This is a genomic window from Leptolyngbya sp. ST-U4, assembly GCF_039962215.1.
In the GTDB taxonomy this organism is placed as follows: Bacteria; Cyanobacteriota; Cyanobacteriia; order Elainellales; family Elainellaceae; genus Leptolyngbya_A.
On sequence record NZ_JAMPKZ010000004.1, the window covers coordinates 57,672 to 115,342 of the forward strand.

The window sequence follows — 57,671 nt, forward strand, 5'->3', positions numbered from 1 at the left end:
TGTGCTGGAGGTCACTGTGACTTTTTGCGGACCTGCAATTCGACCGCGCCCGCGAATCGTTTCAACCTTCAGCCGCTTCAGGCTATTCGTCAGGTCATCTCGAATTTTGGCAACCAGATTGTTGGCATGGGCGGCGATCGACTCCCGCTCGAATGAAACTTGTTGAACCTGAATTCCGAATGCTTTCAGATGATGAGCATTTCGCAGCTCCCGCACTCGCCCAGAAGCTGCCAGTAGTGCCTTTGAAGGAATACAGCCGCGGTTGACGCAGGTTCCTCCCATATCTTCTGCTTCAATAATGGCAGTCTTTAGCCCACAGCTTACGGCATGCAGCGCGGCTCCATGTCCACCTACGCCCGCCCCAATAATCACTAAATCGTAGTCGAATTCGTGACTCACTTCGCTCTTCCTCTGCAATGCTCAGTCTTCCATTTTCGGTGTTGAAGGGACGATTAGACAACTGTTTACCTAATTTACCTCAGTGATTTCGATGTTTTATGCAAGAGTCAGGCTTGTGCACGGTGAAAAGATCCGTAATCCTACGCGGCAGGGTGCGATCGGATCAGCAGCTTCTGGACGAATTCTAGGAATACGTTTTCAAAAACCATCAGCGATCGACAGAGATAGTTTCAATGACTTCCGAATATCTTTACCAGAAGACAATTGAAGGGTTCCTCGGCTCTCTCAATCGCCTGGGAAACAGCAGTTGGGGGAACAGCAGTCGGCTTGATTGTCAGTTTCACCCCAGGCAAGTGCGCCAAGGGCTTCTCAAGATACCCAGTCTGCTTCTTTGCTGAGCGAAAAAGAAACTCAAATTCTCGAAGAGGCGGTTGCAGATATAGAGCAGACCGTGAAAAAGCAGCCGAAATTGCTTTGAAGCAGCCTTCGAAATCGAATCCTCATCTCAGCCTTTCTAATCCTCGGTTTGCTACTCTCGCTTGAGTTCTCGCTGGCGACGTGCTTCATACAAAATCAAAGCGGCGGAGATTGCCACGTTCAGCGACTCTACGCCTGGCACAAGCGGAATTTGTATTGCTACCTCTGCAAATGCCGCGATATCTGGCGACAGTCCGGCTCCCTCGTTGCCCAGCAGAATCAGACTGGGTAGGGTCAGGTCAATTTCCCAGTAAGTGAGGGTAGCAGTCGGCAGGGTGGCAACAATCTGAACCCCGTGACGCTGAAACTGAATCAGGTCGGATTTGAGATCGGGCGTAACAGTCATGGGCAGGCGAAACCACTGCCCAGCAGTTGCTCGCAGCACTTTGGGATGATCTAGATCCACACTGTCGGCGGTCAGCCATAGCCCTTCTGCCCCTGCAGCGGCTGCCGTGCGAATAATCGTTCCCAGATTACCTGGGTCTTGCAGCTTGTCCAGAGCGATCGCTAGCCGCAGATCATAGCCGATTGGCGTAAGAGTATTTCGCCGCACCGTTGCCACAACGCCATCGGGATTCACAGTCGTGGCGATTGCCTGCAACACTTCTTCGCTGACTAACTCCGAGCGATCGGCTTGCTCACTCACCTGTTGCCAGAGTTGTGGATGAGCCGCCTGCCACTCAGGAGTACAGCACACGACGACTAGCTCAGCATGGGTCGCACAGGCTTCTTCAAGCAGATGGGTTCCTTCGAGCAAAAACACCTGCTGTTCTCGTCGCTCTTTTGCCCGGTGCAGTTTCCGAAGTTGCTTGACGAGAGGATTTTGCAAACTGGTCAGCATTTTGGGGCTTCTACTTCGCCTTGGTCGGCTGCTTGCAGAGAATTGCAGTATCGATCAGGCTATCATTTTCGCTCTGGAGTGGACTGGGAATAGGCGAAATTTGTGGTGGCTATCGCGGCTGAAGGACGAGGTGCAGGATTTCTACCCCGTCGTGCTTCAATTCATCCTATCGATTCATCCGATCGATAGGAGTGGATGTACAGCAACAGCCCCTACAATAAAGCATTAGGAAATCACTAATTCAGAGAAGCCAGCCCGGAGCAGGTTTCTCCAGGCTTGATCGCTTCAAGGCTAATTTTTTCCAGTTGGCTTATTCAGGCTCAAGATTCGCTTGAATTTAGCTTGAGCTTATTCTGGCTTAAAATGCGGAACCCGGGACTTGAACCCGGAAGTCTTTGCAGACACTAGAACCTGAATCTAGCGCGTCTACCAATTCCGCCAGTTCCGCACGTTTCTTCGACCTCGCCTGTTCCTTGCAGACTTTCTGCTCGGTTCGGCGAACGGTTTAGCCTGCTGTGTGTCGCATCTCAACCGCGATTTCTAATCTTGCCTTAAAGTCTTTCATTCGTCAACTGGTTCGGCAATTATTTTTGAAACGGACGAGTTCTGCAAACCTACGCTATACAAATCTGCGGCTCACCTTTACACTCGTTCTGGACATTTTGAAACTTTCCGCTAGAATCATTACCAAATTTATTTCGTTTCTAGGTAACTTAGTTGCCAACCCCATTCGCTTATTTGGAGGACAGAGCCATTACTTCCACTCTTAGCCTATCGAGCCAATCTGCTCTACCCGAAGAAGACAAATCGATGCTGCAAATTTTGGGAGGGCACTCTCTTTCCGGAGAGGTCAGCATCAGTGGTGCGAAGAACTCTGCCCTTGTGATCATGGCAGGTGCGCTGCTTTGTTCAGGTGATTGTCGCCTTCGCAACGTTCCGTCTTTGATCGATGTCAGGCGGATGGGCGAAATTTTGTCTGCTCTGGGAGTAAAATTGGAGCGGCAGGGCAACGTGCTGGACATTAATGCCAGCCAGTTTGAAGTGACTAAAGCTCCCTATGAGCTGGTCAGTCAGCTTCGCGCCAGCTTTTTTATCGTGGGTCCGATGCTGGCGAGGTTGGGTGTCGCGAGAGTGCCGTTGCCGGGGGGATGTGCGATCGGGGCGCGTCCGGTCGATTTGCACGTTCGGGGTTTGCAGGCAATGGGAGCCGATGTGCAGATTGAGCATGGCACCGTTCATGCCCACATCAAGGGCGGCAAAAAACGGCTTCAGGGCGCAAGAATTTACCTCGACTGTCCCAGTGTGGGCGCGACTGAAACCCTGATGATGGCGGCAACCCTGGCAGAAGGGGAAACGATTCTGGAAAATGCGGCTCAGGAACCCGAAGTGGCTGATTTGGCGAACTTTTGCCGATCGATGGGAGCTAACATTCAGGGCGCGGGAACCAATACAATCGTGATTTCAGGCGTTCCCCAGCTTCATTCGACCGATTACCCAATCATCCCCGATCGCATTGAAGCTGGAACCTTTTTGGTGGCGGGTGCGATTACTCGATCGGAAATCAGCCTGTTCCCGATCGTGCCGGATCACCTGACGGCGGTGGTGGCGAAGCTGAAAGAAATTGGCGTGAAGGTGGTGCTAGAGGCTCCCGATCGGATGCGGGTAATTCCGACGCAGCAGCATCGGGCGACCGATATTGAAACGATGCCTTTTCCCGGCTTTCCGACGGATATGCAGGCGCAGTTCATGGCACTCCTGACCCTGAGCGACGGCAATAGCATTATCACCGAAACAGTGTTTGAAAACCGTCTGCGCCATGTCGCTGAGCTGAACCGGATGGGGGCTGATATTCGGGTGAAGGGCAATATTGCGATTGTGCGGGGAGTTCCCCTGCTGTCGGGCGCGCCCGTGGTGGCAACAGATTTGCGGGCTTCAGCTGCGCTGGTGCTGGCAGGGCTGGCGGCAAATGGAACGACTACGATTCAAGGGCTGCATCACCTCGATCGCGGCTACGACAACCTGGAAGGCAAGCTCAAAGGGTTGGGCGCAAAGCTGGAACGAATCAAGGGCGATTCAACCGAGGCGATCGCGTTGCTGAGTCCTGCTCCCGTGGGTTAATCAAACCTGCGTGAAGTTAATCCTTGTGGTAAGGGTGGGCAATGCTCACCTTTTTTAGTCAGATTTTAGTCAGAATTTTTAGAAGAATGCCGATCGGAAGAGTGATAAATTCTAAAGGCTGATCGAAGAGGAGATTTGAAGCGTTTTTGAGATCCTGCATTGCCCGCTAAATCCCCCTTTATAGGCGACTTGGAGATCCTAAAGTGAGCTAGGTTCCTCGCAGCGCAGGAAAACTAGAGAGACAAACATAATTTTAACTATCCTCCTGAACAGCTCACCCTGCTGCACCTGTGTTTTTCACTGCTGTTATTCATGCAAACCTATAAACTGCTGGCTCCTGCCAAAATTAATTTGTATTTAGAGATCATTGGCGATCGTCCCGATGGGTTTCACGAGCTAGCCATGATTTTGCAGAGCGTTGACCTTGCCGATCGACTAACGCTGCGGGCGAACGGAACCGAGCGAATTCAGGTATTGTGCAGCAATGCAGAAGTCCCATCGGATCAAAGCAATCTGGCATATCGGGCAGGAGCTTTGATGGCGCAGCAGTTTCCAGAGCAGTTTCAAAGATTTGGCGGCGTGGAGATTACGCTGGAGAAGAATATTCCGATCGGGGCGGGGCTGGCGGGTGGTTCTGCTGATGCTGCTGCCGTCATCGTTGGCATTGACCTGCTGTGGAATTTGGGACTGACGCGAGTGGAACTTCAGGAACTTGCCGCCCGCCTCGGATCAGATATTCCCTTTTGCGTCATGGGTGGCACGGCGCTCGCCACAGGTCGGGGAGAGCAACTTGCCCCTTTGACCAGTCCCGATCCGCTTTATGCAGTGCTGGCGAAGTATCAAGATTTGCCTGTTTCCACCGTTTGGGCCTATCAGACTTACCGCAAACAGTTTCAGCATACCTACGCACCCGATCGCGAAACGCTGTTAGGACGCAGAAAGAGCGTGCATTCGAGTGAGCTGGTTGCGGCGATTACTCAGCGCAACAGTCAGCGGATCGGGCAGCTTTTGCATAACGATCTGGAGAAAGTCGTTTTGCCTGCCTATCCGCAGGTAGCAGATCTGCGCCGAGTGATGGGCGAACTGGGGACGCTGGGTGTGATGATGTCTGGCTCTGGTTCCACGGTGTTTGCTCTAGTAGGCTCTCAGGCTGAAGCCGATCGAGTGAAGCAAGCTCTGCGCGATCGAATTCCTGATCCGAATCTCGGCATCTGGACAACTCATTTGATCGGACAGGGAATTCAAGTGCTGCAATAGAATTCATTCCAGCGTTCATTCCATAAGATAAGGAAAGGAGGCTGAGTTCAATCTGCCCTCGCCTTTATTTTCTGGAGATATTGTTATGACCGAGCCAACCCCTCAACCGTCTGGACAAAGCGCGGTAGAAAGCAGTTCCCCTTCTAAGCTAAATAAAACAACCGACAGTTCAGGCTATGTGCCGCCGACGCCCCTGCGCTGCTTTACCGGATCGGCGATCGCCGCAGGATTTGCCTATGTGCTGTATCTGCTCACGCAATCGATTGTTTCCTCGTTTGCGGCAAAGCCGCTTTCTTCTACAAATATGCTGGCAGCCCGAATTGGAGCAGCCGTAAGAACGCTTGTGGTCGGCATTAGCACCATGGGAACCGGAATCTTTTTGATCGCGGCGATCGGGCTGCTGGCGTTGGGGATTCAGCTTGTGTTTAAGCAGCTTCGGCAAACTGGCGATGCGAATTAAAGTGATTAACGGAAACACCTTTGAGCCAATGACGCGGGGCATTGATGAATCGGCTCAGGCAGTCCGCTCGCCTCAGACGGAAATTATTACCACGCAGCCAAAGGCGGGTCCGGAGTCGATCGAGGGCTATTACGACGAGTATCTGGCGATTCCCGGCATTTTGGAAGAAGTGATTTTGTCGGGCGATGAAATTGATGCGTTTGTGATTGCTTGCTGGGGTGATCCGGGGGTGGAAGCGGCGCGAGAGCTGACGACTAAGCCCGTGGTTGGCATTGCAGAGGCAAGTATGTATGTGGCGAATATGGTGGCGGCTCGCTGGGGCGTAGTGACGACGATGCATCGTGCCCTCGACATGATCGAGAAAACGATTCATCGGGCTGGGTTTTCCCACCGCTGTGTTTCGATTCGCACCACGGGCTTATCGGTAATCGAAACCGAAACGGCTCGTCAGGCCACGATCGATGCTCTGGAAACTGCCGGACGGTTAGCCATTACCGAAGACAAAGCTGAAGCTCTCTGTCTGGGCTGTGCCGGAATGAGCGGACTCGATAAAGCACTGGAAGAGCGGCTCGAAATTCCCATTATTGACGCGGTGGCGGCAGCCGTCAAAATGGCGGAGGCGATCGTTGGTCTTCAGAAACAAACCAGCAAGGCTCTGACGTATCAGCGTCCCGAATCGAAGCGCATTAAAGGCTTCCCGGACTATATGCAGTTTTGAGGGATAGGGCTTGCCAGAGTTCCTGAGGGCTTGACCAGTGCTGCGATCGCCTGGGTAAGCGTTTCTAGGGCAAGCGGTTTGGCAAGGTGTTGCTGAAATCCTGCGGCAAGTGCCTGCTGCTGATCTGTATCGCTGGCGTAAGCACTCAACGCGATTCCCGGAAGATTGCTGCTCTGACGATCGGGCAGTGTCCGAAGCCGGCGCATCAGGGTATAGCCGTCCATTCCGGGCATCCCAATGTCGCTGATCAAGACATCAAAGCTCAATCGCTCCAGTGCCGCTAACGCTTCTAGGGCAGAGCTGACCGGAGTAACGCAAAGCTGCTGCTGTTCGAGCAGATAGGCAATCAATGCTTGAGTATCGACATCGTCATCCACCAGGAGGACTCGCACTCCTTGTAGATTGGGTGCGGTTTGCCCGCTGGGTTGACGATCGTTTGCCCGCTCAGCCATTAGCATCAGGGGCAAATAAATCGAGAAGGTTGTCCCTTGTCCTTCGCCTGCACTTTCCACAGAAATCGTGCCGCCGTGCGCTTCGACCAACTGGCGGACGATCGCTAGCCCTAAGCCTAAGCCGCCAAATTGCCGGGTCGTTGAACTGTCTTGCTGCCGAAAATGCTCAAATACGTGGGGCAAAAACTTAGGGCTAATGCCTTTTCCGGTATCCGCAACCTGAATCCGGACGAAGGGAATTTGACAGGTGGGTGGTTTTTGCTCTAGGGACTCCAGAGGAGAAGGGAGGGAGTCAGGGGAGCTAGGGGAGGATGGAGCCAGCAGGGCATGGGGTTCTGAGGCAGCAAGTTCTGATGGAACCGACAGCCGCACGGTGACTTTTCCGCCCTGGGGTGTGAACTTAATGGCGTTACTAAGCAGATTCCACATCACCTGCTGCAGTCTGCCCGTGTCCCCAAATACACGCTGTATCGGCGCATCAAACTGCGTTGTGAGCTGAATTGCCTTCGCTTCGGCAGCAAGCCGTACGGTTTCGAGAGCGGCGGCGATCGGGTCAGCTAAATCAACAGGCGTCATTTCCAGTACCAGCTTGCCGCGCAAGATTCGCGAAATGTCGAGCAGGTCATCAATGAGCTGTGCCTGAAGCTTGACATTGCGTTCGATCGCCTCCAGCCCTTGCTGCACTTTATCTGGACTGAGTTGTCGATTTTGCAGCAGCTTCGACCAGCCTAGAATCGGGTTCAGGGGCGTTCTCAGTTCGTGAGACAGCACGGCTAAGAATTCATCTTTGATTCGGTTTGCCTGTTCTGCCTGAGCACGGGCAGTTTGCTCTTGTTGCAGAAGGCCATAGCTCTGCTCGGCGAAGCGTTCGCGCTCTAGGTCGATCTGCTTGCGATCGGTGATGTCAGTCGCGATGCTGCAAACGGCGTAGGGTATACCATCCACATTGACCAAGGGAAATTTCACCGAGAGGTAAGTGTGCACACCGTCCGGCAGGTAGAGCCTTTCTTCAAACTTGAGCGGCGTTCCGGCTTCTAAAACATCGCGATCGTGTGACCAGAACAAATCAGTGGCTTCCGACTCACGCCCTGCATCGTTGGTTTGACCCTGCTGCGCCTGGGTCTGCTGACAAAGCATTTCATACTGGCGGTTGACCAGCAAATACCGCCCCTCGGTATCTTTGAGATAAATTACCGCTTCGGACTGATTTAGAATTGCCTGAAGCCGCTGTTCGCTCTCCTGGAGGGAGGCTTCTGCCTGCTTGCGATCGGTGATATCGGTATTCGTGCCGTACCATTTCACGATTTGACCCTGCTGATTTCGTAGCGGACGTGCCTGTCCTAAAATCCAGCAATATTCTCCGTTGGCTGCCCGTAGTCTTGCCTCTGCCTGGTACTCCGTGCCCATTTTTACTGAGGCAGCCCACGTCTGGGTAATTTGTGCTAAATCATCTGGATGCACAATTTCTGTCCAGCCGTCATTCTGGAGCTGTTCGACCGCCTTCCCAGTGAACTCACACCATCGCTGGTTGTAGTAATCAATGTGACCGTCAGGGGTTGCTGTCCATACCTGCTGTGGAATGGTTTCTGTGATCAGCCGGAGCTGATCTTCCCGCTGTTTCAGGGCTGCACCCGATCGCTGCCGTTCGATCGCAACACCTGCCAAGTGAGAGGCGATCGTGATTAACCGCTGTTCAGTAGCATCCGGCTGGCGTGGCGTGCGGTAATAAAGGGCAAATGTACCTAACACTCTGCCTTGGCTGTCCAGAATTGGGGTAGACCAGCAGGCTTTCAGATTGTACTGCTGAAGCAGCATCCGACTTGCCGCCCAGCGATCCTCAGCATCAATATCAGAAACAATTACTGCCTGATGGGTATGGGCAACTGTGCCGCAAATGGTGTCGATCGAGTTGCCCAAAACTCCGTCAGCAAGGTCATAGCAGAGGCTTTGTGGCAAACTAGGGCTGGCAGCCATATAGAGTTTATTGGTCGTGTCATCCAGCAGCAAAATCGAGCAAATTGCTTCATTCGACTGGGTTTCGATCAATTGCGCCAAGGTTTCTAGCACTTCACTCAGACAGGCACCCGCTGTAATAAGCTCCAGGATGTAATTTTGCGTTGCCAGGAGCACTTCACTGCGGCTGCGATCGGTAATATTTTGAGTCAGCACCATTCCTGCAAAAATTTCACCTTGTTCGTTGTGAATTGGAACAGTGTGTACCTCATAAATCTGATCCTGAAACGGCATTTCGTACGCCATTGACTGCCCTGCTAGCGTTGCCCGATAGTAGGGTTCGATCGCCGCACAAACGTCAGGCGGAAAGGCTGCCGATAGCGTTTTGCCAACCAGGTTTGAGCGATCGAGGTTCACTTGTTTGAGTCCATCGCCTTCGACCAGCAGATAGCGTAAATCGCGATCAAAAAGGAGAACAGCTCCATTGGGAATGTGCTGTGCCAGTGTTCGATAAAGGGCTTCTCGCTCCGTCAGAGCTGCATTTGCCTGCTGGAGCTGGTCAGTTCGTTCCGCAACGCGCCGTTCTAGCTCCTGGTTTGCCTGCTGGAGTGCCGCTTCTAACGCTTTCCGCTCGTCAAGTGCCAGCACCCATCGCTCCTCACGCTGACGCAACTCAGTTTCTGCCCGCTGATATTGGCTGATATCCTGCCCCACGATGTAGACCAACTGCTGTTCGACCATGGGAGTCATTTGCCAGGCAAACCAGCGATCGCTTACCGTTTCTCCTACGGAATGATTGAGGCTGCCCTGATTCCCCAGGCGGCTCTCGATTTGCCCTGCCCCTCCAGATTGAATCAATGCCTGCCACTGCTCTAGCACAGTCGCCCGATCGCTTGGGTGAATGAGGTCAAACCAGGAGGAAGTAATTTCTAACTGGAAGTTTTTGAACAGGTTGCGAAAAGCAGGGTTAATCTGCTGCAAACTACCATCAAATCTGATGATTGCTAGAGGGTTACCCGCATAGGTAAAAAACTGCTCGATTTCCCCCTCAGGTAACGGCGAAGCAATTGGCTCTGTAGCACCACTGTGCCTTTTGTCGCTTGACGGTTGAGGAAAAGGAGAGAACAGACCCATTGGAAACAGCAACGACTCCTGAGTATCCATAGGAATTTAAAAAAGGAAAATAAAACGGATGCAACGATAAAAACTTGTTTCGATCGGGCTTAGATTTATCGCGTTACTGAATTCGGATATTTTGATTGACAGAAGTAGCAGCTTAATAACTTCCTCATGTCAAAATCATCAGACCTAAAGTTCCGAACTCAAAAAAATCTGCTTTGAATCCTGGCGTTCATTGCTCCTAACTGGATTAATTTTCTAAAAAACTGCTAATTGTTTATAACAAACAGGTCTTTTCAGGAACGGGTTGTATTGCCCACTCCTGACGTTTGAACTGGCGTTCGATCGAACTGTTTGATCAACCAGATTGAGCTGTTTTACTCATCACTTATCCTTTGCAACAAATTCTTTGCAAAGAAGGCTGAGAAATGCCGCTTTTAAGGGTAGAAATCAGACCGAAAAGGAATTGAGGAGAAATGCCGACTGAACTTATAACCCTGGAACTACTACCCTGGAAATATCTTAACTCCTACCTGAAGAGAGAAGCTGATTTAGCGTCTTGCACTCCGGCTTTAGGGAATTTTTTGTAGGCTGACGATCGAAGCCAACGATTGAAAAGCTCTCCAGAACTTCGATTTGCCCGTATTGCTTAATGGATTAAATTACTTGACGAATCATTGCCAGAGGTAAACTAACCAGACAAGTTATATTCGCTTCACCCTGCCAGGTCTTTTCACGCGCCTCCATACGCTCCAGGATTCAGTCACTTGCCGAGCGCAGTTATGTTGAGAAGGATATACCGTGAGAAAAGACAAAAAAATTGCCTGACCCTATAAGCCCCCAAGGTCAGGCAGTCTCACCTGTAAGGACGCGCTTTAACCAGAAGAACCTGTACAACCAAATTGCCCCCTAGTTGTTCAGTTTTTCTGAGTGCGTTCTCCAGAAGTGAATTCATTGTGTCTTTTCCCCACGCCTTATCACGTCGAGACAAGTACGGAAGTTATACGAGAAACGGCGGCTCGACGAATCAGAAATCCGTAAATTTACCTTTTGCACTGAACTCTTTCCGGCTTAATAGGTTTTGAGGTTCGTGGGGTGGAGGAAGTTGAGGGGAAGTTGAGGGGGAAGCGGGCAGATCAGGAGTAGATTAGGGGCAAATCAAACAGACTGATGCTAGGCTCAGAGCAGTGATTCCGTCATTTTCCGGTTAACCGATCGCATCTTCAGGCTATGTTGATTCCTTTAACGCGCAAGAAATTTGAGGAACTGATTCCAATCTTTGCTACCGGAGGACAGTACAAGTATTACTGGGGCAAACCTTCAGACTTTTTGCGGCGATTTCTGTTTTCGCTGACGGCGGTGGTGGCGATCGTTCTAATTGAATTTCTTCTGGGCGGGGCGTTTCGGAATATCTTTTTCATGCTTGGTTTTGCGACAGCGTTTTACTGGCTGTGGTCGCCCATCTTTTTTTCCACGCAGCGAAATCTGGCTTGTCGGCGATATAAATATAGCGGCTTTTTGCAGGCAGAAGTCCTGGATGTGTTTTTTAGCGAAGAACTGATCGGCACAGAAGAAACTGTGAATAAGCGCGGCGATCTGGTAGTGATTGAAAACCGGGAACGCTGCCTCAACTTGGAGATTGGTGACGATAGCGGCTTTGGTACAAAAATTCAGGTGCCGCTTCAGCGTGAACATCGGGGCATTCGTCCGGGCGATCGCGCAGCTCTGGTAGTGATGTCCGATCGGCGCGATCTCAGCCTGATCTCCAAAATTTCAGATGTCTATTTGCTTGACTATGACCTCTGGGTGTCTGACTATCCCTATTTGCAGCGGCAAATTTTTGCTGAACTCTGTCAGCGCATGGAGCGGTCAGCGCAGGACTTTGACGATTCCTTCCAGGAGCGGCGCAGCGATCGATTTGATCAGCGATACGACGATTATTCTGGGGAACTGGGCAACCAAAATGACGATCGATACGGCGATCGACTTGCAAACAACGAGCCATACGATCGTTTTGACGACCCTGGAGCCAGAACGGAGCGTTACCGAAATCGCTCTCGCGGCAATCGTGCTAACCCTGATCGGCAGTCTCGTCGCTCCCCGCGCAGGCCTCCGCTCCAGCTTGATTCCTATCCTGATGATCTGCGAGACAATTAGCCTTAGTTCGGCTTTAGTTCATTCGCCTCGCTGATTTAATTGTCCTTACCGTATGCCTGCCACGCCAGGTCAACTAAGCTATTGACGATCGCCGCCGCAACCACTGCACTTCCCTTGCGTCCTTGAATGTGGATATAGGGCACGAGCGAATCTTTTAACCGCTCCACTGCCTTGCCCACCCCCACAAATCCGGCAGGCGTACCAATCACCAGGGCGGGCTTGATTTCTTCGGTTTCGATTAATTTCACTAGCTCAATTAGGGCGGTTTGTTCCTGTCCAATGACAAAAATGCCCTCTGGGTAGCGATGTGCCAGCGTTTCGATACCCCAGGCAACGCGGGTTTTTTCGCGCTGTGGACGAGTGAGTGCATCCATGCTGCAATAAACTGGATTGGAAAACGTGCTTTGAATAAGCGGCGCGATTCCGACCTGCACCATTGGCACATCGACCACGATCGTACTGCGGGCAGCGAGGGCAGCAGCTCCGGCTTGTAGAGCTTGATCTGAAAAGCGAATCAACGACTTGTACTCGAAGTCAGCCGTTGCGTAAATAATCCGACGTACAATCTCATATTCCGAAGGTGAAAAGGAATGCTCACCGATTTCGGTATCAATGATTCTGAGACTTTCAGCATCGGTGATATGCCACTCCATCACTACCCCGAAAATGCAGACGACTGATGCAGGCGGAATGAGCAGATTGCGATCGAAAAAGCGATCGAGACATTTGCATTAGACCGCAGACCTGCTAGATCATACGCGGAATTCAGTCTGCTGTCCAAGCTTAAAGGAGTGATTCAATGGGCAGCGGGAAGCAGTTTCCCCTTGAGAGTCATTGAGCAACATCAGGTTTCAGAGGTTGAAGATGAATTACGAAGCATGGGGGACAGGTATGCAACCAGCGCGCCCAGCATAAATCCGGCAATGTTGCGGAAGAGAGGGAGCCAGTCTGAAGTCCGGGTCACAACAGGTCCAATGCCAAAGGCAATAAATAAAATGCCCCAAAGCGGTGAAAAAATCAGTGCCCACTGCCAGGAGAAGGCTTGCTTTGAGCCACGCGGCTGAGCGGCAAAGCCAAACACCACGCCGCCAATCAGCGAAGTAATCAGGGTGAGAATCCACTGCTCTCGCGGAAGCCCCGGTACAACTTGGCAGCCCCCCTGCCGGATACAGGTTTTAATCGAGCCCAGCGCACCCAGAATCGAGGCATCTTCCCCGTTGTCTCGTACAAAGAACTGATTGCCGTAGCGCGTTTGCAGCTCGATCCAGAAAGTGCGTGGCATTAAATTAAAGAGATCATCTCCAACGCTGAAGTTGAGCAAATTGCCACCGCGCGGGTCAGCTACCAGCATCACGCTGTGGTTGTCCAGCCCCCAAAAGTCTTTGACAGCTCGCCCTGGTGTGCGATCGTACTGAGTTAATACCCGCAGTTTCCAGCCTGTCTCATCCTCAAACTGGGCTAAATCCTGCTCTAATGTCTCTTGCTGAGTCGTGGTGAGAGAGTCTGCCAGATCAATTACTGGGGTTTGATGATCAGGAAGCAGCTCAGGATTGTTGTAGGCGTGAGCGACAGGAGCGATCGACCAAGACAAAACCGTGATCAGCAGGGTTGCCAGAACGCTAAACAGAACTCGAACCGAATAATTTTTATCAGCTTGTTTGGACATTGACGCGATTTAGAAACGGGTTGAGATAGGGAAAGAAATGGACTGAAAAAGCCCTCTCAACGAGTTCGTACAGCAGAGCAAGCTAATGCGGCAGAGCAAGCTAATGCGGCAGAGCAAAAATGAGAGTGGTAACAGCCTGTTCTTAATATTTGTTTACTTTAATCTAATAATAATCATAGTAGGGGGCAAACCCAGTACCGTCAATGTTCTTTTTACGCTTCACCAATGGGAGCCGGAATGCCATCAGGACGCTATTCTCTAGTCCGTCCACAAGCTTCTCAACGAACAAAAGCCCCCGGCTGACCTGAACCGGGGGCTTCTCTGGAGTAAGGGGCACTTGCCTGATTGTGACGAAGGGTTAATCGAATGACACTCTAGCTAAAGGCAGATTCTCTTTGTTTCGAAGGGAAAAGCGCGATCGAAAAAGAAGAACGACAAAATCCCCCAACCTACAGGCTAGTCGGGGGTTAATGGATTCACTATTTCGTCCAAAGCATATCCTAAGAATGAAGAAAAGCTTAATCTCTCGCAGGATAGATCCTGTTCTAGGCATTCTTATATAAAGGCTTAGCTAGAAGCAGCTAGAAGCGTAACGGTTCAGCTTTGGTGCAAGTCAGGGACAAGAGCCGGGAAGACTGCTTACCTGACGGATAACATGGTTTCTGTTGATTTGCTTGCTGACTCACTGCGGACTTTGAAAATAGACTGCCGTACCTGTTGCCGTAATCAATAGCAGGCTACCTGCCTGATCGAGGCTAATCGTGCCTGTGTCTACTTTGATTCCAATCACGGCATTGGCTCCTAGCTGTTCTGCCCGTCTTGCCAGTTCGTCCAGGGCTTCTTGCTGTCCTCGCTCAAACACCCGCTCATAGCTGGCAGTGCGTCCGCCGATGATATCCCGAATTCCAGCAAAGAAATCGCGCAGTGCATTTGCACCGTAGACCACTTCTGCCGTTACAACTCCCAAATAGGACTGGACGATCGCGCCTTGAATGACATCGGTTGTTGATAGAATCATCTATTGGTTGTCCTCACATTGACAAGTTGATTCTAGATGAACTTTTTACCCTTGCGCCGCCCTACTCTATTCACTGTTGGCGTTTTGCTTTCGGCGAGTCTTGCTAGCGTACCCCCCCTGCTGACGATCGCCCAGCCTGGTCTGGCTCAAACGACCGCTGCGGATAACGACGAGCGGCTAAATCAGCTCTTTGAGCAAGGACAAAATCTGGTGCGGGCAGGCAACCTGTCCCAGGCGGTCGAGGTTTATCAGCAAGCCGCCACGCTCGCCCCAGACAATGCTCGAATTTTTTCGGCGATCGGTTTTCTTCAGGCGCGACAAAACAACTTTCAGGCAGCCGCAGAAGCCTATGAGAAGGCAATTTCTCTAGAATCAGACAACGCCGACTTCTACTATGCGCTGGGGTTCAGTCAGGCAAGCTTGGGCAACTATCAAAACGCGGCACAGTCTTATGAGCGCGCAACCCAGATCGATCGCAATAATGTCGATGCCTATCTGGGGCTAGGAATTGTGCTGGCACGTCAGGGCAATCTGGAAGGCGCGATCGCAGCCTATCAGCGGGTGCTGGCTCTGCGTCCTAACAATGCGCGCATTTATGAGTCGATCGGCTCTGCCTACCTACAAAAAGGAGACTATCAGGACGCACTTCAGGCACTTCAGCAGGCGGCTCGGTTGGATGCCCGTCGCGGCAGTATTCAGCTTAATCTGGGTGTCGCGCTGCTGAATCTGGGCAATACTCAGGCAGGCATGGATGCGCTGAAGCGGGCTTCAGATCTAGAGCCGCGCAACGGTGTGATCCGCATGCAGATTGCTGATGTTTATCAGGCACAGGGAAATGTTGAGCAGGCGATCGCCCTTTATCAGCAGGCAATCTCGGTGCAGCCCAATCTGAAAGAGGCTTATGTTGAACTGGGTCAGCTTTATCTGGAGCAGCAAAACTATTTGCTGGCGATCGTTACCTACCGGGAACTGACTGAACTCGTACCGCAGGATGCCGATGCGCATTTCTATCTAGGTCAAGCCCTTCAAGGACGAAACCGCGCTGATGAGGCGATCGTTGCATTTCGGCAAGCCCGCGACCTTTATGAGCAGCAAAATAACCGGGATGGTCTGGCTCAGGCAGAAGCCGCTCTGGAAAAATTGGGTCAGGGCTAGCGCGATGAACTCGTCCAAGTTCTGACTTTGGGTAACTGCCAGATCCTAGAGAAATATGGCATTCTTAAATCCATAATCTTCTTGGAGTCTTGCTCCAGCTTGTTCGGTTGCATTCTATGTTTCAAGCCCTCAGCCGAGTCCCACGCTTTATCACTTGGGGATTGGCGTTTCCACTTCTGTTTCTGAATGGTTGGCTGCTGCTGCTCGTGGTGCGAGAGCTGGAACCCCTTGTCAGCATTTTAATTTCAGCAACGGTGATCGCCTTCCTGCTCGATTATCCGATTCGGTTTCTAGCACAGCTCAATATGCCCAGAGGCATTTCGGTGACACTGGTTTTTCTAGTGTTCATCTTTTTGCTGATTACGCTGGGCTTTTTCCTGGGTCCGCTAATTCTGCGACAGGCAAACGAACTGCTGACACGCTTGCCGGAATGGATCGAGTCGGGTCGGCAGCAGCTCAACAGTCTGGAAACCTGGGCAGCCGAGCAGCAGCTCCCGATCGACATTCGGGAAAACGTGGTGCAGAATATTGCCCAGCTGGGCGATCGGCTCTCGCGCACCCTGCGGCTCTTGACCGGACAGCTCGTGAGTCTGGTATTTGGGGCGATCGGCAGCATTGTGAATGTGTTTTTGACGATCGTGTTTGCGGCGTTTCTGGTGCTGCGAGGGGAGAGTTTGTGGACGGGGCTACTGAGCTGGCTCCCGGCACAGTGGAATACACAGATTCGCGAATTTCTGCCGGACAACTTTGAGCGGTTTATCGTGGGTCAGGTAACGCTAGCAACGATTTTGAGCGTTGAGCAGACCACGACGCTGTTTATTCTGGGTGTGCCGCTCGCGCTGCTGTTTGGTGTGGTGATTGGAGCCTGTAGCCTAGTGCCCCTGGGTGGCGTAAGCAGCATTATCGTGGTGAGTCTGCTGCTTGCCCTGCAAAATTTCTGGCTTGGCGTCAAGGTGCTGCTGATTGCGCTGATCGTGCTGCAAATTAATGACAACGTAGTGGGTCCGCGCATTATTGGCGACATTACTGGGCTGAATCCTGTCTGGATGCTAATTTCGCTGTTTATTGGTTTGAAGATTGCAGGCGGTTTAGGGCTGATTATTTCCGTGCCGATCGCCAGCTTTATTAAGGAGACAGGCGATCGAATTCGAGCTTCTAAGTTTGATCCGTTAGCAACGGCTCCGCCCACGACGCTGTTGATAGATGCGCCAGAACAGCCCCTGCCAAAGAAATAAGAACAGGCATTGAGGCACAACGGCTAATTTTAGACTGGCTGCTTTCTAGACTTAAGATGACGGCGCGATCGAAAAGGAATTGCCGCAGCCACAGTTTTGCACTGCATTGGGATTGTGAAAGCGAAAGCCGCCGCCCATCAGGTCTTCGGTATAGTCCAGCGTCAGTCCTTTCAGGTATTGCAGGCTCTGGGAATCGATCACAATCTGCACTCCATCGCAGTGAATGATTTGATCCCCTGACTGCTGCTGCTTGTCCAGTTCCAGCACGTAATGCAAATCCGCACAGCCTCCTGCCTGAACGCTCAGCCGAAATAAAGGTTGAGCCTTGCTTGATTGTGCCTGGATGCGGTTTACTTCGGTCACTGCCGCCTGGCTCAGGTGAATCATAGTCTTTGCTATCTTCTTTTCGCGGTTTTTATCGTTCACTATCTTACTGCGATCGATTTTTTCTATTCACACTTTCTATTCATACGGAGTAAAGCGATCATTATTTTCCCTGTGCCAAGGAGAATTAGAAATCCTGCGTCAAGGAGAGCCAGAAATTCCGTGACGGTTTGCGAACATTAAAAAAAGGGGCTTACTGCCCCCAAGCCAACGTCTCAATTGTTTGAATTCGTCGAACGCCGATCGACAGAACTGCGAGATTCGTCTATTTTTCGCGGGCGTAGTCATCCTGAAAGCGAATGATGTCATCCTCGCCCAGGTACTCACCGTTTTGCACTTCGATCAGCACGAGGGGAATGACTCCGGGGTTTTCCAGGCGGTGCTGGGTGCAGGCAGGCACATAGGTGGACTGGTTGCAGAACACCAGCTTTTCTTCGTCACCGCAAATAACTCGCGCTGTGCCCGATACAACAATCCAGTGTTCACTACGGTGGTGGTGCATCTGTAGGCTGAGGCGATGTCCCGGTTTTACTTCAATGCGCTTGATCTTGTAGCCCTGCCCTTCTTCCAGAACCGTAAACGCTCCCCAAGGGCGAAGTTCTGTTGCTGCAATGCTGGGAGCATTTACAGGGCTGGTCAGACTCAGGGCTGCCGATTTAGTTGCTTCTTTGGCTTGAGCCACGACTTTTTTCCTCCAATGCTGACAAAGCTAAGTTGAATGCTTAACGGCTGGAAATTGATAGGGCTGGAATCTGTAGGGCTGGAAGTTGAGAGGGCAAGGATTTGTAGGAGTTGGGCGAGTAGGACTGACAAGAACAGACGAGGGAGCCAGTTTGCAGCTTTGGATGAGACGATCGATTCAAAACAGCGATCCAATCCTGAGGGCGAGTTTGAGCGGGGAGAGAACAAGCATGACGTGAATTGCCGTTCTGGAGTGAATATAGCAAAGTCATCTAAGCTGCCCCAAGACAATTGCCTCCAGTTCATTCAATTCACATACCCTCTTTACAATCTAAGCCGTCAGAGCCAGTCTGACTTTATGAAACTTTTTGCCGCAACCGAAGGATTACTTAGAACGCAAGCGGCTGCATTGCCAAACCTCGGCATAACTTCGGCACAGCTTCGGCATAACTACAGCCTAGGCTGCACAAATACGCCAATTCCGTTGTGGACCCGGGCAGCAGTGCTGGCAGGACGATCGATTAACTGACCTCCAAGATAAAGGGACGTTGAGCTACCTCCGTCTAAATTGAGGGCGTTCATTGCGCCAAGCTGCTGTGTGATCTGTGCAGTTTCTGCAAGGGTTGGACCCGCGCCCCCAATGCGGTTATGCACGGTGATGAGCATGAGTTTACCTGCCCCAGTCGTTGCAATCACGCTTCGAGAAGCAGCCTGCTGAATAAAGGCGGTTGAAAACTGCTCTGCTGTTGGATTCAGCACAATTTGCCCATCAAGCATGAGGACTGGACCACCCCCCAAAATTTGGCTGTAGCGGCTAAAGTTATCCGGCTGGACTGCCATCTCGATCTGGACAGAAGTTCCAGCTCTAAGGGCTTCCGAGGCAGTTCTATCCGATCGCACGACGAGCAAGTAACCGTCTGAAGGAATAGAAACCGGCGTTTGTCCGGCAAGACCCATTTGCTGCTGCCGCACGACTTGATTATTCTGCACCGTCATAACCACTTCGTTATTGAGGATTGGCGTATAGCTGGCTCCCCACTCTCGCGTATATCGGGCTGTGCCTGCATTGACAAAGCCACTGTTGAGCGATCGCAGCGTGATTCGATTGCCGTTGCCAGCAAGGAGGGTTTCCTGAATGCTGAGCTGTGCGATCGTGACATTGCCGTTTTCATCCCAGCCGATCGCGCCCCGATTCAGGATTGGACCCGACATCCAGCGCCCGTCTCGTCGAATTGCGCCCAAAGGCAATTGATTATTGCGGTTAAAAAATCCACCGTTAATAGCTGCGGCTGCCTGCGATCGCTGAGCCGTTGTCACCAAAGGCTGGGTGCCCTTCATGTCTGGATTGCCCCAGATTGGCTTGAGCTGCACTTCTGAACTGCGGGGATCAATTTCTAGCGCAACCACCGGAAAGCGATCGCCGCCCAAATTGACATACTGCTGAGCCCAGCGCATTCCCGGCGACCAGGCAATACTCTGCTCTTGCAGCGCATCGGCACGGATGTCAACCAGAATCCGGTTGGGATTATTCAGCGACCAGACCCTTGGACGGGCAGCATCAGCAAACCGGAGGCGGATCACGGTGCGATCGCCGCTGCTTGCCACATTCAATCCTCGGATATAGCTGCCCGGTCGCCCTGAAAACCCCCGCAGCAAGGCAGGCGCGATCGGGGCATCGAGAGTAATGACGGCTGCATTGCCTTCTTCGCTGATTTGCCAGGGCGTTGCCCGATCGAGATCAATCACAATGCGATCGCCCCAGGACTGCCGCCCCTGCCGGACAGACAAAATTTTTGCGGGCGGGGTGTTGATTTGCAGATTTGCCCCTGATATCTGCATCTCCCAGCCAAACTGTTGCGCCAGAGTCGAGATATTGAGATAGCGATATTGCTCGGTCAGCCAAGTGCTTAGCTTGAGCGGAGCCTGTGTGCCATCGGCAGTATTAGAAAACCACTCGATCGGCTGCTGAGTTTCGTCGTTGCTGCTCAGAAGATTGACGCCGAACCTGCGGGCTAAGGCAGCATCGCTGATGCCAATTTGCTGCTGTCGCTGGCTCCAAATCGCGTCGAGCGGACGACCATTGAGCGTGATCTGCCCGCCTTGACGAGTGAGCGGAACTGGAATGGTTGCCTGCGCCAGGGTGGGAACCCAGGCAGGACTGAGAAACGCTTTTTGAGGAATGGGCTGCTCAAAGGTATTAGCAATGACGCGCTGCCTTGTGAGGGCCAGGGACAGAGCAACGACCAGCAGGGGAGCGGTTAAAATCCAATGAACCCGCTTCAGGCTGAAGGTCTGAGGAACGTAGGTCAATCGGCGTTGATGATACCGACGACGGCGATGGGTGCGAATTCTAGGGTTAGTCACGGTGTGGGGAGAGAAAAAGAAGCAACCAGAAAACTGCTGCTGTTCAGCATAGTTTCTTTCCTTTTAGAATTCCGTCGATTGTTTCAAGTTGCCGCCAGACCGTTACAAATTGTTGTTAACTTGTTATCTACCGTTTTGTCTTTGAATTTTCTACCTTTCCAGTGAAATTATGTTTCCTGCCGATCGCTTCAGATGTCAGCTAATCCTGAAAATTGGGCGCGATTGCCCCTAGGAACGTAAAGTTCGCTTCATAATAAAGAAAGAAGCATGATCAAGCTTGCGGAGACGATCGCCTCAATCAGTGGGATAAACCCGACAGGGTAAACCACTGGCATACCAGAACTGCAACCCTTAAATAGACTCAACTGAGGTGAGGGATTGTCAAGGACATTGAGTTTTTATAAGATCTTCACTCTGTCTAAAATTTCTGCATTGCCAGCCTCTGGCGCAAATTGGTGATTTTTGCCTCAGCTCCGAAATTGGGTCGAAGGGCGATGACCTTTGTGAGTGTTTGAGCGGAGTCATTAGAAGCAGTGGCGACAGTACAGCTTGGCAGTCTCTCATGGCTGCGCCTGCATAGAGAAACCAGGGGAAAGAATCGCGGAAAATTTATATCAGGAACGAATCAGAAATGGTGCGGCTGTCGTTACCCAGCACCCTCAGGGGATGAATTGAATCAGCGGGCAAGTTCAGTGGGCAAGTCTAATCACCTCATGGGAGTAGTTCAAGCGTGAATCAGGATCGTCAAAATCAACAGGGAATCAATATGGGTTATGCAGGGCAGCGTTGGCTAGTTGAGGAGCGGGATGCTTGCGGAGTGGGCTTTATTGCCGATCAGCAGGGGCGCAAAAGTCATGAGCTAGTGCAAAAAGCACTTGCCGCTGCAACCTGTTTAGAGCATCGGGGTGGCTGTAGCGCAGACCAGGATTCGGGAGACGGCGCAGGGGTAATGACGGCAGTTCCCTGGGAGTTGTTGCGCGATTGGCTTTCGGCACAGGGCATTCAGGCGGCTGACACGGCTACTTTGGGCGTGGGTATGGTGTTTTTGCCCCAAGATAGCTCGATCGCCTCAATGGTGCGCGAGATAGCTAACGGCGTAATTCAGGCGGCAGGGCTGAAGGTGCTGGGCTGGCGCGAAGTCCCGGTAAAGCCTGCGGTATTGGGCATTCAGGCACGGGAAAACCAGCCGCAGATCGAGCAGGTGATTGTCCAGTCTGATTCCCTTCGGGGCGATGATCTGGAGCGACGACTCTATCTGACCCGCAAGCAAATTCAGCAAGCTGTTGAAGATGCCGCCGCGCAGGAGCCCAAATTGAACGAGCTGTATATTTGCTCTTTCTCGAACCGCACAATTGTTTATAAAGGCATGGTGCGATCGGTGGTACTGGGCGAGTTTTATCAGGATTTCCAGAATCCGCTCTATCAGAGTGTGTTTGCGGTGTATCACCGTCGCTTCAGCACAAACACGATGCCCAAATGGCACTTGGCACAGCCGATGCGTTTGTTGGGTCACAACGGCGAAATTAATACGCTGCTGGGCAATATCAACTGGATGATGGCGCGAGAGCCGGGCTTGTCGCATCCGGTGTGGGGCGATCGATTTGCTGACCTGATGCCCGTGGTCAATCCCGAAAACAGCGACTCTGCCAACCTGGATAATGTGATGGAGCTGCTGGTTCAGTCGGGGCGACAGCCGCTTGAAGCCGTGATGATCATGGTTCCAGAGGCGTATCAAAATCAGCCTGACCTGGCAAATTATCCCGAAATTACTGATTTCTACGACTACTACAGTGGACTTCAGGAACCCTGGGACGGTCCCGCGCTGCTGGTGTTTAGCGACGGCAAGATTGTGGGTGCAACGCTCGATCGCAACGGTCTCCGTCCGGCACGCTATAGCATCACCAAAGACGGCTACATTGTGGTGGCATCGGAAGCAGGCGTGACCGATCTGCCCGAATCTGAGATTCTGGAGAAGGGACGGCTCGGTCCGGGACAGGCGATCGCCTTCAACCTGGAAACGAATGAAGTTCTGAAGAACTGGGAACTCAAGCAGCAAATCGCCCAGCAACAGCCCTACCGACAATGGCTTCAGCAATATCGCTGTGAGCTGACCCTACAGGAATTCCCCGATGCGCGTCAGCTCGAAGCACCCGCCCTGCTGCGTCGCCAGACTGCCTTTGGCTACACCACGGAAGACGTGGAGATGATCATCCAGGAAATGGCATCTCAGGGCAAAGAGCCGACCTTCTGCATGGGTGACGATATTCCGCTGGCAGTGCTGTCGAGTAAGCCTCACCTGCTGTATGACTATTTCAAGCAGCGGTTTGCCCAGGTGACAAATCCGCCGATCGACCCCCTGCGGGAAAGCCTAGTGATGTCGCTGGGAATGTCGCTGGGTGAGCGGGGCAACTTGCTGGAGGCGAAGCCAGAGTTTGCGCGGCTGCTGAAGCTGGAATCTCCGGTGCTCAACGATGGCGACCTGGAGCAGATTCGTCAGTCGGGCTTAGAGACGGCGACCCTGTCTACTCTCTTTAAAGTGGCAGATGGTCCTGATGGACTTCAGCGGGCAGTGACACAGCTCTGTCAGGAAGCGACGGCTGCGGTGCGATCGGGTAAGCAAATTTTGATTCTCAGCGATCGATCGGGCGAGGGTGATCTAAGTCAAGAATACAGCTATATCCCGCCGATGCTGGCAGTAGGCGCGGTTCACCATCACCTGATTCGTCAGGGACTGCGGATGAAAGCCTCGCTGATTGTAGATACGGCACAGTGCTGGAGCACACATCACTTTGGCTGCTTGATTGGCTACGGAGCCAGTGCGATTTGTCCATACCTTGCCTGGGAAACGGTGCGCCACTGGTGGTTTGATGCTAAGACCCAGAAGCAGATGGAAACGGGCAAACTCTCGGCGATCAGCATTACGGGCGCACAGTATAACTACCGCAAGGCGGTCGAGGCAGGTCTGCTCAAGATCCTCTCGAAGATGGGAATTTCGTTGCTGTCAAGCTATCAGGGGGCGCAAATCTTTGAGGCGATCGGCATTGGCGACGATCTGCTGCACCTGGCATTTGAGGGAACTGCGTCTCGCGTGGGTGGCATCAGCATTCGTGAGTTGGCACAGGAAATCATTGCTGTTCACAGCCGCGCCTTCCCCGAACTGACGACGAAGAAGCTGGAGAACTTTGGTTTCTTCAACTACAAACCGGGCGGCGAGTACCACATGAACAGCCCGGAAATGGCAAAGTACCTGCACAAAGCGGTGGGCGACAAGAGCTACGACCACTACGAGCTGTACAAGAAATACCTGTCGGAGCGTCCGGTGACGGCTCTGCGCGACTTGCTAGATTTCAAAGGCGATCGTCCCTCTGTCCCGCTCGAAGAAGTGGAGCCTGTGGAAGAAATCGTCAAGCGATTCTGTACGGGGGCAATGTCGCTTGGATCGCTGTCGCGGGAGGCGCATGAGACTTTGGCGATCGCGATGAACCGCCTGGGCGGCAAGTCGAACTCTGGCGAAGGTGGCGAAGATCCGGTGCGCTTCAAGGTTCTGAACGATGTGGATGAAAACGGCAAATCGGCTGCGTTCTCCCATCTGAAAGGCTTACGCAATGGTGATACGGCAAGTTCAGCAATCAAGCAGGTGGCATCGGGTCGTTTTGGGGTGACTCCTGAATACCTGATGAGTGGCAGACAGCTCGAAATCAAAATGGCGCAGGGTGCAAAACCGGGTGAAGGCGGACAGTTGCCCGGTAAGAAGGTCAGCTCTTACATTGCGATGCTGCGTCGATCGAAGCCCGGAGTGACGCTGATTTCCCCGCCGCCTCACCACGACATTTACTCGATCGAGGATTTGTCCCAGCTCATCTTTGACCTGCACCAGATTAATCCGGCAGCCCAAGTATCAGTGAAGCTGGTGGCAGAAGTGGGCATTGGCACGATCGCTGCGGGTGTGGCAAAGGCAAATGCCGACATCATCCAAATTTCCGGTCACGATGGCGGCACGGGCGCATCACCTCTCAGCTCGATTAAACACGCAGGCGTCCCGTGGGAACTGGGCTTAACCGAAGTGCATCGGGTGCTGATCGAAAACCGATTGCGCGATCGCGTCCTACTACGGGCAGATGGCGGCATCAAAACAGGTTGGGATGTACTAATGGCGGCATTAATGGGCGCAGAGGAATACGGCTTCGGCTCGATTTCGATGATTGCTGAGGGCTGCATCATGGCGCGGATCTGCCATACCAACAACTGTCCGGTTGGCGTGGCAACCCAACAAGAAAAGCTGCGTCAGCGGTTCACCGGCATGCCAGAGCACGTCGTTAATTTCTTCTACTTCGTGGCAGAGGAAGTTCGATCGCTCTTAGCACGGCTGGGCTACCGATCGCTGAAAGACGTGATTGGACGGGCAGACCTGCTGAAGGTGCGGGAAGATGCCAGCCTCACCAAGACTCAGGCGATCAATCTCGACTGCCTGACCCACCTGCCGGACACACGCACCGATCGAAGCTGGCTAGAGCATGAAACGGTTCACAGCAACGGCGCAGTGCTGGATGACGAAATCCTGGCAGATGCCGAAATTCAGCAAGCGATCGCGACTCACGGCACGATCAGCAAGGCTTACCGGGTGGTCAACACCAATCGATCGCTGGGCGCACGAATTTCGGGAGCGATCGCGAAGCAGTATGGCGACACGGGCTTTAGCGGTCAGATCACGCTCAACTTCACGGGCAGCGTCGGTCAGAGCTTTGGTGCGTTTAACCTGGCGGGTCTGACGCTCAACCTGGAAGGCGAAGCAAATGACTACGTGGGCAAAGGCATGAACGGCGGCGAAATTGCCATCCGACCCTTTGCAGACGCAACCTATGCTCCTTCCCAAAATGTGATTGTCGGCAATACCTGTCTTTACGGCGCAACGGGCGGTAAGCTCTTTGCTAACGGACAGGCAGGCGAACGCTTTGCCGTGCGGAATTCGCTGGCGCAGGCAGTCATCGAAGGAGCCGGAGACCACTGCTGCGAGTATATGACGGGCGGTGTTGTCGTTGTTCTAGGTCGCGTCGGACGCAACGTGGGCGCAGGCATGACGGGCGGTTTAGCCTACTTCTTCGATGAAGATGGCAGCTTCCCTACCAAGGTCAACCCGGAAATCGTTAAAGTTCAGCGCGTTGTCACCCCCGCAGGCGAACAGCAGCTCAAAGACCTGATCCAGGCTCACGCCGATCGCACAGGTAGCCCCAAGGCAAAGGAAATCCTGGAAAACTGGTCAGAGGCTCTGCCGAAGTTCTGGCAGGTGGTGCCGCCGTCTGAAGCGGAAAGCTCGGAGGCAAATCCGAATGCTAGTGAAAAGGTGCTGGCTTCTGCTCAGTAATTAAGGCGATCGTCTGAATCGATCTATCTAATTGAGTTTCATCACTGTTCCTGGTTCGCCGGGAGCAGTTTTTTGTTGTCGATTTTTGGTTGTCATTTGTTGCAAGTTAATTACAAAAAGTCTCGTAACAAGGGATTACCCTTGAGGGTCCTGCTGAGGCACGATTGGGTGACTTAGATTGAGGGCACAGTATTTCTAATCCAAAGTTTTTATGGATAGTAATTCTTTGCCGAAACCTCGTCTATCGATCCGAGAATTGATTGAATTAAACCAGCTACGCGATTTCGAGCAATTGCCAGTTTACATCGATTTCGAAAAGTACTTGCCGCTGCTTAAGCAGCGCATCTCAATCCTCATCGTGACTGATGGGATCACCTTCGGCGATGCGGATTTTGGCTTAAGCATGATGATTGCTGCACTCGAAGAAAACTTCTCTTCGAGTGTTTATTTCTCTGTAAAGAAGGCAACACGAACAGGTAGTTTCTCATTTAATCCCAATCCATCTGTTGGGGAACCTCACTACACAGGTTTTCGATTTAATAGCACTCAAGACGGCAATCTAGTTATCGATCAATTTCAGCAAATTTGGTGCTTTGGGCTGCAGCCCGGTAATGGCGCTTTTATCGATACCGAAGTAACCTCGCATCCGCTATATGCTCAAGATGCAGAGTTAGCCGAATTGGCGCGCTGGATGAATGAACGCCAGGGCGGTGTTTTCGCAACAGGTGACCATGCCCATTTGGGTGCGAGTATGTGTCACCGGATTCCGCGAGTCCGGACGATGCGTAAGTGGTTGATAGCTGACAATCCACCCACGTTTGAAGGCTACGATCGCTTCGATACAAATCGACCTCGCAATCCTGGAGACACCAACATTCCAGGCGAGAATCAAGCCGATGCAACGCCACAGCCGATCGAATGGATTCCAGAGTACTCAAAACGAACTGGTGCTTTCACAATTCAAAAAGAACCTCATCCAATCCTGTGTGCGGGTAGCCTGGGACCAATCAATGTTTTCCCAGATCATCAGCACGAAGGGCAAGTCATTGAAGACAACCAGGTCGTTGTGACAGGCACGTTCAGCTTCTCTGCCGCAGATGGAACAGTGTACTCAGGCCCAGAGTATCCGCAAACAGGTGCAACTCAGACACGACCAAAAATCATTGCCCGTGCCCATACCCTATCGGAGCCATCCTATACCTTTGATAAAGGACCAACCCCTGCACGCGATTTTGGCTTAGTGGGAGTTTACGATGGGTCTAAAGAAGGCGTGGGTCGCGTGGTTGTTGATTCCACCTGGCATCACCAGCTCAACATCAACCTGCGATCGCTTGCTGCCGATACCGCCTCAAGCAACTACGCCAAGATTAAAGCTTACTATCGCAACATTGGGTTATGGCTTGCAAATCGCAGCTCGCGCTATCAAGTCTTCCGCAATGCGGCTTGGAATAGCCTTTATACTTACCAAGCTTCGCAGGAACTCGCGTTTGAAGGGTCGGTGTTTGAAGTTGGGCAAAGATTCAAGGATATCTTGAAGCACGTACTGTCACCCTGCTTGGTGACGGAGTTCATCCTTGACTTCTTGCCGCCTGAATTAATCGAGCCGCTCCCCCTACCAATCGATCCAACTCCTTGCTTAACCTGTCCACCATTTGAATTGTTCGAAAGTGCAATTTTAGGTGAGGTTGTAGCATCAATGCATCCAGCCTTTGCTGAAGCAGAGCAAGTGCGAGCTAAAGAGTATCGAGCACAGTTTGAGCCTGATGTTCAAGCGATCGACAAGGCAATGGTTGTTGGTGTCCAGAAAGGATTAGAAACGATCACAAGTTTTTATTGCAGCCAGCTTGAAAAGGGTCGAGCAGTATTATCACTGCTTGAAAGAGTTCAGACGTTGGACGTGCTGAAAGAAGTATTAGTTTGAGGTGTTTTCATCAAACTAGCCAGAGGTAGAGCTTCTTCGGGAGACTCTACCTTTCACTATAATCACTGGTAGTTTGAACAACATGTCTTCTACTCAATCATGACTTCAGGAACCCTTTATCGTCTGTCCGCCTTTACAACGACTCCTGATGGAGGCAATCCTGCGGGTGTTTGGGTTGGAGATACGCTTCCCGATCCTGAAACCATGCAGCGGATCGCCGCTGAGGTTGGTTTCTCGGAAACTGCCTTTGTCGCGCCTGCCGCCGGAGCCGATCGAACGGTTCGTTACTATAGCCCTGAAGCCGAAGTCTCGTTTTGTGGACACGCCACGATCGCCACTGGAGTCCTACTGGGCGAAAACGACGGCAATGGAACCTATCGGTTAGAAACCTTGGTTGGAACAATACCTGTTACAGTGTCCCAGCGCGACGGTCATTATGAAGCGTCTCTGACTTCTGTTGAGCCTTGCTCTGCGCCTGCGTCTGATGCGCTCGTCAGCCAAGCTCTTGCTGCACTGAAATGGGCACCCGACGACCTCGACCGATCGATTCCTCCTGCAAGAGCCTACGCTGGGGCATGGCATTTAGTGCTTGCGGTTGCGGAGGCACAGCGTCTGGCAGAACTGAACTACGATTTCGAGGCACTCAAGGCACTCATGCTGCGGGAGGGTCTGACGACGCTACAACTTGTGTGGCGTGAGAGCGATACTGTCTTCCATGCTCGCAATCCTTTTCCAGTCGGGGGCGTGGTAGAAGATCCGGCAACGGGGGCTGCGGCGGCTGCGCTCGGCGGGTATCTGCGATCGGCTCAACTCATCCCAGTGCCAGCTACACTCCTGATTCTTCAGGGAGCAGCGATGGGTCGCCCCAGTCAGCTTGGAGTAAAAATTCCGACCAGCGGCGGGATTGTGGTGACGGGTAAGGCGATTCGGATTTAGCGGAAAGGGCACGATCGCCCGTTTTAGCGGAATTGGTGAAAGTCTGCTGCCGATCGTTCAAGCTGCCAAATGAGGCGCAGAAAATAATCTGCATCAGGTTGAAGAGAATCGAGTTTCATACGATTAGAGGAAGTAATAGCAAGCACGCCGTGCCTCGTAAACGCTACTGCACCTCATTTTTGCCGCTGATCAGCAAGACAAGCTCTGATTCCTTCCAATAGGCCGGAAAAATTGCACAAAGAGATTGACAAAACCTGAAAATGTAGGGCGATGTTTAGCCAACAGAATCTTCTTCTGGATCACCCGTCATATTAGGGCTGATCAGGGTAATGTCATATTCATCTGGTGGCACAGTTGTAATTGCATCGCGCTTTAGCAGGTGATAGATTGCCTGCACTCGCGGTCCAAAAATGACTCTATCTTCGTGCTGGAGGTTGTGTGCTTGCAGCTTGCGCCCATTGATCAGCAGTCCGTTTGCGCTGTATTGCCCTCTGAGATTGCCGTCTACAATTCGGTAATAGTAGCTGCCGTCTTCGTTGGGCTGCTGAATAAGCGTGGCGTGACGACGGGAGACGAACTGAGAAACCAGCCGAATATCGCACTTAGGGTCACGACCGATCGAATAGATTGGCTGATCCAGGGTGTATTCACACCGTCCTTTGTCGTCTTCGATGATTAATAGATGGCTCTGATGCGGTGCTGAAGTCATTCGGCAGGAAGTAGTGCAACTGCGAAGGGTAGCCCAGAGATCCGGTGGTTGGATCTCACTGATCAATTCTAGACCCAGTCACTCCAGGGAACTTTAGACCAAGTTAGGAAGAGGCATCGAGTGCCAATTGGCTTACCCATCATCTTGGCTTACCCATCATCCTATCAGGCAGAGCGACTGCCGATCCGTTGCTTTATCTTAGCCGCTTGCGATCCTTCTGAAGGATAGAAAACCGTCGATCGAAAACTACGAAAGTCTAGTTTAAATTTAGTTAAAGTTTAATGGAGTCCAGGGTGCAGGAGTTGAACCCGCCTGAGGCGAATTATGAGTTCGCTGCCTAAACCGCTCGGCCAACCCTGGTAATATTTCAGTCTTTTGACTTCTCGATCTTTTGGCTTCTATTGTATCCTGATGCTTGACGAATATCAGCAGCATCCGTGAATTCAACCGTTGTATTAACGCTTTTTTTGCTGACCGTGATGGTGGGGGCAGGGGTCGGTAGTGCCGCTTGGGGTTATCGTACTGGGCGAGAGGCACTCAAGGGAATCACTCAACCTGATGCCCGTCCAGTGAACAATGTGACCGATGCCCAGGGTAAGCCTGTTCGCCGAGAAGGGCTAACCTTCCTTAAAGAGGAGGACATTTTGCAGCAGGTGAAAGCCAAAATGGAGTCAGGCAAATAGGCTTCTTGAGAGGGTGCTTTGAAGATGTATCAATGCGTCCCGAACCGCCCCCTCGCTCCCTTCATTCTGGGGGAAGCCGAGCCTTCTCTGCGCTTCAAAGTCGCCCAATGTTGGGGGATCTAGGGGACGCTGTCGGAGATTGGCAACTCCTCAAACATTCTCTAAACCGTTTTCCTCCTGCTAGACTGCTGTTTCTAGACTGCTTTTAAGTTGATCAAATCAATGGTTTCTCCTGCCCTAAGCGCATCAGCCGATACACTCCCGGTTTTGAGCGGTTCCGATGTGCTGCTGCGAGTGTTGGCAGTGCTGCTGTTGATTATGATTAACGGCTTTTTTGTGGCAGCTGAGTTTTCGATCGTCTCTGTACGTCGATCGCGAATTAGCCAGCTTGTGTCTGCCGGAGATGTGCAGGCAAAGACAGTGCAGGACTTGCAGCGTGGGATCGATCGCCTGCTGTCTACTACTCAAATTGGCATTACCTTATCCAGTTTGGCACTGGGCTTTATTGGCGAAAGCACGGTAGCGGTGCTGCTGTCGGTGTTGCTGCTGCGGCTGCCCCTGCCGTCTGGGGTGGGGAACGTGCTAGCTCATTCGCTGGCGTTGCCGATCGCCTTTTTGCTGATTGCCTATCTGCAAATTGTACTAGGTGAGCTTTGCCCAAAATCAGTGGCGTTAATGTATCCAGAGCAGTTGGCTCGCTTTTTGGGTGCGCCAAGTCAGGCGATCGCCCGCTTTTTTAATCCGTTTATCTGGATTTTGAATCAGTCTACGCGCTGGCTGCTGCGGTTGCTGGGTGTTCCCTACACGGGGCAGGGCTGGTACAACCGGGTCACGCCCGAAGAACTGGAGCTGATCATTGCCACCTCGACCGAATCCCCCGGATTGGAGGAGGAAGAGCGAGAATTGCTGAGCAATGTGTTTGCCTTTGCTGACGTGACTGCCGGAGAAGTGATGATTCCCCGGATCAGCATTGTGGCACTGCCGCGTGAAGCAACGTTCCAGGATCTTTTGCAAGAAGTCGCTAGTTCTGGACATTCGCGCTATCCGGTCATGGGCGAATCCTTAGACGACATTACCGGAATCTTGCACTTCAAAGAACTGGCAGAACCTTTGAGCCAGGGAATGCTGAAGCTTGATAGTCCGGTGCAGGCATGGGTGCGTCCGGCACAGTTTGTGTCGGAAAATATTCACCTCAGCGAATTGTTGCAGCTCATGCAGCGATCGGGCCAGCCAATGGCGATCGTTGTAGATGAGTTTGGGGGCACGGCAGGTCTGGTGACACTGCAAGATCTAGCAGCCGAGATTATGGGTGATACCCACGAAGGCGAAGATCTGGAAGAACCCGACGTTGAAGTAATAGACGACCAAAATTTCAGAGTGCAGGCGCAAACCGATCTAGAAGAGGTTAACGAACTGCTGGATCTAAATTTACCCCTATCAGAGGATTATCAAACGCTGGGCGGATTTTTGATTTATCAAATGCAGAAGATTCCCGCTGTCGGAGAAAAGCTTCAGTACGAAACCTACGAGATGACTGTTGAGGCGGCAGATGGTCCCAGACTTCAGAAAATTTTGATTCACCGTCTGGAATCATCGCTCAGTTCTGATGAGGCGGATTTATTGGCTGAGACGATTCTGTCAGAGACAGGCGATCTGATTGATACGCTAACTGACCGCGGTACAGACCTTCCCGACCCTCCGCGTCCTGCTCAGAAGCAAATCTAGCAGGGCTGCAAATGTAGCAGGGCTGAAGTCGGGGAGCAGCTAGAACTGGGCTTAGTTCGATCGCTTCTGGCAGAGAAAATAAGTTCTCATTTCCCCTTTGCCTTTGATATCAACCAGTCCACGTTCTTCAAAATCATACTGCTGCTGCAAAAGCTGATAGGTTGTATCCGTAACCTGAATTTTGCCGGGAACGCCCTGGGATTCCATGCGGCTGGCGGTGTTGACGGTATCGCCCCACAGGTCATAGGAAAATTTGGTTGTGCCAATCACGCCTGCACCCACAGCTCCTGTATGAATGCCGATTCGCATCATCAGGGTTCTGGTTCCTCCGTCAGGAGTTGGCACGGTGAACTGCGCGATCGCCGCCTGCATTGCCAGAGCCAAATCTGCTACGGCTTGAACGTGATCAGGACGAGGCATTGGTAAGCCACCCACCGCTAGATAGGCATCTCCGATCGTTTTAATCTTTTCCAGTCCGTGCTGTTCGACGAGCTGATCAAACGTGGAAAAAATCTGATTCAGTAGTTCGACCAGGGCGGTGGGAGACAGCGAGACCGACAACTGCGTAAAACTGACAATATCGGCAAATAACACCGTCACTTCGCTAAAATTATCGGCGATCGTATGCTGTCCCTGTTTCAGACGATCGGCGATTGGTTTGGGCAGCACGTTGAGCAGTAGCCGCTCTGATTTTTCTTGCTCGTCCTGAATGCGCTGAAGATAGGCTTGTTCCTGATCACGCAGCCGCTTTTTCTCCAGGCTGGCTCCGATTCTAGCTTTGAGCAGTGTTGGGTTAAAGGGCTTAAACAAATAATCTTCTGCGCCCAGCTCAATACAGCGCACCACGCTATCGAGATCATCTAGCGCAGAGATCATAATGACCGGAATATGGCGCAGGTCGGGGTCTGCCTTCAGGCTTTCAAGAAGCTGATAGCCGTTCATCACGGGCATCATAATATCGAGCAGCACAAGGTCAAACGGCTGCGATTGAAGCTGTTCTAGAGCCTCCTGCCCGTTTTCTGCCATGGCGATCAGATGTCCCTGACGCAGAAGCCGCCGAGATAGCAGATCTCGATTCATCTCATTATCATCTACTACCAGTACGCGCCCCTGGTCTGTCATATTGCTGCCTCTTTGACCAGCAGTGCTTGGATTTTACCCATCAGACGGGTGAATTCGATTGGCTTGGTGTCATAATCGTCGCAGCCTGCTTCCAGGCATTTGTCGCGATCGCCTGCCATCGCGTGAGCAGTCAGCGCAATGACGGGAATCTTTTGCGTGGCAGGAGTGGCTTTGATTTGGCGAGTAGCAGACCAGCCATCCAGCACCGGAAGGCTCATATCCATCAGGATCAGATCGGGAGACTCGGAAAGTGCAAGGGCAACGCCCTGTTCTCCGTCTGTCGCAATCACAACCTGAATTCCTTTGCGAGTTAGCCGCCGAGAGAGCATATCTCGGTTCATTTCATTATCTTCGATTAAGAGAATCTTGGGCATCTCTTGTTCTCCCAGATGGCACCTCATGTAGGGGGATTGACGCAAATCCGTATGATGAGTTGCTCATAGCCAACTACAGTACGATCGACTGCAATTTCATTAAACTCAAAAATTTAATCACCTAGTGGATGCACATACTGACTTCCTACCCTAGAGTGCCCGAAGTTTGCCTAGAGCCAACAGGCACCTGGTATAGCGATTTTCTCCCAGTCCCTTCTATCGGATTGGTTCCTGCTGCAAATGGGAAAGAATATAGGGCTGTACCTGTTGAAGCAGTGGATTTTGCAGAACGCTTCGCTTCATCAGCTGAGCCACGCTGGTATTTAAGAACTGATAGCGAGCCGGAGTTAGATCGCTGGCGATCGTGGCGATCGTGGGAATAGATTTCCACTCGCGGATCTGCCGCAAATTAGCAAGCAGTTCAAAGCTACCTGGTTTCGAGGTGAGCAAATCAATCAAAATCGCATCGGGCGGCTGGGCGCAGGGACGCAGGGCAGTCGAAAGGTCTGCGGTTAACACTTGCCATCCGGCTTTGGTCAGCAAACGGTGGAGGATTTGTTCGGTGGTTCGGTCTTCTTGGATAAGCAGGATTTCCTGAGTCGATCGTGGGTATGCCTGAAGCAGTGCGGTGAGTCGCTTAAAGGAGTTGGCATCGGTCAACACTTCGCAGATGCCTAGCACAAATCCGGCAGGCAGGGCACAATAGCTTGCTTGATGATTTTCCGGGTGATGGCTTTCGGGGTGATGATTTTCCTGATAATAGCTTTCGTGCGTTCCCTGCACGACGACGGGAATATTTGCCAGTAGCGGATCGGACTTGAGCATTGACAGCACGATCCAGCTATCCATCTGCGGCATTGCCATATCCAGCATGATCAGCCCCGGCATTAGTTCTCGCGCTAGCCTTAGCCCTTCACTGCCCGACCAGGCTGTAACGACCCGGAAGCCGTTTTGGTTAAGCTGCTGCACCATAACATCGCGAACGCTGCGATCGTTGTCGATTACCAAGATCAGGTCGGTGAAGGTGGGTTGGCGGGGAGTGGAGTGAGGGATGGGGGAAGGAGTGAGGGATGGGGGAAGGAGATGGGGGGATGGGGGAAGGAGATGGGGGGATGGGGGAAGGAGATGGGGGGATGGGGGGATGAGGGGTGGAGAGTGAAGCGGTTCTTTTTCAGGATGAAGGGAAGCTGAGCGATCGACGGTGACGGGCAGCATTACGGTAAACGTTGTGCCTTTGTAAATTGTGCTGGAAACAGTGATTGAGCCGCCCATCATGGTGCAAAAGCGATAGGCGATTGCCAATCCTAAGCCTGTGCCGCCGTATTCTCTGGTGCTGGATTCGTCGCCCTGGGTGAAGGGCTGGAAGATGAAGGGCTGTTGTTCTTCGGCGATGCCGATGCCTGTGTCAGTGACTTCAAACAGAATGTGGGGAACAGGGGAGATCAGGGAGTCGGGGGTGGTCAGAGCGCTGGGGGAGATCGATCGGGACTCGACTTTGAGCGTCACCGTGCCATTGCTGGTAAATTTGGCGGCGTTGGTAAGCAGGTTCCAGAGGATCTGACGGACTTTGCTGAGGTCGGCGTGCAGGGTTCCCAGGTCGGGGGTGCAGAAGACTACCAGACGATTTCCGTTTGCTCCAATAAGGGGCTGCACTTCCTGAACGACTTTGCTAATCAGCGTTTTCACCTCAAAGCTTTCGAGATACAGATCCATTCTGCCTGCTTCGATCTTGGCGATATTTAGCAGATCGTCGATCAACCGCAGTAGGTGTTTGCCTGAGGTATGAATTCTTTCCAGGTCGGGCAGGTAGTCGATCGCCCCTTCGCTCTGCAAGTCTTCCTGCAAAATCTCGCTGTAGCCAATGATGGCGTTGAGGGGAGTCCGCAGTTCGTGGCTCATATTGGCGAGAAAGGCACTTTTTGCGCGATGGGCGGCTTCGACCTGCGCCTTTTCTTGCTGAAGCTGATGCAGGTATGCCTGCTCCTGATCGCGAAGCCATTTGCGCTCCAGACAGGCATTAATTCTGACGTTGAGCAGCGTGGCGTTGAGCGGTTTTGCCAGGTAGTCTTCTGCCCCTTTTTCGATACAGCGAATGGCGCGATCGTGGTCATCGCTTGCAGAAATCATAATGACCGGAATCGACCGGAGGGCAGGATTGGCTTTAATTTGCTCCAGCACTTGATAGCCGTTCATCTCCGGCATCACTACATCCATCAGCACCAGATCAAAAGATTCGGTATGGAGCCGCTCTAACGCCTCGCGCCCATGAGTCACCAGCGTCACATCGTACTGCTGTTGCAGTTGACGGGCAATATAAAGCCGGGTGACCTCGTTATCGTCAACGACCAGAATTTTGACAGTGGCTGGTTTCATACTCATGGCTTATCCTCTCGCTTGCCGACGCTGAACCCAGCTCAGAGTTAACTCACGCACTTCGTGCAGCAAAGCGTCTCGATCGTAAGATCCTTTTTGTAGCACTTGCTCGACGGAACTACTCAGGTATAGCCGATCCTGTGGGGTCAGATCCATTGCGGTCACAACAATCACGGGTAACGATCGCCACTGGGGATGCTGGCGCAGGGTATGGATAAACTGAAAGCCGTCGATTTCAGGCATCATCAAGTCCAGCAAGATCAGATGAGGAGTCTGCTGTGCAAGGGAGTCTAGGGCAATTCGACCGTTCGCGGCTTCTGTCACTTGCCACCCTTCTTTTTCTAGCATCCGCCGAAACATTTCGCGGGTTGTGCGGTCGTCTTCTGCAATCAGCACTTGTCCGATCGCGGGTCCGGCTTGAGCGTTTGGCAATTCCGGGTCGTTTTCTGCTTCGGTAGACTTGGGGCGATAGTGTTCGAGCAGACGCGTTAATCGTTTGTAGTCGATCGGCTTGGTGAGATAATCCGAGGCTCCCAGCGTGAAGCCCTGCTGCTTATCGTCAATAATGCTCATCATGATCACGGGAATATCTGCCAGATCCGCATCCGCCTTGAGCATCGAGAGAACTTCCCAGCCGTTCATTTGAGGCAGCAGCACATCCAGCGTAATCACATCGGGACGCTTCTGGCGGGCAAGCTCTAAGCCTTCGTTTCCAGACGCAGCAACCATGACTTGCAGCCCATCGCGGTTGAGGTAATGGATCATCAGTTCGCGAACGCTTGGATCGTCATCAATCACAAGAATCGTTCCAATCTGAGCTTCAGGAGCAAATGGCTTTAGAGCAGACTGGGCTGAGGTGGACTGGGAATGGAGTACAGGGTCAGCCGTTGCTCCAAAACCATTATTTGCAAAACCATTACCTGCAAAACCGCTGCTGCGCCGTGAATGCTGTTCCTTAGGGTTGGTGACTGCGATCGGCAAATAAATTGTAAACGTTGATCCCTCGCCGATTTTGCTGCTAACTGTGATTTCGCCGCCCATCATCTGGCAGAAATGGCGTGTGATTGCCAGTCCCAGACCTGTGCCGCCATACTTACGCGTGGTTGAGGCATCTGCCTGCGTAAATGCCTGAAACACCTTTTGCACCTGCTCTAGCGTCATGCCAATTCCGGTATCGCTGACTTGGAAGGTGAATTGGGGTGGACGCAGGGCAGTTTCCTGCTGGCGATCGACGGTAAGGGTAATCGTGCCGTGTTCGGTGAACTTGCAGGCATTGCTAAGCAGATTAAATAAAGCCTGGCGCACTTTGGTGAGATCGGCGTGCATTATTCCCAGATCGGGATGGCAATGAATTTCGAGCCGATTTTTGTTTTTCTCGATCAAAGGTTGAATTGTGCTTTCGACCTCGGCGACGAGCTGGGCAATGTCAAATGTTTCCAGATAAAGCTCCATTTTTCCGGCTTCGATCTTGGAAATATCTAGAATGTCATTAATCAGTGCCAGTAGGTGTTTTCCGGCTCCGCGAATCTTTTCGAGATCCGGCACAATGTCGCTGTGTCCCAGGTCTTCGGCGTCTTCTTGCAGCATTTCGCTGTAGCCGATGATGGCATTGAGCGGGGTTCGCAGTTCGTGGCTCATGTTGGCGAGAAACTGGCTCTTGGCGCGGCTAGCTTCTTCGGCGTCTTCTTTGCTTCTTCGCAGCGTATCTTCTGCCTGTTTGCGTTGGCTAGTATCGCGCTGCACTGAGATCCAGTGAGTGGTCGCGCCGTGTTCGTTGGCGATCGGAACCATCTCGAGTTCTAGCCAAAACTCTGAGCCGTCTTGGCGATAAGCCAGCAGTTCGGTTTGAATTACTTCTTGCTGAATCAATGCCTGCTGTAATCGGTCGACAACGGCGCAATCGGTTTGTTCTCCAATCAGCATCATGGGCGATCGACCGATCACTTCTTCGGGAGTGTAGCCTGTGATTCGGGTAAATGCCTGATTGACGTAGACAATTTCCAGAAGGGGTGGATTGAGGGTTCGCGTTTCGGCAATGATCACCGAGTCATTTGTGTTAATAACCACCGATTGCAGTAGCCGCAGGCGTTCTTCGGTGCGTTTGCGCTCGGTGATATCGACAATCACGCCGTCGAGACAAACGACCTGCCCATTGCCGTTCAGAATTGCCTGTCCTTTCTCGTAGACCCAGCGGATCGAGCCGTCTGCATGACACAGGCGATACTCTGCTGCAAAGGGGCGGCGTTTCTCGATTGCTTGGTCAACCATTTGTTGGACAGCAAGTTTGTCTTCGTCTGCAATGACATCTGCATAAGCCAGTGTTTTGTTGTCGATAAAGGCAGCGGGCGGATATCCGGTGATCTGCTCTACCGCATCGCTGATAAATTCCATTGTCCAATGCTCATCGTAGGCGCAGCGATACACCGCTCCAGAGATGTTATTGAGCAGGGTCCGAAACCGTTCTTCCCGCTCTCGTAGAGCTGCTTCGCTTTGTTTGCGCTCGGTGATATCTTGAACAATGGAAATGAGTCCACCGTTATCTAGCGCGGTCAGCGATATCTCTTGCAGAAACAGGCTGCCGTCCTGACGCTGACCGATCGCCTCGCCTCGCCAGTAGCCCTCCTGAAAGAACTTCGGCATAATGGTTTGCTCAAAACGTGCCAGCTCGGTCGGTGAATATAAAACCTTCCAGACTTTGCCGATCAGATTTGCAGAACTGGGGTAGCCATAAATGCGGGCGTGGGCAGTATTCACATAAACGTATTGTCCCCGTGCGTCGAGCATTGCGATTCCGACGCTTGCCGCCTCGATCGCTAAAAGCTGCTGCTGCAACGCTTCCTGCGATCGTTTGCGCTCGGTGATATCTTCGACTGTGCCTTCGTAGTAAAGCAGCCTGCCAGAGTCATTTCGGACGCTGATCACATTCTCGCTAATCCAAATTACCTGCCCGTCTTTGCAATACACCTGCGACTCAAAATCTGAAACTGCCCCTGTTTTTTCGATCAGATACACAAATTCCTCGCGTCGATTGGGGTCCACATAAACCTGCTGCGCGATGTCATGAATGCGATCGATTAACGCTTCGGCTGAATCATCGCCGTAAATCTGTGCCAGAGCTGGATTCGCGCTGAGATACTGCCCTTCTGGAGTGGTTTGAAAGATTCCCGTTACCGCATTCTCAAAAATACTGCGATATTTTTCTTCTGCCTGCCGCAGCAGTCGTTCGCTGGCTGCCAGCGAGATTTCTGATTTTTTACGATCGGTAACGTCCATCGAAACGCCTGCCATTTGCAGCGGCTGACCTGTCTCATCGCGAGACACTCTGCCCCAGCTAGCAATCCATCGCACATTCCCGCCCTCACAGAGAATGCGAAATTCTGCTGCGTAGTCCTGATTGCCTGCGAGTGCCTTCGCCTGCGCTTTCTGTAGCCGTTCGCGATCCTGCGGATGCACCAAACTAATAAATGTGTCGTAATCCCCTTTAAAGGAGCCTGGCTTCATGCCGAATAGCTGTTCAATCTCCTCAGACCAATGTTCCTGACCTGTCTGGATATTCCAGGTCCATGCTCCCATTCGGGCTGCCCCCAGAGCGAGCCGCTGCACTTCTTCGCTTTGCCGCAGGGCGGATTCGGTGTGCTGCCGCTCCATAAACTGTCCGATTTGTGCACCGATCGCATTCATCAGATCGAGCAAGCCGCTATCGATCGGGGCCACTCGATGGCTATAAAACGTCACGACTCCTAAGACCTGCTGATTGGCAACGACCGGAAAGCCACAGACCGCATGAACCCCCGCTGGAACGATCGGCTTTCGCACAAAATTTGGATCTTGCTTGAAGTCAGGAATCCAGAGTGGCTTGTTTTGCTGCCAAACATGACCGGCCAATCCAACTCCGATTGGCAGGGTTATTTCCTTCGATCGGGCTTCAAATTCTGCTGCGTCTAGATCTTCACGATGCCACCCTGCAATCCATGCCAAAGCATTGTCGGACTGGTTTACCTCCCAGAGTTCGCCCATCTCCCAGTTCAGGCTCTCGCAGACTGCCTTGAGGATTTGGGGGGCTGCTTCTTCTAGCGAAGGAGAAGTCGCCAGCACTCCTGTTACGGCGTATTGGGCACTGATGTGTCGCTCCGATCGGCGCTGTCTAGCAAGATTGCGATCTGTAAGGAAAAATAGCGCAAACACCGTCATGATGACGACGATTGCAAATGCTTCAACCACCATAATTTTTTGCTGTGCTTTTTGCATTCGAACTTGGAGCAGGCGATCGAGCTGCTGTGCGGCTTGCTGCCACAGGGTAGAGCTGGTTTCAAGAGCCTCTGCTGCAAGATTGAGTTGGGCAGACGTAAAGGAAAGGGTTTCAGGCTGAATCGCTGGCTGCTGGGTCGCTGTCTGAAGCTGCTTTAGCAACCGGCGGGTTGTACTTTGTAATTGTTCAACCAGGGCAGTGAGAGCCGTTTGAAGCTGTGGCTGGTGATTCTCCTGAAGCACAGTGGCAAAGCTGCGATCGATTTCCTGCTGGTTAATCTGAATCTGCCCGATCAGGGAAAGGAGTTTTTCGCGTACCTCCGATCGAGAGACAAACGGATGCATCCATTCAGCTTCCTGAAGGCGAGCTTGTGCCAGCAGTTCCTGTGCTTCTGGTAGTTTGAGCAGCACCAAATTCATTAGATAATAGCTGCTCAAATCTGGGTCAAGAATGAGATTCGAGAGATCGCCCACTTGAAGCATGAGCAGCCGAATCTGTTGAATAAGCTCACTGTAAATTTCATCTACGACAGCGATCGAGCCTGCTTCAATTGACGCTGTTTTGGAGGAGGGCTGCGAACGCAAGTGAGTTTCGACCTGCTGGAGGACTGCCCAGGTTTCTTGCGCTTGCTTAACTCCGGCTGCCGTTTGGAGGCGTTGTCTAACCTGCTGATTCACTGCTGCCAGGGTTGCCAGATCGCGATCGATCTTTTGCGCTTGTGCTTGGAGTTCTTCGCTGAACTCAGACTGGTGCAGAAGCCACTGCGCCTCTGAGACATCGTGCAAGAGCTGCTCCAGCCGAGGAAGGTATAAAACGCCTTGTCGCTCAGCGTTGGCAAACTCTAGCCGATCGCCAATTTCGCCTACAAGCTGATAAACGACCAGCGCAAACGGCAGGATAAAAATGAGCAGCAATGCCATGATGCCGACCCGTCGCTGGGTGTAAGCAGGACGCATATCTCTCATAGAGAAGTCTCCAGACTGAAAGGCAATCAACCGGAAATCAAACAGCACTAGATTAGACGCATTCCAGCAGCCGCGCCCCTACTGTGAAACGGCAAAGCTGCTTGCTTAACGTGCCCAGATTCGCCTGATTCGCCACAATCCTTGAGCCTGACGGTCAGGGGGAAACCTGAAATGCTATAGTTTTTGGGTTGTATTTGTCCCCGTGAGTTTGGCTTGGCTATGGCTGAGACGGTAGAAATCCTGTTTGAGCAAGGGCTAGAACGCTATAACGCTGGAGAATCTCCGGCAACCTTGCTGCCCTTATTTAAGGAAGTTTGTGAACGCGCTCCCAAAAGCAGTCCCGCCTGGACGTGCCTCTCCTGGCTTTATTTGCTGGACAACAAGCCCTCTCAGGCATACAAATCCGCGCAAAAAGCGATAAAGCTCAATCCTCAAGACCCGCAGGCACGGGTGAATATTGCGATCGCCATGCTTGAAACGGCTCAACCCGGTGTTCGGCAGCACGTTGAAACCGCTTCGCAGCTCATCGCAGTAGTTCCCGAACTTAAAGAAGAAGTTGAGCGCAATTTTGAAGATGGATTAAGCCGCAAACCAAACTGGAAAAGTTTAATTCGGGTCAAACAGTGGTTAGCAGAAGGTTAAGTTTTAGAAACAATTGACCTGTAGCGTTGCTGCAAAAACTTCAACTCCGCATCTAACAACAATCTACAGAATCTAATTTGCTGTCCAAGGAGTAAAACGCTCTAAGGCAGCTTTTTTTCTTAGAAGTTTATACCACTTTATAAATACTCAAAATACTTAAAGGAAAAAGTTAGAACTCTAATGATAAGCTTTAGTGAACTCAGGGATAAGTTTCTCTAAAGAGCGATCGCTGAGTTATCACTTTAAAGCTCCAAAAGAACAAGCCCAAGAAAATTCAAGGAGTGGAACTATGCAGGGACCGAATAGCGTTGACGTTAAACCCGAAACCCGTAATCACAAAGGATTTTTTGTGCAGCAAGGTTCGTACAAGTTTGTGGGCATCGATCAGTCCGGTTGGGCGTTAATTTGTGCTGATGAGGCATCGTGCCACTACGTTGATCCAGACAATCTAAAGAAGGTCCCGGAGCTTGTCGAAGGTTAATCTTCAACGAATCCCGGCTATCGCTTCCGGTCAAAATTGAATTTTATCTTGTGGCTGTCCTGCTGTGGTGCAGCCATCTTTTTTGGCAATTTTTAGACAAGTTTTTGGACAACTGAATTGTTAACTTTGATTGCGAATATTCAGAGAGAGCTGGAGCAGATTTTGAGTCAGCGCCTCGTTAGGGGACGGTTGAGGTGTGTGAGATTCAACACTGCCCCCTCAATTCCCCAGCTTTTGGCTTTGTGTTACCGTTATTCCTTTTTCGGCATTCCTAAGGCGATCGTCATTGAATAGGCGATCGTCATTGAATAATAGTGAATAGTAAACTTTCATGCCAATGGTTCACCCATTCTTCGACTGATGAAAGAAAAACTTTTAAACTGGCTCAATTTAATTTTGATGATCGACATTTTCCTCGTGCTGGCAAGCTTTGTCTGGTTTGCGGCGGCGGTGGTGGGGCGATCAATGGGCGTTTCACTCGGTTTAGATTTGTGGTATCAGCTCTGGATGCCTTTCTTTCAGCCTGCGATTGGCATACTGATGGCGGGGGCACTGCTGAGCGGCATGATTAGCTGGGTCAACCGACGATTTTTCTCAAAGCCCTCTGCCTAAACTGATTCGGGAATTCTGCCATGACCACGATTCGACCCGCCCAGCTCACAGACTGCGATGAACTGGTTTTGCTGTGTCACGAACTGGGTTATTTCACCTCGGCGAAGGCTCTGGCTCAGCATCTAGAACAGTTCCAGACCCATCCCGATCACGCTGTTTTTGTGGCAGAAACGGTTTATCCCGAAGGGGGGCAGGGGGCGATCGGCGGGTGGGTTCATGTTCATTTGCACTGGACTTTGCAGGAGGGACGCGAAGCAGAAATTGGTGGATTGGTCGTTTCGGAAAAGCTGCGTGGGCAAGGGGTCGGCAAGCGGTTGATGCAGCAGGCGGAAACATGGGCACAGCAGCAGGGCTGTCATGCATTAGTTGTTCGATCGAATGTGAAGCGCAGCGAGGCGCATCAGTTTTATCAGCGCATTGGCTATCGGGAGATTAAGCGATCGATCGTGTTTCGGCAGTCGATTACCTTCTGATTACCTCATAGGAAAAACTGCATCAAGGAAACTGCCTCGCTGACCCTGCTGCCTGTGCCGATGCACAGTTTTGATAAAAAGTCTGTTCGCACAATCTAATCTTTATGCCGTTTCTGCGTTAAGCGGAAATCATCACGGTAAGATTTAGGCAGACTTGAAGCCGTGCGGCGATCGGATGACCGAAGGCAAGCTTCAAGCCGTTGGACTGAATTGAGTGCCGCAAGCGGAATGGTCTGCTCTTTTAGAAAGCGAACGATTCCGAGAACGGCTGAGTTCTCCCCTTCATGCCTTAACTCCCGATGATCCATCTGACTCAGTTAGGCAAAGTAGATTTGCCCCAGATTTCAATGCCGCTTAAACAAGACCACATCCTTGCCGCGATCGATGTCGGCACAAACTCGATTCACATGGCAGTGGTCAAAATTCAGCCTAGTCTGCCTGCCTTCACAATCATTACCAGAGAAAAATCAACAGTGCGGTTGGGCAATCGCGATCGAAAAACGGGACGGCTCACACCAGAGGCAATGCAGCGATCGATCCAGGCATTGAAACGCTGTCAGGAAATTGCCAAAGGGTTACAAGCGGATGAAATGATTGCGGTTGCCACCAGTGCCGTGCGCGAAGCCCCTAACGGTCAGGCATTTTTGCAGCAGATCGAGGAAGAATTGGGCTTGACGGTGAATCTGATTTCGGGACAGGAGGAAGCCCGCCGCATTTACCTGGGGGTGCTGTCGGGGATGGAGTTTAACAACCAGCCCCATGTGATGATCGACATTGGCGGCGGTTCGACCGAGCTGATTTTGGGAGACGGACACGAACCGCGCAGCCTCAGCAGCACCAAAATTGGAGCCGTGCGCCTGACGGCTGAAATGATCAGCACCGACCCGATTAGCAGCAGCGAATTTAGCTACTTGCAGGCATACGTGCGGGGAATGCTGGAGCGATCGATCGACGAACTGCGCTCTCATCTGCAACCGGACGAACAGCCGCGCATGGTCGGCACATCAGGCACGATCGAGACGCTGGCAACGATTCATGCCAGAGAAAAGCTGGGCGTGGTTCCCGCACCGCTAAATGGCTATCAGTTTAGCCTGCGCGATTTGCGCGATCTGGTGAATCGGCTGCGAAAGCTCAACGATGCAGAACGGGCGGCAATTCCTGGCATGAGCGATCGGCGATCGGAAATCATTCTGGCTGGAGCCGTGATTTTGCAGGAAGCAATGACGCTGCTGGGGCTGGATCACATTACCATTTGCGAACGGGCACTGCGAGAAGGCGTGGTAGTGGATTGGATGCTGTCCCACGGCTTGATCGAAGATCGCCTGCGCTACCAGGGTTCGATTCGAGAACGCAGCGTGATCAAGATTGCCCACAAGTATCAGGTCGATCTGCCCCATAGCAAACGGGTGGCTGACTTTGCAACGAGCCTGTTTGATCAAACGCAAGGCATTTTGCATGAGTGGGGTGAAGCGGAGCGACAGTTACTCTGGGCAGCCGCCATGCTGCATAACTGCGGTCACTTCGTCAGCCATTCCTCGCACCACAAGCACTCTTACTATCTAATTCGCCACGGTGAACTGTTGGGCTACCCCGAAGTCGAAATTGAGACGATCGCCAATCTTGCTCGCTATCACCGCAAAAGTAGCCCCAAGAAAAAACACGAGTGCTATCGCAATATCACCAGCAAAAAGTACCGCCGAGTGGTCGATCAGCTCAGTCCGCTTCTACGGCTAGCAGTGGCGCTCGATCGCAGACAGATTGGGGCGATCGAGCAGGTGCGGTGTGAGTATCAAGCAGACCTTCAGGAAATGCGGTTACATCTGAAAGCGGCTTATCCGACCGGCGATTGTGCGCTGGAACTCTGGAGCCTGGGGCAGAAGAAGGGCGATTTTGAGGCGGCTTATGGACTGAGGCTAGTTCCGCTATTGGAATATGAAATTGGGGAGAAGTAGGGAAGGAGGAGATAAGAGGATCGGGAAAGGACGAGAGGCTTGCGATTTTGAGCAGATTCGGAGACGCTTAAAAAACGGCACAAATCTTTTCTCGATCGCCCTGGTAAAAAGTTCGTTTTCTCGATCTCAGCAACTTTTATTTCGCCATCTCTAGCAAACCAATTATTTAGAACTCAATAGTTAGCAACTCAATATTCAGCAACTTAGCATTCAACATTTAGCAACTTAGTATTTAGCAATTTAATAGAATACCTCTGCATCACTCTGGTTAAGCATCCACCCGTCTTTTTGCTCTGCTTATGTCCGTGGATTATTTTTTCTGGCTTGACCAGATTCAGCCGCATCATCGCGATCGGGTGGGCAGCAAGGCGTTTTATCTGGCAGTTCTTCGGCAGCGCGGCTATCCTGTGGTTCCGGGTTTAGTGGTGAGCAACGAGCTGTTTCAGGCATTTCTGAGCCAGCTTGAGTGGGCTGATCCGACTTTTGCAGATTTGCCTGCTTTGCTGCGTCATCTTGATGTTGATAATCCCCGTCAGCTTCAGGGGGTGGCACAGCAGCTTCGGCACGCGGTTACCTCCACTGCGATTCCTAAATCATGGCTGCTGCCAATTAATGAAGCGATCCGCGATTGGCAATCCTCGCAGCAAACCGAAGCCGTAATTCTGCGTCCTTCTTTTTCGCTGGCGTCTGGGCTTGATCCGTCGATTAGCGATGACACGAGAAGCCTCCTCGAAGCAAAGATCTGTCGGGCAGAGCCAGAGTCGATCGCTCATGCGCTGAAGTGGGTCTGGGCAGAGCTATTTCGGGCACGCAGTTTGCTGTACTGGCAGCGATTGGGCGTTGAGCCGCAGCAGGTTCAGCTGGCCGTGCTGATTCAACCGATTCGATCGCCGATCGCCGCAGGAAAAGCCGTGGTTCAGGGGAATGAACTGAGAGTGCAGACGGTGTGGGGTCTTGGACATGGAATGACAGGCGGCGTGACCCCGGATTGCTACCGAGTTGATGCAGCGGGAATCGTCTACTTTGAGACAATTAGCCGGAAAAACGTGGCTTATGGCATTGTGACGGAAACTTCAGAACAGGCATTGCTAGGCAGTTTTCCTGTGGGCGGCAGTGAGCAAGACGACAGCCTCCAACTGCTAATGCTCAAGCCAGAGCAGCAGACTCAGCCTGTCCTTACTCGATCGCAGGTTGAGCGTCTGGCACAGCTAACCCGCCAACTCATGCTGACGCTTGGCATGGCGGTTGAACTGGAGTGGATGCTTTGTTCTGGTGCTGTTTCTGGAGCTGTCTCTGAGGCGGTATCCGAAGTGGTATCCGAAGCTGTCTCTGAAGCGGAGTTTGGCGATCGAGGGTCAGAACCCAGCTTTTATATTACGCGGGTAATTCCCTACAGCACGCTCACACCAAAATTCCTCGCCCCTGCTCCTTTAGAAATGGACGCATCGGAGATACGGGAAACTGCCTCCGATCGTCTAAAAGGGATTGCTGCCGCACCAGGGAAAGTGACAGCAACGGTCTGGGTGATTCCCCTAACGCCTGTGCCTTTACTGGAGATGCCGCCAGGCTGTGTTCTGGTTGCGCCGATCATTTTGCCAGAGTGGGTTAGTCAGATTCGCCAGGTCGGCGGAATTGTGACCGAGCAAGGCGGAACCACCAGCCACGGCGCGATCCTCGCCAGGGAGTTAGGAATTCCGGCGGTGGTGGGAATTGCAGGTGCGATGCAAACGCTGAAAACTGGGGATCAAGTCCTAATCAACGGCGATCGAGGAGAGGTGATACGGATGTTAGAACCAGCAGCATTCGATGAACCAGACGATCATGACAATCATCGTGCAGCCCATGCTGATTTGCGAATCGAGGCAACCCGTTACCAGGGCAATTCGACTCAGATTATGCCTGCAACTGCAACCCGGCTCATGGTCAGCCTCAGCCAAACTGAGTCAATCGCCCAAATCAGTGAACTGCCGATCGATGGGGTAGGTCTTCTGCGGTCAGAACTGCTCTGGATAAAAAGTCTGGAGGATCGATCGCCAGACGAATGGCTAGCACAAGATAAAGCAGGCTTGATTGATCGATTAGCACAGCAGATTCAGCAATTTGCCGATCGCATGATGCCCCGCCCCGTTTTTTACCGCAGTCTGGATATGCGCGCCCATGAGTTTCCGATGCTGGCTGGCTCCTCGGTTGAACGGAATCCAGTGTTGGGTCTGCGCGGAGCGTATCGTTATCAGATTTACCCTGGCTGGTTTGGGGTCGAACTGGCAGCCTTGCGTCAGGTGCAGCAGGCGAGCTTTGATAATCTGCGACTGATTCTGCCGTTTGTGAGAACAGTTGAGGAGTTTATTTTCTGCCGTGATCGAGTGACAGAGGCAGGTTTATGGCAGCCCGGTTTTGAACTGTGGATGATGGCAGAAGTGCCTTCGATTTTGCTGCTGCTGCCCGCCTACATTGAGGCAGGGGTTCAGGGCATGGCGATCGGCTGTAACGATCTAACTCAGCTTCTTCTGGGGATCGATCGCGATCATCCTCAGATGGCAACCCAATTCAATATGACCCATCCCGCCGTGATGCAGGCAATTCAGCAGATTGTTCAGGCTAGCCGCGCCGCAGAATTGCCCTGTACCGTTTGCGGTCATCTGCCCAGGAATCTCAATGTCATCGATCGGCTTGTTGAGTGGGGCGTGACCGGAATTTCGGTGGAACCAGGTGATGTGGCGTGGATGAGCCAGGCACTCGATCGAGCAGAGCGGCGATTAATTCTGGAGGGTGTGAGGCGTGTCCACTCGTAACCATTACGACAAATTCGCCGGAAATCCACTAGATTGATAAACAGAGTTCATTTATCATTTTTCTCTCCTAGTGAGTTTCGCAGATTGGATTTTTGCAGATTGGATCTTGAATGTGCCTCCGCTGTGGCTTCAGCTTGCGATCGTCGGTCTCTGGCTAAGCCTGGTTGGACTACTGGCGTTTGGGCTGAGTCGGTGGGAAGGGGCAGATTCCGAGGTCGTGCGAAAAGTGGTGCATATCGGCGCAGGAAATGTGATTCTGCTGGCATGGTGGCTGCAAATTCCAGGATGGATCGGCATCAGTGCCTCGATCGCCTTTAGTGCCTTGATGCTACTGTCCTATCGTCTACCAATCCTGCCGGGGATCAATAGCGTCGGGCGAAAAAGCCTGGGAACTTTCTTTTATGCCGTTAGCATTGGCTTGCTCATCTTGCTGTTTTGGCAGCAGCATCCTTACTATACGGTGATCGGCATCTTAATCATGACTTGGGGCGATGGACTGGCAGCGCTGGTCGGACAGCGGTTGGGGCAGCATCCCTACGAGCTTTGGGGCATGAAGAAAAGTTGGGAAGGTTCGCTAACAATGGCAGGCGTGAGCTACATCATTTGTAGTCTGGTGTTGCTGGGGATTCAGGGCAACCATTGGCAAACCTGGGCGATCGCCCTTATGGTCGCAGTTGCCGCAACCCTGCTGGAAGCTTTCTCTAAGCTGGGCATTGATAATTTGACGGTTCCATTAGGCAGTGCTGTGCTTGCCGCCTGGCTGAATCAGCTTCTTTAGTTTTTTGAGTTCACGCAATAGGCAGCTTTGCTGACCTGCCCTCACTCTCAATCCCTGCACATCGGATTATCGCTGGGTTCTGCTTTCATGCTGCTGATTGGAGAGGAACAGCCAAACAGAGGACAGACCCACTTTCAATCCGCTATGATCTTGTTTCAATCTGGCATAAACGTAGAGTGGTTGCGGTGTGGAAGTTCAATCAAATCAGCTAGAGGCAATTCTCCTGCAAATGGGCGAGGCAGTGATTGCGAGCACAGAGACGGTCGATCGCCTTGCAGCACAGCTTGATGCGCTTACGAAACAAGTGCAGCAGCAGGGCTATCAGATTTTTGCGTTGAGCGATGCGGTTCAAACGCTGGCAGAAAACCAGGATGGGGCGTTAGAGCGGATTCAGCAGCTTACAACCGCTCTTCAGCAGCTTGTTGCGGCGATCGAAGAAACGGACAAATGAGGCGGATTTAGCCTAAACCAGTCGTCTTGATAAGATTTACCCAAATTTAGGTCGAGTAAAGTTTGAGCCGAGCCCGATAGAACGGTATAAATAGAAAACGAAATAAAGGAATGCAACCCGAATGGCACTGGCTGAGGAACTGAGGCAGGCGTGGCAATCCCAGATTGAAGCGGGCAGCCCTAACCTATCGGCAACCGATCGAGCAAGCGTGGTCGGCTGGCTGTTGGGGCAGGATCCGGCACGATTTGACTCCCTCTCACCCGCAGAGTTAAACGTGGCGCAGCAGGCGATGGACTATCGCTATCGGATTTTGCAGCAGCGATATTTAGGCGTTCAGCCCGATCGCGCCTACAACCAGCTAATCCAGCGGCTCAGCAGCCTGTTCCTGATTCGCAGCAAAATTAAAACCTGGGTTGCCCTGTCTCGCGATCGGCGGCGAACGGTGGTGGATGTGTTGCAGGAAGTGATTCAAGAGCTGCTGCAAAGCGATAACTATATGCGGCAGCAAATCACCTGGATCGGGGAATGTACGCCCAACCCGCGCCTGCGGAATGCCCTGATGCTGGCAAGCATTGAGGAATATTGCCTGCGCCCAATTCGCAATCAGCCTTTGCTGGTGTATCGATTTGTCAATTATCTCCGTCGATCGCAGCGGGGCGGCATGACCCAGGTTCCCACAGGCGATCTGATTCGGCTGGTCTCTGAAGAAATCACCCCCGACGATGCTGATAATCCCGTCAGCTTGCTGGACGGTCAGGCATTGACGCAATATCAAGACCAGCAGGCGTGGGAGGAGCAGGAGGCACTCCGCAGCAAAGTGATGCAGGAATTTGCCGACTACCTGAAAGAAAAGGTTGATCCGCTCGCCGCAGACTGGTTAAAACTACACGTCCAGGGACAGTCGCAGGAAGTGATCGCCCAGCGGCTCGACGTCCCGATTCAGCAGGTTTACCGACTGCGTGAGAAAATTAGCTATCACGCGATTCGCGTCTTTGCCTTTAAGCAGCAGCCCGAACTGGTGGGAGCCTGGCTGGGAACTTCGCTAGTTGAGCATAATCTGGGCTTGACGATTCCACAGTGGGAGGAGTTTTTGCAGTCGTTAACGCCTGTGCAGCAGAAGATTGTCGAAAAGCTGAAGACCGGACAGCCCTTTGACGCGATCGGCAAAGAGCTAAATCTGAGGCTGAATCAGGTTACAGGCGAGTGGAGCAAAATCTACCTGGCAGCTCAAACAGTGCGGAGTGCGGAGTAACCCATCTTTTTGTCAAGTGGATTCTATCAGGGGCAACTAATGCCATTAATATGGGTTTAATAAAGGGCATTAGTTTCAGTTGATTATCTTGGCATTGATTGGCATTCAATCAAATGTTGAGACAGAATGTTGAGACGAAATGTTGAGACAAGCGTTCGCATTTTTCTCAACCGCGCCTCTTTTGGATCGTCAAACTCCTACCCAAGAACCTATGGCGGCTTTCTCGGACGATCGCATCCCGTCCTCTCACAGTGATCGATCCCACTTTTCTGATCGATCGCAGCAGCGTATCCTTGGTCAGTTTCAAGGGGATTGGGTCGACCGACTCAACCTGGATGAGATGTACGTGCTGATTGATGGTGTGCTGCCTTTTGAAGCCTGTCTTTACTATCAGGTTCTGCCGCTGTTTCTGGAGGGAAATCGGCTCAATCTCGGCATGGTCTACCCCGAAGATACCACGGCTGCCGACTACGTTCGCCGCATTATCTCCTATCTCAACTACTCCCTGGTTGCCCGACGCATCACCACCGAAGCACTCCAGGCTACGCTCACGGCTTATCTCAATGCAGCCGAAAATAAGCAAAAGACCGATAAAAATCAGCTCGATCGAGTTAGTTTTGGGCATCATCGCCATGCCGGGCGAAATCGAGTCGCTCGTCCTGTGGATCAAAGTGAGCGGCTGACGCTCATCGTTGATAGCCCTGATGAGCTAGAAGAGGCAGCGGTTTCCGCAGAGCCAGAGCGCGTTGAAGAGCCGCCAATTGCTCCCCTGCAAACGCCAGTCATCACTTCGGCTCCGTCTATTGCTCACGATGAAGCTCTTGCAACCTGGCAACAGCCTTCTCTGCCGATCGCGAGCGAGGAGCAGTCCACCAGCAGCAAACCTTCAAGCCGTTCTGCAAATAATCCCCTGACGGCATCTGCCGCACTTCGACAACCTGTCCTGCCGCTCTTGCCTCAGCTTCCGGTTCTGCAACTTGATGCAAAACACCTCTCTGCTCCGGCAGAAGAACTCGTTACCCTGTCGCCAGAGGTTGTTCTGCAGGAATTGCTGGCACGAGTACTGGTGGGTGGAATCGGCAGACTTTATTTTGAGAATCATACCCACTACGGCAGGATTCTCTGGAGCCAGAACGGGGTGCTTCAGTCGGTTTTAGAAAATGTGCCGAGCGCCCTCTTTCAAAACCTTCTGGCCGCCCTGAAGCAGACCGCAAAAATTGCTTCCCCGATCGCAAATTACCCAAAACAGATTGAAACTGAATATCTCTATAGCCCTATGCTGGAGGGCACCGCCTCGCTGAAGTCGCGTGTCCTGCTGCGCTTTCGCTTTATGCTGAATGCGGGCAATGAAGAAGCAACCCTGCAAATTTTGAGAGGGGCTGCCCTCAAGTTTCACCAACAGCAGCAGATGAGAAAACTTGAACGGGACGCAATGGGCATTGCCAAACAGCTCCAGACTAAGCTAAATGAGATTCGCGATCAAACGCTGACCGGAGAAGGGCTTGCAAGCAGTTGTTTCGATGTACTGCCTGGATTGAGTCATTTGCTGCGCGGCATTGAGCAACAGCTCGACGAGTTGGGGGTTAAGGAATCTGATCAGCCCTAAAAGATGATTTAAAGCAGTGAATCTTCGGCATGACCCCTCAATTTTCCCATGCTGCTCCCCATGCCGCCTAATTCCCAGGCTAAATTCTCTATGAGTTTCTTCAATAGATATCCATGAATAAGGGAGTTTGAACCCAGAAGGAATGCTGTAGCTCTCCCTGGAATTAGGAGCTAGGGGCGGTTTGGCAGCGATCGTGACCTGCACCAAATCCATCAAAATGCAAAAGAAGGGAACTAGCACTGCCAATTCCCCCTTAAATTCCAATTGATAAAGCTTGCCTTTACTGGCCGCAAACGTGCTGCAGGCAGTCTGGTAGCGTTGCTGACCTTGTTAATAACTGATGTTAAAACCGATCAGCAAATCGGCCCAATCGGCGAACCTCAGGGGAAACTGCTTTGTATCGCGTCAGGATTTATCTTTGGACGACCGCCAAGCTTCGGTCATGCGTCCCCAGTTGGTTGTGAACTCTGACCAGCCCGCCAAGCTTCCCGGATTTTCTTCATCCCAGGAGGCAGAGAGTACGCCGTAGCTCAGCCCTAGAACGCCTAAACCAAACCAGCCGAGACTCGTCAGCAGCACTGCATAGGTCGGCACTTCAAACAAAGCATTGACCCGGATCAGATAGCTAACCACAAAGGTAGACATGCCCAGCGCAGTTGGAATCCCGCACAAAATCGCCATGCGTTTGATCATGCGCCGACTCACAGCATCGGGGATCGCAGCCTCTTGAGCAGTCGATCGCTTTACTGGCGGAGCCATCTGCTGGGCAACAGAACGCTTAGGCGCATTTGCCGTAGAGGATGCTTTTGCGGGAGCCTTTGCTGGCGGCGCAACCGGGCTACTCTTGGGCGTTTTCTCAGCCTGCTTGCGGGTTTTGGCTGGTTCAAAGGGAAGCGACTGGCGCGACTCGCCGCCTTTTTTGCTTTTTGACGAGTCGGGCTGAGACTTGGAGGACATACAGATCTAACCCCGAATTCCTAACCGTGTGAGCAGAGCCCGATAGCGTTCCTGGTCTTGCTTTAAGATATAAGCCAACAACCGCTTCCGCTGACCGATCATCTTCAGCAGTCCCCGACGGGAAGCATGATCTTTCTTGTTTTCGCGCAGGTGAAGACTGAGGCGATTAATACGCTCGGTCAGCATCGCAACTTGAACATCAGCCGATCCGGTATCCGTTTCGTGGATTTGATACTCAGAAATGATTTCCTGTTTACGCTCTTGCAGCAGTGACATGAACCAATTAAATCCCTAACGTAATAGAAATGCAGTCAACTATCTTATCACACTTACCTGGGTTAGGGTGAAGCCTCGGCAGTTTTGCGAATTTCAGGTCGGATTTTCTAAACAGTGGAGCGTAAAGCATGCAGTCGCCCTTTCGGCGAGTTTTGACAGGCGTGGTGTTTTTGGGGATGACGATCGTGGGTGCCGTTTGGGGGTACTGGTGGTCGGGCTGCCCGCTTTTGGATGCGGTTTATATGGTGGTAATCACCATCTTTGGGATTGGCTATGGCGAGTTTTGTCCGGTTTCTGGTTCAACTCGCATCTTTACGATGCTGGTAATTTTGGCAGGCGTGATATCGGTGTCATTAATCTTAGGAGGCTTTGTCCAGATGGTGACAGAAGGCGAGATTAAGCAGGTGTTAGAGCATCGACGGAAAACGCAAGACCTGGCAAACCTGAAGAATCACACGATTATTTGCGGCTTCGGGCGGATTGGGCAGGTGTTATCGCTGAAGCTGGCGGAGGAAAAGCAGCCTTTTTTGATTATCGACACCAGTGACGATCGCATCACCCTGGCAGGAGAAATGGGCTATCACGTCTATCAGGGAAACGCGACCGATGAACACACGTTGCTGCAAGCAGGCATTGAACGGGCAAAGGCACTTGCAACCGTCCTGCCAGACGATGCTGCCAATGTGTTCATCACGCTGACTGCCAGAGGCTTAAACCCGCAGTTAATGATTGTGGCGCGGGGAGAGCTTGCCTCTACCGAAAAAAAGCTGCGCCTTGCCGGAGCTAATCATGTTGTCCTACCTGCTGCAATTAGCGGACAGCGGATGTCTAATTTAATCACCCATCCCAACACGATCGAATTTCTGGAGCAAGGCGAAGAACGGACTCGGCTGAACGAACTGCTAACGCAAATCGATGTTCAGGTTGATGAGCTATCAATTTCTGTGAATTCGCCCTTGGTGGGACGGACGATCGCGGATTTGGAAGTGCGGGGACAGGGAACCTTTATTGTGGTTGCACTCAAGCGGCACGACCAGATTACGAATCATCCCGACCCCAACCTGGGGCTTCATGCCGGAGATACGCTGATTGTGCTGGGGCATCGCGGTGACATTCCCCGATTTGCCGAACGCTATGCCATTAAGCAGTTGCGCTATCGCGGGGCACGCTGGTGAGGGGTAACGGTGCGAAGAACTGTAGTGCTAAATCGCCAGGTGAGAATGCTTGCAGCAAACGCCAAGCCGATCGCCAACCCCCACCACAGTCCCATTCCGCCGTAGCCTAAGCGCAGTCCCAGCAGATAGCCGCAGGACAAACCCAAGCCCCAGTAAGCAATCAAGCCAATCAGCATAGGAACTCGCGTGTCTTTCAATCCGCGCAGCGCACCGACGGCTGTAACCTGAAGCCCGTCCACAATTTGAAACATTGCTGCCACGCCTAACAGCTGCTCTGCCAGCAGGACGACTGCCTGATTTGCCGGGTCGTTGATATCAAGGTAAAGGGAGACGATCGCTTCTGGTACAGTCCAGAACAACATTGCCATTGCCGCCATAAACAGCACCCCCAATCCCATTCCGGTGTAGCCTGCCCGCTTTGCTCCCCGAAAGTCTCCCTGTCCTAGGCGTTGGCCCACCAGCACGGTTGTGGCAAACGAAACTCCGAGCGGAATCATAAACGTAATGGCAGCAGTTTGCAGAGCGATCTGATGCGCTGCCAGCGTTACTGTACCCAGTTGACCCATGAGAAAGGTGGTCACGGTAAATAGTCCGGCTTCAGCCGCCGTCAGAATGCCGATCGGAATCCCTACATGCAGCAGCTCCCGAAACAGGCGACCCTCTAGGACGTGCAGGTTTTGGAAGATGCCGTACTGCTGATACCGAGGCTGCTGACAGTAAAAGAGCAGTGCTAGAAACATTGCCCACAGCGACAAACTGCTGGCGTAGCCAATTCCCGCTAAACCGAGTGCAGGCAAACCCAGCTTGCCAAACATCAGTACGTAGTTTCCAGCAATGTTGAAGAGCGTGCCGCAGACCATAATCACAATCACCGGACGCGGCTGAGACAGTGCAGAGACAAAATGCCGCAGCACCGCAAAGCCCAACCCTGCTGGGAAGCCCCAGACGATCGCCTGCAGGTAGGCCGCCGATTGAACTGTAACCGATTCGGATTGACCCAGCCAGAGAAAGAGAGGACGGGGAAATGCCAGCAGCAGCATGAGCGGCAGCGTCATCAGCATTGCCAGCCACATTCCCTGCTGCACCACGCGCCCGACCTCACGAGTTTGACCTGCCCCGAACGCAGATGCCGCTAAAGGACTGACCGCAGAGACAATCGAAGAACTCACCAGCAGACAAGCCTGAAACGTCGTCGCGCCCAATCCGCCTGCCGCCAGCACTTCGCCGCCCAGTAAGCCCATCATCACTGTATCGACAAAGCCTGTAGCTGCCTGCGCCAACTGTGCTCCCGCTAGGGGAACCGCCAGGGTTAAAGAGGCTCTCACTTCGGAGGTGAGCTGCGATCGAGTCATTTGAAGCATGGGTGGCGAAAGATAGATTTTGCAAACAGACAGACCATCTACCCTACCAGCCTCTCTGATCCTTTGCCTTCATCCATCCTAGTGAAATGAAAAGGGAGGTTATTGGGAATCTATTGCAATAATCTTGACAGAGATTTGCAATAAATCTAAGATAATCTACATTGTTCTCCTCTCAAGGATCGGTGGTGGGGTTGGTCGGTTGGCTAGCCCCCCATTTTTTATTTAAAGGTAGGGAGGCGGGGGGTGAAGGATTTGTAATACATCATACTACAACCAGCAACGTGGGTGGATATGGAAGTGGGTGGACATAAAGGATAGGGGTAACTTGCTGTGCCTGCTTGTGTAACAGATAGGAGTTAGACAGACGGAAGCTAGAGGGATCAGCTCATTCCTGAAGGACGGGCAGTACCCGAAGGGCAGACAGACAGTACCCGAAGGGCGGACAATATTAGGGTTAAGATGATCTGCTACTGTGCTACAAAGGTGCGAATTAACGGTGCGACTGTGCGATGTCGGATATTTCTGCTCAAAGTTCTGATTTCAGCCTGCCTCAGTCCGATCGCCTCATGCTTGCTCGATCGGGGAACGGTGAATTGGATGCGATCGTAATAGGCTCTGGGATTGGGGGTCTAGTGGCGGCGACTCAGCTTGCGGCAAAAGGGGCAAAGGTGCTGGTGCTGGAGCGGTATTTGATTCCGGGGGGCAGTGCGGGGTATTTTGAGCGGTTCCCTTCTGGGGAAAATTCGGAGCAGCGGGGCTATCGGTTTGATGTGGGAGCCTCGATGATTTTTGGCTTTGGCAGCGAAGGAACGACGAATTTGCTCAGTCGGGCGCTGCAAGCGGTGAATGTGAGTCTAGAAACGATTCCCGATCCAGTGCAGGTGCATTACCATTTGCCGAGTGGTGAGACGATTCGAGTTCATCGGGATTATGAGAAGTTTTTACAGGAACTGATCGATCGCTTTCCCCAGGAGCAAGCAGGAATTCGCCGTTTCTATGACGAGTGCTGGCAGGTATTTCGCTGTCTGAATCAGATGGATCTGCTGTCGCTGGAAGAGCCGCGTTATTTGATGCGATCGTTCTTCCAGCATCCGTTTGCCTGTCTGGGTTTGGCGCGTTATCTGCCGCAAAACGTGGGCGGGGTTGCGCGTCGCTTCATTCGTGATCCTCAACTGTTGCGATGGATTGATCTGGAATGCTACATCTGGTCGGTTGTGCGGGCAGATCGTACACCCATGATCAATGCGGGAATGGTGTTTAGCGATCGACACTACGGCGGGGTTCGGTATCCCAAGGGAGGCGTGGGACAAATCGCCCAAAAGCTCGTGGAGGGCTTGGAGAAAACGGGAGGACAGATTCGCTATCGATCGCGGGTGACAGAAATTTTGTGCGAGGCGGGAAGAGCCGTTGGGGTGAGGCTGGCATCGGGTGAAGTGCTGCGGGCAAAGCGAATTGTCTCAAACGCGACGCGATGGGACACCTTTAGTAAACTGCTGCCGCGATCGATTCTGCCTCCGCAAGAGGTCAAGTGGCAGCAACGCTATCAGAAATCACCCAGTTTTTTCAGCCTACATCTGGGAGTTCGAGGTGAGGTTTTGCCAATCGGAACCGACTGCCATCATGTGGTGCTGGAAGACTGGACCCAAATGGAAACCGCACGGGGAACGCTTTTTGTGTCGATCCCGACGCTGCTTGATCCTGCTCTGGCTCCGAGTGGACATCATATTATTCATGCCTTTACGCCCGACTGGATTCACGACTGGCAAAACCTTTCGCCCACAGATTATCAGAAGCAAAAAGCAGCCGTTGCCGCTCAGATCATCGATCGCTTAAACGCCGTTTTTCCGGGTTTGCGAAAGGCGATCGTTTATCAAGAAGCCGGAACACCCCGCACTCACCGCCGCTTTCTCGGACGGACTGATGGCACCTATGGACCGATCCCCGCTCGAAAGCTCCTGGGATTGCTGGGAATGCCCCTGAATCGAACAGC

At 52.2% G+C, this 57,671-nt stretch carries 44 protein-coding genes and 2 tRNA genes (2 of these 46 cut by a window edge); 25 read left to right on the top strand and 21 right to left on the bottom strand.

The features are described from left to right. Positions 1-399 carry the 5' portion of a dihydrolipoyl dehydrogenase gene (gene lpdA, locus NDA02_RS09470; RefSeq protein WP_348254850.1) on the bottom strand. Its footprint begins 1,035 nt before the window's first position, so 399 of the gene's 1,434 nt are visible here — the first part of the coding sequence; it begins with the start codon at positions 397-399; the stop codon falls past the left edge of the window. Positions 400-730: 331 nt separating this feature from the next. On the opposite strand from lpdA, the gene NDA02_RS09475 reads away from it, so the two are divergent. Continuing rightward, entirely contained in the window at positions 731-877 is a 147-nt protein-coding gene (locus NDA02_RS09475; RefSeq protein WP_190794211.1) for a hypothetical protein, read from the top strand. A 51-nt stretch (positions 878-928) separates the two neighbouring features. On the opposite strand, the gene NDA02_RS09480 is transcribed toward NDA02_RS09475, so the two are convergent. After that, positions 929-1,717, bottom strand: coding sequence for an RNA methyltransferase (locus tag NDA02_RS09480; RefSeq protein WP_190794212.1), 789 nt, complete (start codon positions 1,715-1,717; stop codon positions 929-931). A 364-nt stretch (positions 1,718-2,081) separates the two neighbouring features. Then, positions 2,082-2,165, bottom strand: a tRNA-Leu gene (locus NDA02_RS09485). Between the two features lie 290 nt (positions 2,166-2,455). Here NDA02_RS09485 and murA point away from each other — a divergent pair. The 4 genes from murA to NDA02_RS09505 all read left to right on the top strand — a co-directional run bounded on the left by murA (position 2,456) and on the right by NDA02_RS09505 (position 6,270). Continuing rightward, a complete protein-coding gene (gene murA / locus NDA02_RS09490) occupies positions 2,456-3,835 on the top strand; it encodes a UDP-N-acetylglucosamine 1-carboxyvinyltransferase (RefSeq protein WP_348246855.1) in 1,380 nt (459 codons plus the stop codon). A gap of 312 nt (positions 3,836-4,147) precedes the next feature. After that, complete coding sequence (gene ispE / locus NDA02_RS09495; RefSeq protein WP_348254852.1) at positions 4,148-5,092, top strand: 4-(cytidine 5'-diphospho)-2-C-methyl-D-erythritol kinase; 945 nt, start codon at positions 4,148-4,150, stop codon at positions 5,090-5,092. A gap of 85 nt (positions 5,093-5,177) precedes the next feature. Next, positions 5,178-5,552 (top strand): DUF3082 domain-containing protein, encoded by a 375-nt coding sequence (locus NDA02_RS09500; protein WP_348254854.1) that lies wholly within the window; start codon positions 5,178-5,180, stop codon positions 5,550-5,552. Further along, complete coding sequence (locus tag NDA02_RS09505) at positions 5,542-6,270, top strand: aspartate/glutamate racemase family protein (protein ID WP_348246802.1); 729 nt, start codon at positions 5,542-5,544, stop codon at positions 6,268-6,270. Before NDA02_RS09500 ends, NDA02_RS09505 begins: the two co-directional genes overlap by 11 nt. Here NDA02_RS09505 and NDA02_RS09510 read toward each other — a convergent pair. Next, positions 6,255-9,839, bottom strand: coding sequence for a PAS domain-containing protein (locus NDA02_RS09510; protein ID WP_348254855.1), 3,585 nt, complete (start codon positions 9,837-9,839; stop codon positions 6,255-6,257). The two genes, NDA02_RS09505 and NDA02_RS09510, sit on opposite strands and share 16 nt — an antisense overlap. Positions 9,840-11,024: 1,185 nt before the next feature. On the opposite strand from NDA02_RS09510, the gene NDA02_RS09515 reads away from it, so the two are divergent. Next, complete coding sequence (locus tag NDA02_RS09515; protein ID WP_190794217.1) at positions 11,025-11,951, top strand: phosphate ABC transporter permease; 927 nt, start codon at positions 11,025-11,027, stop codon at positions 11,949-11,951. Positions 11,952-11,986: 35 nt separating this feature from the next. Here NDA02_RS09515 and NDA02_RS09520 read toward each other — a convergent pair whose 3' ends face one another. From NDA02_RS09520 to NDA02_RS09535, 4 genes are all read right to left on the bottom strand, one after another. Next, a complete protein-coding gene (locus NDA02_RS09520) occupies positions 11,987-12,604 on the bottom strand; it encodes a precorrin-8X methylmutase (RefSeq protein ID WP_190794218.1) in 618 nt (205 codons plus the stop codon). 191 nt (positions 12,605-12,795) lie between these two features. Next, positions 12,796-13,617, bottom strand: a complete 822-nt coding sequence (locus NDA02_RS09525; RefSeq protein ID WP_190794219.1) for a TPM domain-containing protein — start codon at positions 13,615-13,617, stop codon at positions 12,796-12,798. 163 nt (positions 13,618-13,780) lie between these two features. Next, positions 13,781-13,954, bottom strand: coding sequence for a hypothetical protein (locus NDA02_RS09530; RefSeq protein ID WP_190794220.1), 174 nt, complete (start codon positions 13,952-13,954; stop codon positions 13,781-13,783). 345 nt (positions 13,955-14,299) lie between these two features. Beyond that, entirely contained in the window at positions 14,300-14,635 is a 336-nt protein-coding gene (locus tag NDA02_RS09535; protein WP_190794221.1) for a YbjQ family protein, read from the bottom strand. A gap of 36 nt (positions 14,636-14,671) precedes the next feature. Between NDA02_RS09535 and NDA02_RS09540 the strand changes: the two genes are divergently transcribed. Together NDA02_RS09540 and NDA02_RS09545 are read left to right on the top strand one after the other, a co-directional pair. Beyond that, on the top strand, positions 14,672-15,790 hold the full coding sequence (locus NDA02_RS09540) for a tetratricopeptide repeat protein (protein WP_190794222.1): 1,119 nt from the start codon (positions 14,672-14,674) through the stop codon (positions 15,788-15,790). Positions 15,791-15,906: 116 nt separating this feature from the next. Continuing rightward, positions 15,907-17,025 (top strand): AI-2E family transporter, encoded by a 1,119-nt coding sequence (locus NDA02_RS09545; RefSeq protein ID WP_190794223.1) that lies wholly within the window; start codon positions 15,907-15,909, stop codon positions 17,023-17,025. Between the two features lie 51 nt (positions 17,026-17,076). Here NDA02_RS09545 and NDA02_RS09550 read toward each other — a convergent pair whose 3' ends face one another. From NDA02_RS09550 to NDA02_RS09565, 4 genes are all read right to left on the bottom strand, one after another. Continuing rightward, a complete protein-coding gene (locus NDA02_RS09550; protein WP_190794224.1) occupies positions 17,077-17,412 on the bottom strand; it encodes an iron-sulfur cluster assembly accessory protein in 336 nt (111 codons plus the stop codon). A 262-nt stretch (positions 17,413-17,674) separates the two neighbouring features. Next, positions 17,675-18,091 carry a cupin domain-containing protein gene (locus NDA02_RS09555; RefSeq protein WP_190794225.1) on the bottom strand — a complete coding sequence of 139 codons (417 nt, stop codon included), beginning with the start codon at positions 18,089-18,091 and terminating at the stop codon, positions 17,675-17,677. A 40-nt stretch (positions 18,092-18,131) separates the two neighbouring features. Further along, positions 18,132-18,362: a hypothetical protein gene (locus NDA02_RS09560; protein WP_190794226.1), complete on the bottom strand. Its 231-nt coding sequence runs from the start codon at positions 18,360-18,362 to the stop codon at positions 18,132-18,134. A 178-nt stretch (positions 18,363-18,540) separates the two neighbouring features. After that, positions 18,541-20,454, bottom strand: coding sequence for a phosphodiester glycosidase family protein (locus NDA02_RS09565; protein WP_190794227.1), 1,914 nt, complete (start codon positions 20,452-20,454; stop codon positions 18,541-18,543). 766 nt (positions 20,455-21,220) lie between these two features. On the opposite strand from NDA02_RS09565, the gene gltB reads away from it, so the two are divergent. From gltB to NDA02_RS09580, 3 genes are all read left to right on the top strand, one after another. Then, complete coding sequence (gene gltB / locus NDA02_RS09570) at positions 21,221-25,816, top strand: glutamate synthase large subunit (protein ID WP_190794238.1); 4,596 nt, start codon at positions 21,221-21,223, stop codon at positions 25,814-25,816. A 358-nt stretch (positions 25,817-26,174) separates the two neighbouring features. Continuing rightward, on the top strand, positions 26,175-27,737 hold the full coding sequence (locus NDA02_RS09575) for a hypothetical protein (RefSeq protein WP_190794228.1): 1,563 nt from the start codon (positions 26,175-26,177) through the stop codon (positions 27,735-27,737). Positions 27,738-27,836: 99 nt separating this feature from the next. Continuing rightward, a complete protein-coding gene (locus NDA02_RS09580) occupies positions 27,837-28,673 on the top strand; it encodes a PhzF family phenazine biosynthesis isomerase (RefSeq protein ID WP_190794229.1) in 837 nt (278 codons plus the stop codon). A gap of 274 nt (positions 28,674-28,947) precedes the next feature. Here the strand turns inward: NDA02_RS09580 and NDA02_RS09585 are convergent, their stop codons facing one another. After that, entirely contained in the window at positions 28,948-29,382 is a 435-nt protein-coding gene (locus tag NDA02_RS09585; RefSeq protein ID WP_190794230.1) for an FHA domain-containing protein, read from the bottom strand. Positions 29,383-29,669: 287 nt separating this feature from the next. Next, positions 29,670-29,742: transfer RNA gene (locus NDA02_RS09590), tRNA-Ile, on the bottom strand. Between the two features lie 77 nt (positions 29,743-29,819). Here NDA02_RS09590 and NDA02_RS09595 point away from each other — a divergent pair. Beyond that, positions 29,820-30,065: a hypothetical protein gene (locus tag NDA02_RS09595; RefSeq protein ID WP_190794231.1), complete on the top strand. Its 246-nt coding sequence runs from the start codon at positions 29,820-29,822 to the stop codon at positions 30,063-30,065. Positions 30,066-30,287: 222 nt separating this feature from the next. Continuing rightward, positions 30,288-31,790 carry a hemolysin family protein gene (locus tag NDA02_RS09600; RefSeq protein WP_348246807.1) on the top strand — a complete coding sequence of 501 codons (1,503 nt, stop codon included), beginning with the start codon at positions 30,288-30,290 and terminating at the stop codon, positions 31,788-31,790. 51 nt (positions 31,791-31,841) lie between these two features. Here the strand turns inward: NDA02_RS09600 and NDA02_RS09605 are convergent, their stop codons facing one another. From NDA02_RS09605 to NDA02_RS09620, 4 genes are all read right to left on the bottom strand, one after another. After that, positions 31,842-32,912 carry an adenylate/guanylate cyclase domain-containing protein gene (locus NDA02_RS09605; RefSeq protein WP_348254856.1) on the bottom strand — a complete coding sequence of 357 codons (1,071 nt, stop codon included), beginning with the start codon at positions 32,910-32,912 and terminating at the stop codon, positions 31,842-31,844. Next, positions 32,909-33,286: a response regulator gene (locus tag NDA02_RS09610; RefSeq protein ID WP_190794234.1), complete on the bottom strand. Its 378-nt coding sequence runs from the start codon at positions 33,284-33,286 to the stop codon at positions 32,909-32,911. The genes NDA02_RS09605 and NDA02_RS09610 overlap by 4 nt, the downstream gene beginning before the upstream one ends. 216 nt (positions 33,287-33,502) lie before the next feature. Continuing rightward, positions 33,503-35,665, bottom strand: a complete 2,163-nt coding sequence (locus tag NDA02_RS09615) for a response regulator (RefSeq protein WP_348254857.1) — start codon at positions 35,663-35,665, stop codon at positions 33,503-33,505. Positions 35,666-35,668: 3 nt separating this feature from the next. Continuing rightward, positions 35,669-40,873: a PAS domain S-box protein gene (locus tag NDA02_RS09620; RefSeq protein WP_348254858.1), complete on the bottom strand. Its 5,205-nt coding sequence runs from the start codon at positions 40,871-40,873 to the stop codon at positions 35,669-35,671. Positions 40,874-41,092: 219 nt separating this feature from the next. Between NDA02_RS09620 and NDA02_RS09625 the strand changes: the two genes are divergently transcribed. The 10 genes from NDA02_RS09625 (at position 41,093) to NDA02_RS09670 (ending at position 51,912) form a co-directional block, all read left to right on the top strand. After that, the gene (locus tag NDA02_RS09625) at positions 41,093-41,515 is read left to right on the top strand and encodes a hypothetical protein (protein ID WP_190793585.1); all 423 of its coding nucleotides are present in this window, start codon (positions 41,093-41,095) and stop codon (positions 41,513-41,515) included. 289 nt (positions 41,516-41,804) lie between these two features. Then, complete coding sequence (locus NDA02_RS09630; protein ID WP_190793586.1) at positions 41,805-41,996, top strand: hypothetical protein; 192 nt, start codon at positions 41,805-41,807, stop codon at positions 41,994-41,996. Positions 41,997-42,356: 360 nt separating this feature from the next. After that, a complete protein-coding gene (locus NDA02_RS09635; protein ID WP_190793587.1) occupies positions 42,357-42,608 on the top strand; it encodes a hypothetical protein in 252 nt (83 codons plus the stop codon). A gap of 20 nt (positions 42,609-42,628) precedes the next feature. Further along, positions 42,629-43,081 carry a GNAT family N-acetyltransferase gene (locus tag NDA02_RS09640; protein WP_190793588.1) on the top strand — a complete coding sequence of 151 codons (453 nt, stop codon included), beginning with the start codon at positions 42,629-42,631 and terminating at the stop codon, positions 43,079-43,081. Between the two features lie 299 nt (positions 43,082-43,380). After that, the gene (locus NDA02_RS09645) at positions 43,381-45,033 is read left to right on the top strand and encodes a Ppx/GppA phosphatase family protein (RefSeq protein ID WP_190793589.1); all 1,653 of its coding nucleotides are present in this window, start codon (positions 43,381-43,383) and stop codon (positions 45,031-45,033) included. Between the two features lie 299 nt (positions 45,034-45,332). After that, positions 45,333-47,825 carry a putative PEP-binding protein gene (locus NDA02_RS09650; protein ID WP_190793590.1) on the top strand — a complete coding sequence of 831 codons (2,493 nt, stop codon included), beginning with the start codon at positions 45,333-45,335 and terminating at the stop codon, positions 47,823-47,825. A 112-nt stretch (positions 47,826-47,937) separates the two neighbouring features. Beyond that, a complete protein-coding gene (locus tag NDA02_RS09655; RefSeq protein ID WP_190793624.1) occupies positions 47,938-48,603 on the top strand; it encodes a phosphatidate cytidylyltransferase in 666 nt (221 codons plus the stop codon). Positions 48,604-48,790: 187 nt separating this feature from the next. Beyond that, a complete protein-coding gene (locus NDA02_RS09660) occupies positions 48,791-49,054 on the top strand; it encodes a hypothetical protein (RefSeq protein WP_199296735.1) in 264 nt (87 codons plus the stop codon). 121 nt (positions 49,055-49,175) lie between these two features. Further along, positions 49,176-50,306 (top strand): HetZ-related protein 2, encoded by a 1,131-nt coding sequence (locus NDA02_RS09665; protein ID WP_190793591.1) that lies wholly within the window; start codon positions 49,176-49,178, stop codon positions 50,304-50,306. 211 nt (positions 50,307-50,517) lie between these two features. Then, positions 50,518-51,912 carry a hypothetical protein gene (locus NDA02_RS09670; protein ID WP_190793592.1) on the top strand — a complete coding sequence of 465 codons (1,395 nt, stop codon included), beginning with the start codon at positions 50,518-50,520 and terminating at the stop codon, positions 51,910-51,912. A 405-nt stretch (positions 51,913-52,317) separates the two neighbouring features. On the opposite strand, the gene NDA02_RS09675 is transcribed toward NDA02_RS09670, so the two are convergent. Then, on the bottom strand, positions 52,318-52,869 hold the full coding sequence (locus NDA02_RS09675; protein ID WP_190793593.1) for a PAM68 family protein: 552 nt from the start codon (positions 52,867-52,869) through the stop codon (positions 52,318-52,320). A 6-nt stretch (positions 52,870-52,875) separates the two neighbouring features. After that, a complete protein-coding gene (gene rpsO / locus NDA02_RS09680) occupies positions 52,876-53,145 on the bottom strand; it encodes a 30S ribosomal protein S15 (protein WP_190793594.1) in 270 nt (89 codons plus the stop codon). A gap of 128 nt (positions 53,146-53,273) precedes the next feature. On the opposite strand from rpsO, the gene NDA02_RS09685 reads away from it, so the two are divergent. Further along, entirely contained in the window at positions 53,274-54,320 is a 1,047-nt protein-coding gene (locus NDA02_RS09685) for a potassium channel protein (RefSeq protein ID WP_190793595.1), read from the top strand. Here the strand turns inward: NDA02_RS09685 and NDA02_RS09690 are convergent. Further along, complete coding sequence (locus tag NDA02_RS09690; RefSeq protein WP_190793596.1) at positions 54,299-55,681, bottom strand: MATE family efflux transporter; 1,383 nt, start codon at positions 55,679-55,681, stop codon at positions 54,299-54,301. The two genes, NDA02_RS09685 and NDA02_RS09690, sit on opposite strands and share 22 nt — an antisense overlap. A gap of 566 nt (positions 55,682-56,247) precedes the next feature. Here NDA02_RS09690 and crtH point away from each other — a divergent pair. Next, positions 56,248-57,671, top strand: the 5' portion of a protein-coding gene (gene crtH, locus NDA02_RS09695; RefSeq protein WP_199296737.1) for a carotenoid isomerase. 136 nt of this gene lie beyond the right edge of the window; 1,424 of the gene's 1,560 nt are visible here — the first part of the coding sequence; the start codon lies at positions 56,248-56,250; its stop codon lies beyond the right edge, outside the window.

Bases quoted from the DNA above. Each gene is read 5' to 3' on its own strand.
- NDA02_RS09480 (WP_190794212.1), bottom strand. From the start codon at position 1,717: ATGCTGACCAGTTTGCAAAATCCTCTCGTCAAGCAACTTCGGAAACTG.
- ispE (WP_348254852.1), top strand. From the start codon at position 4,148: ATGCAAACCTATAAACTGCTGGCTCCTGCCAAAATTAATTTGTATTTA.
- NDA02_RS09500 (WP_348254854.1), top strand. From the start codon at position 5,178: ATGACCGAGCCAACCCCTCAACCGTCTGGACAAAGCGCGGTAGAAAGC.
- NDA02_RS09505 (WP_348246802.1), top strand. From the start codon at position 5,542: ATGCGAATTAAAGTGATTAACGGAAACACCTTTGAGCCAATGACGCGG.
- NDA02_RS09510 (WP_348254855.1), bottom strand. From the start codon at position 9,839: ATGGATACTCAGGAGTCGTTGCTGTTTCCAATGGGTCTGTTCTCTCCT.
- NDA02_RS09515 (WP_190794217.1), top strand. From the start codon at position 11,025: ATGTTGATTCCTTTAACGCGCAAGAAATTTGAGGAACTGATTCCAATC.
- NDA02_RS09520 (WP_190794218.1), bottom strand. From the start codon at position 12,604: ATGGAGTGGCATATCACCGATGCTGAAAGTCTCAGAATCATTGATACC.
- NDA02_RS09525 (WP_190794219.1), bottom strand. From the start codon at position 13,617: ATGTCCAAACAAGCTGATAAAAATTATTCGGTTCGAGTTCTGTTTAGC.
- NDA02_RS09535 (WP_190794221.1), bottom strand. From the start codon at position 14,635: ATGATTCTATCAACAACCGATGTCATTCAAGGCGCGATCGTCCAGTCC.
- NDA02_RS09540 (WP_190794222.1), top strand. From the start codon at position 14,672: ATGAACTTTTTACCCTTGCGCCGCCCTACTCTATTCACTGTTGGCGTT.
- NDA02_RS09545 (WP_190794223.1), top strand. From the start codon at position 15,907: ATGTTTCAAGCCCTCAGCCGAGTCCCACGCTTTATCACTTGGGGATTG.
- NDA02_RS09550 (WP_190794224.1), bottom strand. From the start codon at position 17,412: ATGATTCACCTGAGCCAGGCGGCAGTGACCGAAGTAAACCGCATCCAG.
- NDA02_RS09560 (WP_190794226.1), bottom strand. From the start codon at position 18,362: ATGACTTTGCTATATTCACTCCAGAACGGCAATTCACGTCATGCTTGT.
- gltB (WP_190794238.1), top strand. From the start codon at position 21,221: ATGGGTTATGCAGGGCAGCGTTGGCTAGTTGAGGAGCGGGATGCTTGC.
- NDA02_RS09580 (WP_190794229.1), top strand. From the start codon at position 27,837: ATGACTTCAGGAACCCTTTATCGTCTGTCCGCCTTTACAACGACTCCT.
- NDA02_RS09585 (WP_190794230.1), bottom strand. From the start codon at position 29,382: ATGACTTCAGCACCGCATCAGAGCCATCTATTAATCATCGAAGACGAC.
- NDA02_RS09600 (WP_348246807.1), top strand. From the start codon at position 30,288: ATGGTTTCTCCTGCCCTAAGCGCATCAGCCGATACACTCCCGGTTTTG.
- NDA02_RS09605 (WP_348254856.1), bottom strand. From the start codon at position 32,912: ATGACAGACCAGGGGCGCGTACTGGTAGTAGATGATAATGAGATGAAT.
- NDA02_RS09610 (WP_190794234.1), bottom strand. From the start codon at position 33,286: ATGCCCAAGATTCTCTTAATCGAAGATAATGAAATGAACCGAGATATG.
- NDA02_RS09615 (WP_348254857.1), bottom strand. From the start codon at position 35,665: ATGAGTATGAAACCAGCCACTGTCAAAATTCTGGTCGTTGACGATAAC.
- NDA02_RS09620 (WP_348254858.1), bottom strand. From the start codon at position 40,873: ATGAGAGATATGCGTCCTGCTTACACCCAGCGACGGGTCGGCATCATG.
- NDA02_RS09625 (WP_190793585.1), top strand. From the start codon at position 41,093: ATGGCTGAGACGGTAGAAATCCTGTTTGAGCAAGGGCTAGAACGCTAT.
- NDA02_RS09630 (WP_190793586.1), top strand. From the start codon at position 41,805: ATGCAGGGACCGAATAGCGTTGACGTTAAACCCGAAACCCGTAATCAC.
- NDA02_RS09635 (WP_190793587.1), top strand. From the start codon at position 42,357: ATGAAAGAAAAACTTTTAAACTGGCTCAATTTAATTTTGATGATCGAC.
- NDA02_RS09640 (WP_190793588.1), top strand. From the start codon at position 42,629: ATGACCACGATTCGACCCGCCCAGCTCACAGACTGCGATGAACTGGTT.
- NDA02_RS09645 (WP_190793589.1), top strand. From the start codon at position 43,381: ATGATCCATCTGACTCAGTTAGGCAAAGTAGATTTGCCCCAGATTTCA.
- NDA02_RS09650 (WP_190793590.1), top strand. From the start codon at position 45,333: ATGTCCGTGGATTATTTTTTCTGGCTTGACCAGATTCAGCCGCATCAT.
- NDA02_RS09665 (WP_190793591.1), top strand. From the start codon at position 49,176: ATGGCACTGGCTGAGGAACTGAGGCAGGCGTGGCAATCCCAGATTGAA.
- NDA02_RS09670 (WP_190793592.1), top strand. From the start codon at position 50,518: ATGGCGGCTTTCTCGGACGATCGCATCCCGTCCTCTCACAGTGATCGA.
- NDA02_RS09675 (WP_190793593.1), bottom strand. From the start codon at position 52,869: ATGTCCTCCAAGTCTCAGCCCGACTCGTCAAAAAGCAAAAAAGGCGGC.
- rpsO (WP_190793594.1), bottom strand. From the start codon at position 53,145: ATGTCACTGCTGCAAGAGCGTAAACAGGAAATCATTTCTGAGTATCAA.
- NDA02_RS09685 (WP_190793595.1), top strand. From the start codon at position 53,274: ATGCAGTCGCCCTTTCGGCGAGTTTTGACAGGCGTGGTGTTTTTGGGG.
- NDA02_RS09690 (WP_190793596.1), bottom strand. From the start codon at position 55,681: ATGCTTCAAATGACTCGATCGCAGCTCACCTCCGAAGTGAGAGCCTCT.